Genomic DNA, 57,671 nt, shown 5'->3' with positions numbered 1-57,671 from the left:
CCACTTTATCTCCAATATCAGGTATTGCTATAAGCTCTTCATAGGTTGCACTCATCAATCTTTCAAGGGATTTAAATGTATTAGCCAAATCAGTTGAAGTTTTCTTTCCTACATTAGGTATACCTAATGCAAAGATAAATGAGTCTAATCTGCAATCTTTACTTCTTTCGATAGCCTTTAACAGATTTTCTGCTTTTTTCTTTCCAAATCTCTTTAATTTGATTAGCTCTTCAAATTTTAACTCATAAAGTTTAGGTATATCTTCAAGCCCTAATTCTTCATATAACTGTTCTGCTGTCTTTTCACTGAACCCTTCTATGTTCATTGCATCTCTACTCGCATAATGAACTAATCTGGAAACTAACTGCGGTTTACATGATAGAGAATTCGGGCAGAAAATATGCACTCCTTCTTGAATAAGCTCACTACCACAAGCAGGACATTCTTTTGGCTTTTCTATTTCTTTAGGATTTTCACAACTATCTTCAACTGTTCCCATTATTTCTGGTATTACGTCATTAGACCTTCTTATCCATACTCTACAGCCAATTTTAACTTTCTTTCTCTGAATATCGTCCCAATTATTTAATGTAGCTCTTTTAACTGTTACTCCACCTATTTCAACAGGCTCAAGTATCGCTGTAGGAGTAACTTTTCCTGTCCTTCCTACATTCCATTCTACACCTATCAGTTTCGTCGTCATTTCTTCTGCTTCAAATTTATATGCTATGGCCCAACGTGGAAATTTCTGTGTATAACCTAAAACCTCTCTTGTTCTCATATCATTTATTTTTATCACAAGCCCGTCTGTTAAAACATCAAGAGAATTTCTAGTTTCCTTTATTCTTTCTATTTCTTCTACTACCTCTTCAATACTATTAAAAGTTTTTATATATTCACTAACTGGCAGCCTGTTTTCTTTTAAGAAATCTATCATTTCAAGATGTGTATTAAAACTTTTACCCTCTATATAACCTACATTATAAAAGTAGGCTATTAATTTTCTTTTTGCAGTAACTTTAGGGTCTAAATTTCTCAAAGCCCCAGCAGCCGCATTCCTTGCATTTTTAAGCGGTTCATCTGCTGTCTTATTATACTCTTCTAAAACTGATAAAGGCATTAATCCCTCACCTTGTATTTCAACAGTACCTTTAAACTTTATACTTAGAGGTACCGATTTTATAGTTTTTATCTGCGGCAGTATTGCCTCCCCTATTTCTCCATTACCTCTAGTTGCACCTTGAACTAATTTCCCATCTTTATAAGTAAGATTAATTGTAAGTCCATCAAATTTATACTCGACTACATAGGTAGGGAGAGGTAATCTTTCTTCATTTTCTCTATTGTACTCTCCTATTAATTTTCTTACTCTTGCATCCCAATTTCTTAATTCTTCAATGGTTTTACATTTATCTAAACTCCATAATTTACCTAAATGTTTATGCTTCTCGAATTTTTCAAGCGGCTTTGCTCCAACTCTCTGTGTTGGAGAATCACTTAAAATTATTCCTGTTTCCTCTTCCAATTTTACTAATTCATCATAGAGTTTATCATATTCCTTATCACTAACCTTAGGATTGTCTAAAACATAGTAATGATAATTTAAATCATTTATTATATCTACAAGTTCTCTAATACGCTCTTTTTTATCCATCATCTCACCTTCTTTCAGTTTTTACAGTTGTCAGAAAACAGAAGACTACTCTACCACTTCTATCGGTGCAAAGCTAAGCATAAGTTTCTTAACACCTTTACTTGCAAATGCAACCGATATCTCTTTATCCCCGTCCTTATCTTTAACTTGTACAACTGTTCCTATGCCCCATATTTTATGCTTAACTTTCTTCCCAGGTTTTATATCATTTGAAGAAACGCTTGATTTGCTAATATTTTTTTCTACTACCCCTGTAAAGAATCTATTAGTATCTTTTTTTATCTTATCTGATACTTTTACTGTCTTTTCATTTAAATTCTCCACTAGATATTCTGGTATTTCTTTTATAAATCTTGATGCAGTATTATACATAGTATGTCCATATAAAGTCCTTACATCAGCATAAGTTATATATAAAGTTTTCATTGCCCTGGTAATACCAACGTAGCATAATCTTCTTTCTTCTTCTAATTCTTCATCGCTTTCAAGTGCTCTTGAAAGTGGAAAAATTCCTTCCTCCATTCCAGCTAAAAATACTACTGGAAACTCCAAACCTTTAGCACTATGTAGTGTCATAAGTAAAACAGCATTTCCCTCATCTTCTACATTGTCAATATCTGAAAGCAGAGAAATATTTGCTAAAAATTCCTCTAAAGTATTTTCTTCACTTTTTTGTTCAAAATCTATTGCTACAGAAATAAATTCTTTTATGTTCTCTATCCTGCTTTCAGCTTCAATCGTACTTTCCTTTTTCAGTTCCTCTATATACCCTATTGAATCTATAACATTTTCTATAAGCTCTCTTACTCCTAAAATTTCCTTCATAGCTATAAATTTATTTATTAGAGTAGTAAACTTATTTATATTAGCAATAGCCCTCTGCGATAACCCTGGAATATCCTCTGCATCTAATATAGCACTATATAAACTTTCTCCCGTCTTTTGACAATATGCTTCTATCTTTTCAATAGTCTTACTGCCAATTCCCCTTTTAGGTACATTGATTATCCTCTTTAAACTGACATTGTCAACCGGATTTTGTATAAGTCTTAAATATGCTATAATATCTTTTATTTCTTTTCTATCATAGAATTTAAGCCCCCCAACTATTTTATAAGGGATATTCGATTTTATTAATGCTTCTTCTATAACACGTGATTGGGCATTTGTTCTATAAAGAACAGCAAAATCCGAAAATCTTAAACCTTCATTCTTCATATTTTCATTTATTTTATTTGCTATAAAATTAGCTTCATCATGCTCATTGTAACCACTATAAAGTTTTATTAAAGTCCCTCCATCATTTTCAGTCCATAATTTTTTTGATTTTCTCCCATAATTGTTCTTTATTACATGATTAGCTGCTTCTAGTATAGTTTTAGTAGAACGATAATTCTGCTCAAGTTTTATAACTTTTGTATCTGGAAAATCCTTTTCAAATTCGAGTATGTTCCTAATATCTGCCCCTCTCCATCCATAAATCGACTGGTCATCATCGCCCACTACACAAATATTCATATATTTTCTGGACAATAATCTAATTAATTCATACTGTGCTCTATTTGTATCTTGATACTCGTCCACTAAAATATATTTAAATCTTTCCTGATAATCATTTAAAACATCTGGATTTTTTATAAACAAATCTATGGTCTTAAATATTAAGTCATCAAAATCTAATGCATTATTCTCTTTCAATTTCTTTTGATACAAGCTGTAAATTAAAGCCTTATTTTTTTCTCTAAAGTCCTCATAATTATCCCTCATATATGTATCAGCATCTATAAGCTTATCTTTTTGAGAGCTTATAAAGTTTAAAATAGCTTTTGGCTCATAAAACTCTTCATTTAGATTTAATTCTTTTATACAATCTTTTATAAGTGTCTTTTGATCGGCTGTATCGAATATTACAAAATTTCTACTATATCCTATCCTATCGATATTTCTTCTTAAAATTCTTACACATATCGAATGAAATGTTCCAATCCACATATTTTGAGCTTTGCCACGAATAAGTTTTTCTATTCTTTCCTTCATCTCATTAGCAGCCTTGTTAGTAAAAGTTATTGCTAAAATATTCTCTGGTTTTATCCCTTTTTCTTCTATTAGATATGCTATTCTATGAGTTAAAACTCTCGTTTTCCCCGAACCTGCACCAGCTAGTACCAATAATGGACCCTCTGTTGTTAACACCGCTTCTTTCTGTCTATCATTTAAAGTATCTAAAGAAACCATATATTTTTCTCCTCTCACTTTCATTCTTTCTCTATAGAACAAAATCTTCAATTAAAGAAATTAAGGAAGATTTTGTCCACATATCCATTACAGAAATTATATTTAAAATTATACACAATTCAATTAGGTAATTTAATAATATAATTTCCGTTTATGGATTTCAATAAAATCTTCCTTACAATATTTACTTAAATCGAATATTTCGTTCTAAAAATATGTTTTAACCCCTGCTATTATAAACAGGGGTTAAGCTTGTTGACAAAGAAAAATATTTTATGAAAATAACGCTCATGCGGACGAATTTAGAAAAAACTAAATTCTTTCAAGCATTCGCTTTCATTTTCATAAATATTTAAAAATATAAGTTTATAAGCAGTCTGAACCCCTGCTATTATAAGCAGGGGTTGAAATCTATTTGCACGATTTAGATGTGTAATCATTCTGCAACTGATAAATATTTTGATTCATCGCTATCTATCAAACCGCCTTCAATAGTATATAAACTATAAAAATATCCTTTTTTATCTATTAACTCTTGGAATGTTCCTATTTCCTTAATTCTTCCCTCTTTTATTACGATTATTTTATCATATTTTTCAAGTATATTTCCTATAAGTTTGTGAGTTACTACTAGAATAGTTAATTCTTTAATATCTATTAATGAATTTTCTATTTTAAATGCAGTTTCATTATCTAATGATGAAGTAGCTTCATCTAATATTAAAATAGGTGTGTTTTTAACTAAAGCTCTAGCTATTGCTATTCTCTGTCTTTCTCCACCAGATAAATTGCAACCACTTTCTCCTACATATGTATTCAATCCATTATCCAATGAATTAATTAATGGTTTTAATCCTGACTTTTCAATAATTTCATTTAAATAATTATCAGAGTAATCATTAAATAAAACTATATTCTCTTTTATGCTAGAATCAAACATAAATACTTCTTGCTGTATTACTGAAATTAACTGATATAAAGAATCTGCTTTTATTTTCCTTATATCTATCCCATCTATTGTAATCTCGCCATCAAAGTCGTCAAAATATCCTAACAATAATTTCAATATAGTAGTTTTACCACTTCCACTAGAGCCTACAATAGCACATTTTTCGCCTTTATTTATGGAAAAATTAACATCTTTTAAAACGTCCCTACCTTCTTTGTAAGAAAAACTAACATTTTTAAATTCGATTTTATCATTAAATGTAGCCTTTTCAATTCCTTCTTTATTACTAACAGTAGAAAATAACAATTCCATGAACTTTTCATTTATTTTCTTTACTGATTTTATTTTATTAATATCTCCGGCTAGATTTCCTAATGGACTAACTATATAGTTCATCAATTGAACAGAAGCTATCAAATAGCCCACCGTCATAAGCCCTTTTATAACCATATATGTTCCAACTACAATTACCGCTAAAAACATTAAAAAGCCCGATACTGATGATAAAGCTGTTACAAACGAACTAATAACTTTAAATCTATATTTAGTTTTTTCAACTTCACTATTGAAATTAGCATATTCTTCTTTTATTTTATTCTCTATATTAAAACTCTTTATAACTTCGTAACCACTTAAAAACTCCTTCATTGATGTAGTAAAATTACTTAAAGAATCAGAAAATTCTTTTTTATACTGTGAAACTTTTTTACCAAATAGATTAGGTATTAGAATAGGTAACCCACCTACAATTATTACAGTTACTAACAAATAAGGATTTATGACTACTATAGTTACGGTTGCTGTAATAAGTCTAAAGCTCTGATATATAAAATCTAAAATAGTATTAAAGTAATCTTGTTCTAACATTGTTATATCGTTTGTAAACATCGATATATAATGTGAAATATTCTGTTTCCTAAAAGACATTATATCTTTCTGTATGAGTTTGCTAAACAAAACCTCTTTCAAATCTAAAAAAGTTTTATTTATATATTTAGCCTTCATGACATCTACTATATAATCTAACAGAAAACTTAAGATAACAAATATGATTGCATAAAATAAGATTTCTTTAAATCTATCTATATTTTTATTAACCCCACTGTCTACAATTTCCTTTAATCCTAATGCTAATAAAATATCAGTTAATGTCAGCATAAACATTAATATTATATTAATAATCAGTAGCCCTTTATGTTTATATATATATTTTTTCATATAGTCCTTCCACCCTTTTCAGAATATTAATCCATTACAAAAATCTATAATTTTGATTTTTTATATTTTGCTTGTTCTTATTCAAATCGTAGTAAGATGCTAGATTTAAATATGTTGAAATTGGAATATTTAGTTATAAACTTGTACAAACTTACATACATTATAACAAATCACTCTAAGGACATCAATGCCATTTATGTATTTTATTTCCGACATTTTTCTACATTTTTCTTTTTTAAAACTCCTTTGAATATCTTTTTAATAATTTACTAAATAACTTAAAAACCCCCTGCTTATACAAAGCAGGGGTTTTTAAAAGACTATAATTTTTCTTTAATCATGTCAACAAAATATCTGTGGAATGATTCATCTTCTGTGAGTTCAGGATGGAATGAAGTTGCCAACATATTCTTTTCTCTTGCAGCGATAATCTTGCCTTCATGCTCTGATAAAATCTCAACTCCTTCTCCAACCTTCTCAATGTAAGGTGCTCTAATGAAAACTAATGATATTGGTTTTGATGAAACTTGTGGTATTGTCTTTTCTATCATAAAACTATCTATCTGACTACCATATGCATTTCTTTTTACTTCAATATCCATTACTCCTAAATGTACATAATCCTGCCCTACAATTTTTTTCGCCAATAATATCATTCCTGCACATGTTCCCCATACAGGCATACCTTCTACAATCTTTTCTTTTAACGGCAAAAATATATTAAAGTCTTTCATAATCTTACCTATTGTAGTACTTTCTCCACCAGGAATAATTAATCCATCTATTTCTTTTATCTGATGTTCGTATTTTACTCTGATTGGCTGTACTCCTTCTATTTTTTCGAGCATTTCAATATGTTCGATTACAGACCCTTGAAAATCTAGTACTCCGACTTTAATCATTATTACCATCCTCTTTCAGCAAATTCTGTAGTCAATTTACTAATTTCTAATCCATACATAGGTTCTCCTAAATCTTCAGAAACTTCAGCGAGAATTTCAGGGTCATTATAATATGTAGTTGCTTTAACTATTGCTTTTGCTCTCTTTTCTGGGTTAGAAGATTTAAAAATACCAGAACCTACAAATACTCCATCACATCCTAACTGCATCATAAGAGCTGCATCTGCAGGAGTTGCAATTCCACCAGCTGCAAAGTTTACAACAGGAAGCCTTCCATGTTCAGCTACATATTCAACTAAATGATAAGGTGCTCCCATTTCTTTAGCAGCAGTCATAAGCTCTTCTTTAGGCATAAGTTTCAATTTCCTTATTTCAGAAAGCATCTGTCTCATATGCCTTACAGCTTCTACAACATTACCAGTTCCCGCTTCTCCTTTCGTTCTTATCATAGATGCTCCTTCAGCAATTCTTCGTAATGCCTCCCCTAAGTTTCTAGCACCACATACAAAAGGAACTTTAAACTGTTTTTTATTAATATGATACATCTCATCTGCTGGAGTTAAAACTTCACTCTCGTCAATAAAGTCTATTCCTATAGCTTCTAAAATTTGAGCCTCTACAAAATGTCCAATCCTTACCTTTGCCATAACTGGTATTGATACTGCTTTTTTTATTTCTTTTATCATTTTAGGATCAGACATTCTTGCCACTCCCCCCTGCTTTCTAATATCAGCAGGTACTCTCTCTAATGCCATAACTGCTACGGCCCCAGCTTCTTCAGCTATTTTAGCCTGTTCTGGATTTGTAACATCCATAATAACTCCGCCTTTAAGCATTTGTGCAAGATTTTTGTTTAATTCATATCTCTTATTCATACTATATCCCCCTCATATAATATTTTTAATAATAGATAAAACATTTGGATAATAATTTTTCATAAATTAATACAAACTAACAAGTATTGTATTGGTGTTTGTATCGTTTGTTGTGTAAATTGTATCGTTATTTATTATCTTTTATAGTTACATTACCATTACAATTCTATTATGTCATAATAATTGTATTGCGTCAATATAGTTAAAAAAGTCAGTTTTAAAAATATTTTTATAAATAAAAAGGCTTACACCAACATTAAGGTGTAAGCCTTAATCCTTATATTTCCAATCCTTTTCTTTTCTTTAACCATCCAGGTATTAGTGAGATTATTACAAAGAAAATTGCTCCAATGCCAAGATACATTAAAGTCTTGCCTATATTACCTTCTCCACTTACAATTGAACCTCCCATGAATGTAAAAGCTATAGCTCCTGGTATCATACATATCCATGAAACTAAAACATAAGTTCCGAACTTAATTTTAGTAAGTCCATAAGCATAGTTCTGAAGGTTGAAAGGAAATACAGGAACTAATCTAGTTATCATTAACATTCTCCATCCTTGTTTCTCAACACCTTCGTCTATCTTCTTAAATTGTTCATTTCCTTCAACCCAACTTTCTACCATATCCCTAGCCGCATATCTAGCTACTAAAAATGCCGCTGAAGCACCTAAAGTAGCTCCTATAGAAGCATATACAGCACCCATTACAGGTCCAAAAGCCAATCCAGCTAATATAGCTATAGGCAATCCTGGAAGAAAGAATAAACATGCTATGATATATAAAATTATATAAATTATAGGTCCAATGGCTCCATAGCTATTAATCCAAGCTTTTAAATTCTGCATATTTTCAAGGCTAATATATTCAAAAAGACCAAAATATTTCATAAGAGCAACAACAACCACTATAACTCCAAGAGTAATAGCAAGCTTTACATAACTTTTTTGTTTATCTTGTTTCTTTTCTTTCTTTTTAACCATAACTACACCTCCAGATTTTTTAAACGTATAGGGAGTATTACTCCCTATACGTTTACTTAGCTTCTCCAGTTTCTATTGGTAAATCTTTATTGTAGCTCCACTCTATCCATGAACCATCATAGTTTTTAACATTTTTATATCCAAGTAATTGAGTTAAAACAAAAGTAGTATGAGCTGATCTCACTGCTGATTGGCAATATGCTATTATAGTTTTATCAGGAGTAATACCCTTTGACTCATAGATTTTCTTTAACTCTTCTACAGTTTTAAAAGTCTTATCTTCACCTTCTCCAACATTAATAGCTTCCTTGTATTCAATCCAAACACTTGTAGGTATTCTTCCTTTTCTATAAGCACCTTTCTTTAAAGTTTCACCAGTAAATTCTTCTATTGAACGAGTATCTAGTATTATTACATTTGGGTCATTTATTGCAGCTTTAACATCTTCTAATGTAGCTAACTTACTTTCATCTACTTTACCTTTAAATTTATATTCTTTTGGAGTAATCTCTGGCTTAGCAGTTGTTAATTCAAGTCCAGCAGCTTTCCATCCATCAATACCACCGTCTATTAGTGCCATTTTCTCATGACCGTACATATCAAGTATCCACCATAATCTAGCTGCATCATAGTCTCCTTTTCCATCATATAACAATATAAATGTATCATTATCAATTCCTAAGCTACCTAGTAATTTCTCTACTTTCTCCTTTTCTGCTCTCATTCCACCGAATGGATAATTTTCGCTCTCATAATCTGGTCTCCATATATTAACAGCACCAGGTATATGACCTAATAAGTATTCTGGTGATCTTCTTATGTCAATAACAGCAACATTCCCACCTTTGTCAATTATCTCTTTAGCTTTAAGTGCACTTACTATTACTTTTGGATTTGCATAATCAGCATACTTACTTTCTTGTTTAGATAATTCTTCACTAGTTTTTACTTTTGGTCCTTGGAAACCGAAGTACCAAACTAATACACCAACTACAATTACAATTAACGCTAAACTTATAAATTTTACTTTTCTCATTTTATTACCTCCTTTAATTATTTTCTCTTTTTAATTTCTCTCTTAGATTTATATCTGTTTATCCAGCTTGTAATAGGGCTACTTGGAACACCAGGAAACTTAGATTTTGAAGTCCATGGACCTCCAAATATTAAATCTAGTATGTGAAGTGCATTTTTTCCACCTCTAACCATAGACTCCCTACAAGCTGCACAATAAGTAACCATGTAATCAGATTTAGCCTCGGCTGTTCTTCTTTTCATAACTCTTAATGCTAATTCAGGATTAGCAGGTACTACCATTCCTCCAAAACCACAGCATCTTGTATTTTCTCTTGAATAAGGTAATTCTTCAATTTTATATCCTAATTCGTTTATTATCCACCTAATTCCATCATGTATATCTGATCTATCTCTAGTTGAACATGAATCGTGTATTGCGAATGTTATATCACTATTTTTGCCTATTCCTCTTACATTTTCAGGTAACCCTATCTCTGGTAACACTGTCCATAGTGACCTTACTCTTTGATTTGGGCTGTACTCTGAAATTGTTAAGAAACATGATTGACAAGCTACTATTATTTCTTCAGCTCCTAATTTGTCTATTTCCGCTTGTAAGCTTGCATATCTCTCTTTAAACTTATCGACCTGTCCTAAAGCTTTAGTTGGTTTACCACAACATTTTAATATTGCACCTGTACCCGGTAGTTTTTCTTGTAAATATTCTAAAATCATGCCTACAGCGTAAGGATTATATGATGGCAAACTACATCCTGGTATGAATACACGTTTAGTCTTTTTAGCTTTACTATCTTTTATTGATATATTAAACAATTTTGAGAATCCTAAAGCCTGGTGCATTTCAATTGCATTATGCCCCTTCATTGGAGACTTACCATTGTTAGCCTTAATCATCTGCTTTCTAATATCCATAAATCTATCTTTAATCTTGAAGTCTTTTGGACATACCAAAGTACACTGACTACACATATTACATGAATATGGTATTTTAGGGTCAATTTCTCCTGTTTCTAATATCTCTTTGAATAAATCCTTAGGACAATTACAAAAATCCTTTAACATCTCACACTCTTTTACACATAATCTACATTCACATTTTAAACACCTAGAAGCTTCCTCTTTTGCCTGTTCTTCAGTAAAACCTAAATCTACTTCTTCAAAGCTTAATACCCTCTTGCTTGGTTCAACCTTCCTAGTTTCAACCCTTGGTAAGTTAGGAGTATCATCTTTTATTTCAGTCTCCAACCAAGTTTCATAGCTTCCTTCGAATTCCCTATCAGAATACAAATCCTTACCTTGAAGATATCTATCAATTGAAATTGCGGCCTTTCTTCCCTCTGCCATGGCTTCAATTACAATTGTAGACCTTCCAGATGCATCCCCTGCAACAAACACATTTTCTAATTTTGTCTGTAAAGTTACAGGGTCAACCTTAAATCTCCCACCTCTTTGGGTTTCTAATATTCCATCTGAAACAAAAGAATTATCTACCGCTTGTCCTACAGCAAAAATAACATTATCAACTTCTAGGACTTTCTTATTATTTTCATTGAATTTAGGATTAAATTTCCCTTCTTTATCAAAAATTGATACACATTCTTTTATTTCAAATCCTACTACCTTACCATCTTTTCCTATTATCTTTTCTGGCCCAAAACCATCATGTATGATTACGCCTTCTTCTTCAGCTTCCTCAACTTCCCAAGTATGAGCAGGCATTTTTCCCTTTGGCTCAAGACATACAAGATGTACTTCTCCTGCGCCTACTCTCCTTGCACTTCTAGCAACATCTATTGCAACATTTCCACCACCTATAACAGCTATTTTCTTCCCTATATTAGCCTTCCTAGTTAAACTCACTTCCCTTAAAAATTCAACAGCATTTGAAACTCCATTAAGATCATGACCAGGTACTGGGATTACTACTCCCTTATGAGCTCCTACTGCTATTAAAACTACATCAAAATCTTTCCTTAGTGCTTCAAATGATATATCTTTTCCGATTTCTACTCCTAGTTTAAATTCAACACCAATTTTTTCAAGCAAGCTATACTCAAAATCTATAATATTTCTTGGCAGCCTATATTCTGGAATTCCAACTCTCATCATTCCACCTAAAACAGGAAGTTTCTCAAATACTGTTACCTTATAGCCTTTTCTCCTTAAATCTAATGCTGCCTGAGCACCAGCAGGTCCTGCACCAATAATTGCAACCCTTTTATCCTTCTCAGTTTCAATACTTAAATCCCAATCTTTTTCATCATCGTAGTTATCTGCAACAAATCTCTTCAATGCCGCAATTGACATAGGTTGCTTAAACTCTCCTCTTTTACACTTATCCTCACATGGGTGAGCACAAATTCTCCCTAAAGTAGCGGGCAAGAATAATTTTTCTCTTATTAACTCAATTGCTTCTTTGAACTTCCCTTCTGCTATCAAATTTACATATCCTTTTACATCAGTATGCATAGGACAAGTAGCTTCACAATAAGGTGGAGCATCACCCATACAATTATCTACAATTTCCTTCATTTTTTCCAAAACTTCTTTTGGATAGGTAACCTTATTCATTGTTGACCCCCTTCTCACTCAATAAAAATCTATCAACTCTTTACTAACTTTGTTAAAACGTCTACAATAAGATTATAATATAAAAGTTTATTAACAAATAATAAGTTTTGTTTATGATATATAACAATAATTTATTGCATGTTTATTTTTTGTCAATAAGATTAAAATGTAATGTGCTGTATAATTTAATTTATGATATAATATAATAATACAAACTAGAACTAAGCCTCGATTCTTAAATTTAATCAGGTTGACAAAACCAAAGATTGGTGTTATTATAAAGAAATTCAAAGAATAGGTGGTATTATGAATTTACAGTATCTCAAGGCTTTCTATGTAACCGTGAAAGTTAATAGTATTTCAAAGGCTGCTAAAATACTTCATCTGACTCAACCAGGACTGAGTATGCAAATACAGTCTTTAGAAAAAGAATTACAAGTTAGCTTACTTAACAGAAGTAATAAGGGTGTTGAGTTAACTGAAGCTGGAAAGATAGTTTTTGATTATGCAAACACCATTCTTTCTCTAAAGGAAAACATAGAAAGAGACCTTGAGAATCTAAAAACTCACAAAAAACACTTGCTGATAGGTTCTTGTAAGGCGATAGGAGAATATGCATTACCATGTAGCATATATGTATATAAACAGGATAATAAAGACGTAGAAATAAATTTAGAAATTACAAATACAAAGGAAGTTATAGAAAATCTTATTAGTAGAAATACTAACATAGGAATTATACATGGAAATGTTAAAAATAAAGATTTAAAGATTATTAAAATCACTTCTGATAAATTACTTTTAGTTACATCTCTACCAGTTATTAAAAAGAAGATCACTTTAGACGAACTTGTTAAACTCCCTCTTATTTTCAGAGAAGAAGGTTCTGGTACTAGAGAAACTATAAAAAAAGCTTTAAAATGCCAAGATATTGAGATAGATGATTTAAATATTATATATGAACTCAATTCAATGGAAGCTATTAAAACCTCAGTTTTATCTGGAAAGGGTATATCTTTTATTCCTGAACTATCAATCAAAAGAGAACTGAGAGATGGATTATTGAAAGTTATAGAAATAGAAAATATGGAAATATTATCAGACTTCTACGTAGCTTACAGAAAAGACTATGAATTAAATCCTTATGAATTAAATTTTATAGATTTTATATGTTCTTCAAAACGTGGTTTCTGTTAAAAAGCGGCATTAGCCGCTTTTTTTATAATCCATAGGAAATTATATACCTTATTGAATTGTGGATAATTTTAAATATAATTTCCGTAATGGATATAGGCAAAATCATCCTTATAATTTATTAAAGTTGAAGATTTTGTTAGATATCACTAATGTATTCTTTTAAAAGTGTCCTCATAAAATCAATATCTAAATATGCTTTAATCTTTTTGAATGTATCCATATTTTTAATATCTTTGTCTGGTTTTTGATACTCAAGATATGCAAAAGCACACCACGACAATGCTCTTAGGTAAAGATATGGCATATATAATCTTACCCTGTCTCTAATTTCGTTATCTATACCCCCAAGACCTTTTATATATTCTTTAAAAAATTGTTCTTTCTCTTCAGCACTTAAAATGTAATCGGCCTTCCAAAGTGTAGTAGTTGGAGCTAAAAACTGTGTCAGATCTTGGCAAGGGTCACTTAAAACAGGTTTCTCCCAATCAATAAGATAACTCTTTTTGTTACCAATTATAAAGTTATGCGAATTTACTTCTGTATTGTTTATTACATGCCATTTATAATCTATAAAATATTTTTCCTTCCACTTGTTCTCTTCTGCCCACTCTAGAAATCTATAAAAAAACTTCTTAATATCTTTATTTATACTAGGTTCAACCAGGAAATCTTTGAGTAATTTTTTCCCTTCATTCACTCTATCTGTAAAAATATTTTCCTCAACAATAAAATTACTTGTATCTATCTTATTCAAGTCTAGAGAATGTATCCTAGAAAAAATGTAAGCTGCCTTATTTAAATCTCTATTATACTCTAAAGGTCTTCCATCTAAAAACTCCATAATCAATATTCCATAATTAAAATACGTCTTTGTATCGTCTACAAAAAATACCTTTGGGGTAACCCCACTTATCTCAAGTCTCTTTAAAGCTTCAAACTCATACCTAATCTGGCTTTTAACATCTATTTGACTCCCCGTATTTACCCTAAAAACATATTTTTTTTCGCCGCAATATATAGTAAAGTTTATGTTATACTCACCTTGAGCTAAGAATTTTACTTGAAAGTCATTCCCAAATCCTAAATATTTTAATTCTCTATTATTTTTAATATAATCTATAATTTTATCTTTCAGCATATTTTTTAACATTTTCCCTATCACTCCAACAATTTTGTATGAATTTTATAGTATTATGAGGAATTATCTTATCTTTCCAAATACCTTTTTTCATGTTTTCATAAAAAGCAAATAAATCTTCCTTTGTATCTATATCTCTGTGCTTTTCTATTAATGCGGTCTTTAGCCCCATTCCATTGGCAATATCAATTGTGCCCTCTAAAACTGACTTATTCCCCCATTTTATATCATTTATAAATAATTCCTTAGTCATTTTTTTCAGTCCAATAAAGAAATATCCTCCATCAAATGTAGGACCTATTACAACATCATTGTCTTCAAGCTCTTCAAAAGCTTTTCTTATTTCAAAAGGTTGAATATCTGGTATATCTGATCCCATTAACCCTACCTTTGTATACCCTTTTTCAAAAAGATATACCATTGCATTTGACATTCTCTCACCTAAGCTATCACCAGTTTGAGGAAAACACTGAATATAATCAGGCAATATGTTCTCTATTAAATAAAGAGAATCTTCTGGAGTAAAAGTTAAATATATATCTATTTCATCTTTGATAAAATTAAACGATTTGAAGATATCTAATAGAAAGGCTTTGTGTATTTCAGCACATTCTTCCTTAGTCAATGTACCGATTAGCCTAGTTTTAGTTTTACCTGGTATTGGTATTCGTGTCATCAATATTAGTGCATCCATATCTAGCCTCCCCTATAAATCTTACTTAATTTATCTGGAGATACACCTATTAAATATAACAATTTGATTTTATGCATCAAAAGTAGCGTTCTGAGCTGACCTCCTTTTATAAACCTTCTGGCTGACGTACCTATTGGTACTTTAATCATAGTCATTTTGCCTATTTTTGAAAGTTTCCTTGACAATTCCCAATCTTCCATCAACTCAATCTCAGGATATCCTCCTAATTCATCAAAAATACTTCTTTTAACAAATATTCCTTGGTCTCCAAAAAATAAGCCAAAGTATTTTGCTCTCCAATTAGATGTTACAGCTACAAATTTCATAAAACGTGTATCCAAGTCATAGAAATATAAAGAAAATCCTCCTCCAATATAACCAGATTCAATAGCTTCCTCTATTTTTTCTAAAGAACCTTCATGTATATATGAGTCTGAATGAACAAACCATAGAATATTTCCCTTTGCATTTTTGGCTCCTTTGTTCATTTGCTTAGCTCTGCCCTTTTCACTCATTATAACTTTCGCATATTTTTTCGCTATATCAACTGTATTATCTACACTACCACCATCTACAACAATAACCTCTTTATCTCCTTTTAATTTATTAATCTGTTTAAGTAAAGACTCTATACTTTTTTCCTCATTAAGTACAGGTATTATTATAGATATCATAAAATCACCAACTTATACGTTTTTTAGTCCGTTCATCAAAAAATACTGCCTTTTTATAATCTATATTAAGAAACACCTCGTCCCCTACTTGAAAATTAATTTCTGGTTTGCTTAAGCACTTAAAAAGATGTCCTCTTGCAGTAACATTATAGTATATTCTATCCCCTGCATATCTTCTTGTACTTATTATCCCTGGAATTCCTGTACTAATTTCTTTAGGTAATAGTTTAATTTCTTCTGATCTAATCATTGCTATAACCCTTCTATTGCCACTATAATCTATTTCATAAGTTCCAAAATCACTTACAAATTTCCCATCTTTAATTTCACCTTTTATATAATTTTTTTCTCCAAAAAAATTGGCAACATCAATAGTAGAAGGGCTTTGGTAAAGCTCTTTTGGTGTACCTACTTGTTTAATCTCTCCATCCATCATTACTACTATCTTATCTGAAGTCATAAGAGCTTCTTCTTTATCATGAGTAACTAAAATAGTAGTTATATTAAGTTTTCTTTGTATGTCACAAATAAAATCTCTCATGGCCTCTTTTAATCTAGTATCTAAATTAGAAAATGGTTCATCAAGCAATAAAACCTTCGGTTCTATTGCCAATGCCCTTGCAATTGCTACTCTCTGTCTTTGCCCACCTGAAAGCTCTTTGGGATATTTTTTTTCATGTCCTCTTAATTCAACTAAATCAATCATCTCTTTAACTTTTTTTAGCCTTTTAGATTTTTTCACTTTTGCCATTTTCAAACCAAACCCTATATTTTCTTCTACAGTCATATGAGGAAAAAGAAGATAATCTTGAAAAACTATAACTGCTCCCCTTTTTTCAACTGGAACATTCATAACAGAATTACCATTAAACAATACATCACCTTCATCAGGTTTTATAAGTCCTGAAATTATCTTAAGAGTTGTAGTCTTACCACAACCTGAAGGACCTAATAGTGAAACCATCTCCCCTTCTTTTACCTGTATATTTATATTATTAAGTATCTTTTTACCATCAAAGGTCTTGGAAATATTTTTTAGTAAGATTTCAGACATTATACACTACCCCTTATAGATAAAAATGGTTTTCAGTTTTATAATATATTTTAACAACTTTTTCAACTGACAATAATACAATTAAAACTGTAAGAATAAAAACTACACTAAATGCTGAAGCCATCATCCTATCCCCACTCTGGATATATGGGAATAAAAGCATAGAAAATGTAACTATTTTTCCTCCACCTATTAAAAAAGTTAAGAAATATTGACTAAAAGAAACTATGAAAATAAGACTTCCAGCCGATATTAAACCTGGAGTTATCAAAGGAAGAGTAATTCTAAAAAAAACCTGCATTGGTCTCGCCCCTAAAACTCTTGCTTGCATCTCCATTGACTCACCTATTATCTCAAATACATCAGTTAAAATTCTAATTCCATAAGGTAAACATGGAATTAAATGAACTAAAACAACTCCCCAAAATGTGTTAGCAAGTCCTAGTTTTATAAATGCAACATGAATTCCCATAACTACTGTCAATGGCGGAACTATTATCGGTGCTAATACAAGTATTTTTATAATTTTTTTCCCTTTGAAATTATAAACTCCCAACGCTTTTGCAGCAGGTATACTTATTATCAATGTTATAAAGGTAACTACAGAAGATAGCCATACACTAAAAAGTAGTACCTTAATAGCTTTGTTAGAAAAGCTAAAGATGTATCTATAACCTCTTAAACCAAAACTATTAGGAAATATATGAGGCCAAGGCCAGTTATTAGTTATACTCCATATTAATAAAATAAATAGAGGAAAAATTAAAACAAATATAAGAAAATACATTACTGCTGTATATATAAAGTTACTTTTTTTCATTTTTATCACCCATTATATTTGGACATCAATTTGAAAGTTCTATTGTAAATCCATACAAATAACACAGAAATAAAAGTTATAATCATATTTATTACCATTGTATAAGGACGATTTGTTAAATCTGGATTTGTATATTCAATATAAGCCTTAACAGGTAGTGTTTTCGGTGTTGTAGGTCCCAATAAATACGGTACCTCAAAAGCCCCAAACGAAAAAGCAAATATTATTATAAAGGAAGAAAATATAGATGGCATAATTAAAGGCAACAGAATATGCCAAAATACCTGCCTATTATTAGCTCCAAGATTCAAAGCAACCTCAACGAGTCTATTGTTTATATTACTAAGAACTGTATATACTACCATAGCTATAAAAGGTATCTCTTTCCATAAATAAGCTATTACTATCCCAATTCCAAATCTATCAAAAACTAAAGATGGAAATTGACTCTGGCTATCTATTATTCCAATATTATAAAGTATCCTAGGCACAATTCCACTTTGCGAAAACAAATTATATACAAGTAAAGCTGCGATTGTATGTGGAACTATGATAGGTAACTTATAGATAAATTTTTCTATTCTCTTTTTATACCTACTTCTTAAAATAGAATAAGCCAATATAACTCCTACAACTACTGCAATTACAGATGAAATTAAAGAAATATAAAAACTAAACCTTAAGGACTGTAAAAAATCTTTATCCGTTAATACTTCAAAATAGTATCTCAGTGTAAAATCTTTTAGCCCTATTACAGAAAAGTAACCAAAACTCTGGACTAATCCCATGATTAGTCCAGAGATGAATATCCCTATTAATATCGTCAATGCAGGAATCAGAAGTATATATGGTTTCATTTTTGTATTCAATATTCTACTCACCCTCTACAGGTATGTTTTCTAACCATATCTCTTCAATAATAGGTATCAAATTTGCAGGCATCTCAGGAACTCTATGGTCTAACAAGTATTGTTGTGGTAATGTCCCTTTCCCTATTTTAACATTAGTAAACAAACTCTTTTCACTATCACTCAATTTATTGTTATCTAAAACTGGCAAATCTCCCCAATTTTTAGGGTCGTATTTTGAAGCTTGTGCTTCAGGACTCAAAATAAAATTAATAACAGCTAAAGCTCCTGCTTTATTTGGTGCATTAAAAGGTATCGCTAAAAAGTGAGTATTCCCAATAGTGCCATTATCAAAAATAAAAGTATCTGTCGTATCTGGAAACTCACCTGTCTGAATTTTACTTGCAGCATGGTTTGGATTATAACTCATAGTCATCAATACCTCATTATCTGAAAACATATTGTCAAGCTGAGATATTGTAGCTGGATATGTCTTACCTTCCCTCCATAAATAAGGTTTCAATTCTTTAAGATAGTCAATAGCTGGCTTGATTGCCTTTTTAACTGTCTCTTTATCTGGCTTCATATTCATAAATTGCTCATATCCAACAATATCGTATATTATATTTCTCACAAATGCACTACCTGTGAAATCTGGAGGAGCAGGATATGTCAACTTTCCAGGATTTTTCTTAGCCAATTCTAATAACTCTTTATAGTTTTTAGGTGTTTTGTCTATTTTATTCTTATCATATATCATAACAAGTTGAGCTTTACCATAAGGTGCTTCATAGCCATCAACCTTAAACCCAAAATCATATTTAACCTCATCAGAGTTACTATCAATGTATTTATTAAAATTAGGTAACTTATCTGTAAAAGGTCCGAATAATAGCCCATTTTCTTTAGCTGTATAGAAATTTTCACCATTAATCCAAACTATATCAATAGTTCCTTCTTGGCTATTTAATTGTTTCTCTCCTAATAATTTATTTAAAATATCATCAATATTCATAGGTACCCTATTTAAAGTTATGTCATATTCTTCTTTTAGCCTTTTAGCTAAATATGTGTCAATCCAATTATTCACCTTTTGGCTTCCACCCCAACCATAGAAGTTAACAGTAGTACCTTTAGCTTCAGCCAATATATCTTCCCAACTCTTTTCTAAAACATTTCCTTCTATCTTTTCGTTACCACTACACCCCACTAGACTTGCAACTAAAGCTAAAATAAGCAGTATACTTAAAAACTTTTTCTTCATAATACAACCTCCTCTATAATAAATATTTAAATAATATTTTAGTGCCTATAAAAGCCCCTACAAACATAAAAATTGCAAACACCCATCCATGTAAAGAAAGTGAAGGTATTGCACTAAAATAAGCTCCAATATTACATCCAAAGCTCAGTCTTGTCCCATATCCCATAATTATTCCACCCAATAACCCGAAGAATAATTGTCTTCTATTTTTTATTTTTTTTAATTTAAATTCAGATGCCCAAAGAACGGCCAATAACGCTCCAACGATTACAGCTAAATTTAATATTGTATAATAATTGCAAACGAAAGTTTCTCCTTTTCCCAATTCATTAGAATAAACATTAAAATAATACCAATCTAAACAATCAAATCCTAAAAACTCCAAAAATGACAATCCCCAATATAAAAAACCAGTTGTTATCTTCCATGGTTTCCCAGTTAATGCTAATAAAATAATGTTTAAAACTCCAAGCAAAATACCGCCTACCCAATACGGCCAAGGTTTTTTTATAATTTTTTCGTAAAATTTCATAACTTCAATATATCACCCTTTCATTTCCGCTTTTCTATATATATTTCCCATTCACCTTCTCCTACTTCAATATAATCTACATTATGACCCTGTTTTTTAGCCCATTCAACCACATTTTTAATGGAACAACTATGATCTGTTTCTAAAATTAACACATCTCCTATATTCATTTTTTTTAATTTTTTCATAGCCTTCAATAAAGGTATCGGGCATGCTTCATACATGCAATCTAGTTTTATCTCTGCCAATTATATCCCTCCTATATCAACTAGACATCAAATTGTTTTTCTTATCGTACCAATCTGCAATAAAATATAATACTGTAAGGAAAATTATTTGTAAAATTACTGCTGTTGGTAGCCCGATATACTTAGGTATATAAATTGTTGGCGACTTTTTAATAATAAGCTTATCCCAAAATTCAAAATTATACGCTCCTAATACAGTTCCTATAATAAATCCAATAAGTACAACAATTTGCAACAAAAAACCTTCGCCTATCCTCATAAGAGTTCCACTAGCACACCCACCAGCAATTACCATACCAATTCCAAAGAGTATTGCTCCTATAGCTGTATGAATCCCAACTGGGCTAATTTGACCTGGTAATCTATCTATATCAATAACACTACTATTATCTATTGAATCATATTGAATAATTCCAAACCCTATAGTTGCTATCATAAAAGCTATAATAATTGCTTTTAAAATAGATGTACTACCAACCATAATTGGGTCTCTGAAACTTGCAGCAAAGCAAAATCTTGATCTTTGCATCGTTATACCGATTAAAAGTCCAATAAGCCAGAAAATACTGTAAGTTCTGTTGCTCTGAAATAAAAAGATAAATATAATGATAGAAATAATTGACATTACAAATGCATAAAATTTTTGATTTTTTTTCCTATTAACTCTAATCTCTCTCTGCCTTCTTTTTTTCAATTCTTCAATTCTATTAGAAGACATATAATCAACCCCTAAACCATAAGTATGTTAATTATCAAACAAACTCCCTATAATCTATATTATACATTAATGATTATCCATTTCATATAGAGTATAATTATATAGGATAAAAATGTTTTATAGTTGTATTAATCCAAGTTAGACCTCTATAGTTAATAAAGTGATATAATAAACTTAGATTTGTTGAACTGATGCAAAATACAGAGATACATATTATAAATTAAACAAAGGAGGTAATTTGTATGAAAAAAATCAAGGTAATATTTGATTGTGATAACACTATGGGCTTAGAAGGAAAAGATGTAGATGACGGTCTTGCACTTATATATCTATTAGGTAGAAAAGATATAGATTTACTAGGTATTACGACAACTTATGGAAATAGCACAATTGACTCAGTATTTGAAAATACTAAAAAAATGTTTAAAGAATTAAATATAAATTTACCCCTTTACAAAGGAGCTAGTTCAAAATCTGAAAAAAATAGCCCTGCTGCCAATTTTTTAGTAGATATTGTGAATAAATATCCTAATGAGGTAACGCTACTAGCAACAGGTTCTCTTACAAATCTTAAAAACGCTTATGAAATTGACAAAGACTTTTTCAAAAAATTAAAACAGATTGTCTTAATGGGCGGCATAACAAAACCTTTAATCATTAATGGAAAAAATTTAGACGAACTTAATTTCTCATGTGACCCAGAAGCTACCCATATTGTATTGACATCTGGAGTTAAAATAACAGTTTTAACAGGACATATTTGTCTACAAGCGTTCTTTGGTGAATACGAATACAAAAGATTGATGAATAGTAAATCTAAAATATATAAATACATCAAAGATAAAACCATTAATTGGTTTAACTTTGTAATGGCTGAATTCGGTATAAAAGGATTTTATAACTGGGACATAGTTGCTGCAGTTTATGTGACAAATCCAGAATTATTTGATGAAAACTATCAAAATATAATATCTACCCCAAATGATTTAGAAAAAGGATATCTTATAATAGATAAAAACTCACATAAAGGTTATAAAATTAATATACCTACTAAAATTAAAGATGTAGAAAGATTTAATAATATAATTTTTGAAGCATGGGATAATGTAATTATATAATTACTTACAAAATCTACTTTTCATTTTTCTTTTGCTCTAACCTATCTAATATTAAATTATATCCTTCCGCTCCATAATTAAGTGCCCTATTTATTCTACTAATAGTTGCTGTAGAAGCACCTGTTTCATTTTCAATCTCTATATAAGTTTTATTCTCTCTTAATAATTTTGCAACCTGAAGTCTCTGAGCCAGAGACTTTATTTCTTTTATTGTACAAATATCTTCAAAAAATCTATAACACTCTTCTAAATTTCTAAGTTCTAAAATAGCTTCAAAAAGCTCATCTATATGAGGATCTTTTATTTTAGAGTTATAAGACATTGAACCCCTCCCAAAAAACAAATTTTAAATTTTAAATGTTAAATGCTAAATATATATATATTGTCATCTATATCTTTACTGCTTCTGATAACTATCGGCCGTCGACTATTGACCAATTTTACATTTTACATTTTCAATTTTTCATTTCTTACATCTCTGTTCCCTGTCTACCAAAGGCTTTTTAAAAATCTATAAATCTATAATATTTTTATTTGTTTTACAAATACTATTTTTGAAGTCTATCCTCAACATATTATAAAGGAAGTGATATTTTGAAAAATTACTATAATAAAAACAAACCTAAATCTTCAAATGGACAAGATATTATACTTTCAACATACAATGCAGAAAAATATCCAATAATAGAAAAAGAAACAAATGCATTTGTATTCCCTTGGAATATGCAAAGAGATGTAGACGCCATTGATACTATGAGATTTTATTCAGAAACTACTCCTATTACTGAAAAAAGAGGAATTGAAGGAATTCCTGCTAGTCCAAAAAATATGGAAAATACTGAGCTAAGGTAGAGGCTTGCAATTGCAAGCCTTATATTTATTTGGAAGTAAACTCCTTTATTCCCTCAAGCCCTACAATATCTATCCACTCTGTAATTGTTTTACCTTTAATTACTATGTCCTCGTTTAAATCCCTTAATGGTACTAAAACAAAAGCTCTTTCTTGAATTCTAGGATGGGGTATTGTTAACTTATCGTCATCTATAAAAACATCATCATAAATCAATATATCGACGTCAATAGTTCTAGGACCCCATCTGAAATAACGCTCTCTTTTTAATATTCTCTCAACTTTCTGACATTCTTCTAAAAGTTCAAATGGACTTAAAGCAGTCTCTATCTCTATACATAAATTTAGAAATCTATCCTGTAAAGTATACCCCCAGGGTTCGGTCTCATATATTTTAGAAACTTTTATTACTTCAGTATCTTTAAAGTTTTTAATAAGCTGTATAGCTTCCTTTAAATTATTAAGTCTGTCTCCTAAATTTGTTCCTAGCCCAAGATACACCTTAGCCATTGTTTCTTACTCTCCTTATTTCTACGCCAAAATAGTCAAATATCCCATTAACAGGAGCTTGAGGTTTCTTTACCCTTACAACTATCTCTTTAACATTTTTAAATTCATTTAAAACTTTTATTGCAATATTTTCAGCCAAAGCCTCAATAAGTTTAAATGTATTGTTTTCGCATATATCTTTGACTGTTTCATAGACTTTAGCATAATTTACTGACTGAGTTAAATCATCAGTTTCTCCTGCCCTTTTTAAATCGCAAAAAATTTCCAAATCAATGATAAATTTTTGACCTATAACATTTTCTTCCTTTAATGCCCCATGATAGGCATAAAAGTTTAAGCCTTTTAGTATTATTTTATCCAAAATATCCCTACTTTCTAAAAATAGCATCAGTTACTTTAGCAGCTCGTAAGTTTTCTTTTACATCATGTACTCTTACAATATCTACTCCTTGCATGATTCCCATAACTGTTGTCGCTATAGTACCTTCAACTCTTTCCTTTGGAGGTAAGTCCAAAATCTTACCAATCATAGATTTTCTAGAAGTACCTAATAAAATTGGATATCCTAATTCAGTAAGTTCTTTAAGTCTGCGCATAACTTCCATGTTTTGTTCAGGAGTTTTTCCAAAACCAATCCCTGGGTCTAATATAATATTCTTTTCTTTAACACCTGCTTCTTTTGCTAATCTAATACTTTCTTTCAGAAAATCTTTTATAGATTCCATAATATCTTTTTTATATTCAGTCCCTATTTGGTTATGCATAATAATAACTGGGACATCATATTTAGCAACAACTTTTGCCATGTTTTTATCTCTTTGAAGTCCCCAAACATCATTTATTATATGACAACCAAGCTTTAAAACTTCTTCAGCAACCCTGGATTTATAAGTATCTACTGAAATTGGTATATTAATTTCCTTAACTAATCTTTTAATTACTGGAATTATTCTTTTTAATTCTTCTTCTTCAGATACTTCCTGGGCTCCAGGTCTTGTTGACTCAGCTCCTACATCAATTATATCTGCACCTTCTCTAACCATTTCTTTTGCATGCTCAACTGCTTTATCTATATCAAAATATTCACCACCATCTGAAAAACTGTCAGGAGTTACATTTAATATCCCCATTATATAAGTTCTTTTGCCAAATTCAAACATAATATCCCCCTTTTACTTGTGGTTTATCAAGCTCATAACTTCTGCCCTAGATTCTGGTCTTGTTTCAAATATACCTCTTACTGCTGATGTAACAGTTTTTGAACCTGGTTTTTTTACTCCTCTCATAGTCATACACATATGTTCAGCTTCAACTACAACTACTACACCGTAAGGCTCAAGAACTTCCATTAAAGTATCTGCAATAGTCTTAGTAATTCTCTCTTGTAGTTGGGGCCTCTTTGCAACGGTTTCAACTACCCTTGCAAGTTTAGAAAGCCCTGTAAGTTTTCCACCTTTAGGTATATATGCAACATGTGCTTTACCAAAGAAAGGTACTAAATGATGTTCACACATTGAATAAAAAGGTATATCTTTAACCAAAACTAATTCCTCATATTTTTCATCTTGGAAGTAAATCTCCAGATGTTTTTTTGGATCTTCATTTAGTCCTGAAAATATTTCTTCATACATCCTAGCTATCCTATCAGGTGTCCCTCTAAGTCCTTCTCTATCTGGGTCTTCACCTATTGCTTCTAAAATATCTCTAATGGCTCTTTTAATCTTTTCTTTATTCATATTTACATCTCCTTTTGTATGTTTTCTCCTATAATATAATCAAATACTTCTTTTAATTTTTCAATGTCGTATTCATTATAAAAATCCACAGCAATGCTGAACAAATCGTTATTCAAATCTCTAAGACTTTTTAACAGTTTTTTATCCTTCGGAATCCACATATTATTTAACCTATAATATAATTTTATCATCTCCTTAAGACATAAATTTGAAAGAAAATGGTATTCATACTTCGGTCCATTTTGTAGCTTCTTAAGCTTTTTAAAATAATCATTTATCTTAATTATACAGTTATTTATTTCATAATCTTCTATTTTATCTGGTCCTTTATTATATTCTTTAACAGACTCTCTAATAATATAATCACCAAATCCATCTTTATCATATACTAATTTACCATCTTTAAGACATTCAATAAAGAATTGTTCTCTTTTCTTAATTAATTCTTCTGAAACTTTTTTCGAAAAATAGTTCATATCGAATTCTACACCCGAAATCTTTAGAATCTTCCTTATCTGTCTGCTGCCTTTTTCTGTTATTACAAATATATCTATATCACTTAATTCTACATCAAATTCTAAATTTCTCATAGAACCTACTAAAATAATAGAAGTTACATCTATATTTTTTTTAATTTCCTCTATTTGTTGTTCAACAATTTGTAAAACATCCATAAAGTTTTTCCTCCAAAGCAGTCTTCAATTTATAAAAAACTTCATTATCTTCGTCATACGTTATGTCTTCAATTTCTCTAACCTTTAAAACATCCATTAAACTATTAGTTATAAAAGCAAAATCGAATTTATTTAAATCTCCTATATCTATTATACATTCATGTACCTCTATTCCTATGCTCTTTGCTATTTTTATAACCTCTCTTCTCATTATACCTGGTAATATATTTAAAGAAAGCTCTGGCGTAAAAACTTCATTTCCCCTTATAAAAAAAATATTTGTCATTGTGCCTTCAAGTATTTTATTATCAGTGTTTATTATTAAAGATTCATCAAAACATTTCTTTAAAGCCAACCTCTTTAAATAAATATTTTCAAAATAATTTGCAGTTTTATGTCTATATATAAAACTTTCTCCCCTTCTTATAGGAGCGATATTGAGCTTATAGCCTCTAGTGTAATCTTCATCCTTATAATGTATATCTCTTATCATAAAGTTATAACCTTCATCAAACACAGTAATCCTCAACGCTTTATAATCATAATTTTTTACATATTCATATACTTTTTTCTCTAATTCTTCATAAGAGATATTAATTTCTATATTTAATTCCCTAATCGAATTATACATTCTATCAAGATGTTCTTTTATAAGTATTGGATTTCCTTTATAAATTTTTACTGTCTCAAATATACCAATACCAAACTTAAAAAGTTCGCTATTTTCAGTTGCTTTCCTCTTCATATTTCCTTGATTTGCCCCCTAAGTGCTTTTATTATAGATTTGGCCTTATGGAGGGTTTCTTCGTATTCTTCATTAGGATTTGAATCCCAAGTTATTCCTCCGCCTACTTGAAAATATACACAATCGCCCTTTTTAACTATAGTCCTTATCGCTATATTTAAATCTGCAGAACCATCAAATCCCAAATAACCTATGCAGCCTGTATATACATTCCTTTGATTTGGCTCTAACTCATCTATTATCTCCATAGCTCTTACCTTTGGAGCACCTGTAATAGAACCTCCAGGAAAAACTGCTTTTAATAAATCTACTAAATCTTTATCTTCGTCCAATTCTCCAATTACAGTAGACACCAAATGATATACGTTGGAATATTCTTCTAGCTTAAAAAGTTCAGGCACTTTTACACTTCCTACTTTAGCTACTTTCCCTATATCGTTTCTTTCTAAATCCACTATCATTAAAAGTTCTGCCTTGTCCTTTTCGCTATTTATAAGCTCTTCTCTTAAACGCATATCTTCTTCATACGTCTTACCTCTAGGTCTTGTCCCCTTAATTGGTCTAGTTTCTACAATTCTGTTCTTTACTTTAATAAATCTCTCGGGAGAATTTGAAAGAATTTCAACTTCATCAAATTTGAGATAAGCACCAAATGGCGCAGGACTTACCGTTCTTAAATCTCTATATATTTCATATCCTGTATTTGCTACCTTTCCCTCAAATCTTTGTGTAAGATTGACTTGATATACGTCCCCAGCTCTTATATAGTCTCTTATTCTCTCTATGCTTTGTAAATACTCCTTTTTTGTAAAATTAGACTTTAATATTACTTCTGGATATTCTTTATTCTGATAGCATATCGAATCAATACCGTTTATCTCTGCATTTTTTATTCTTTCTAGAACTTTCTTTACAATAATATTTTCTAATTTTTCGTCTATATCTGGCGTTGCAATATAAGTCCTGTTTTCTAAATGGTCTACTACAATTACCCAGTTATAAAATCCTAAATATAATAGTGGTATGTTTATATCATCTACTGCACTGCCTGGTATTTTTTCTAAAAATCTGCACAAATCGTATGAAAGATATCCTACTGCACCTCCAATAAAAGGTAGATGAGTAGAATTTTTAATTTTGTATTTATTCAACTCCTCTTTAAGTATATCAAAAGGATTTGTAGTATTTTTGTAAATTTTTATTATTTTAAATGGATTGGAACTAATAAAAGAGTATCTACCTAATCTATTTGGATCCATCCCACTATCAAGAATAAAACTTAAACTATCGTCTTTAAATATTGTATATAATTCAAATGAATTGAATTTAGTAGATATTTCTTGTATCATTTTAATTTTCTCCTCTTGCTTGTTTTATGAAATTATTAAGCAATTCATGACCATTTTCTGTCAGAATAGCCTCTGGATGAAACTGCATGCCTTCTATTAAATATTTTTTATGCCTTATTCCCATTATCTCTCCCTCGCTAGTTTCAGCTGTAACTTCCAAATCATCAGGGAGAGTAGTTCTATCGATAACAAGCGAATGATATCTAGTAACTTTCAAAGGATTATTAAGTCCTCTAAATACTCCTTTATTATAATGAATTATTGGTTCTACTTTCCCATGAACTGGTCTTATCGCTTTTATAATTTTCGCTCCGAATACATGCCCTATTGTTTGATGGCCTAAACAAATGCCTAATATCGGCACTTTGCCCTTGAAATGTTTTACTATATCTATTGAAATGCCAGCTTCGGAAGGTGAACAAGGGCCAGGAGATATAACAATAATCTCTGGATTTAATTTTTCTATCTCTTCTAATGAAACCTCATCATTTCTTTTAACTAATATTTCTTCCCCTAATTCTGCTAAATATTGATATAGATTATATGTAAAAGAGTCGTAATTATCAAGCATAAAAATCAAAAAATATTCCTCCCTCTTTAACCCACTATTTTGACAAATAATTTCAATTTTCTGCCTTTAAGTTAATTTTAAACTTATATCTTATCAGTGTCAATTGGGAAAGGAAAGGAAATGGATAGCGACATCAATCATCGAAAATACGACATATTTCCTGGGAAATGTAGAATGCTGTACATTTCTTCTAAATCTATTCCTTCACAAGCAGATACATGCCTCACTATTCTTCCTGATTTTACAAAAATAAATTTTGAACCTATATGCCTTACAAAATCTAAAATGTGGCTTGAAATCACAATTATACACCCTTTATCTTTAGCTTTTTTTATTTCATTTTTTAAAGAAATAATTCCTTTAGTATCTAACCCATTTGTCGGTTCATCTAAAATAATTAAATTAGGGTATCCAAGAAATGCAACTATTATTCCTATCTTTTTCTTCATCCCCATTGATAATTTTTTTATAAATTCATCTCTGTATTCCAATAAATCAAATTCAAAAAGCAGTCTTTTTATCTCTTCTTCGAAATCAGCAATTTCCTTCATTACAGCTACAAATCTCAAAAAATTGTATACCGTTAATCTATCATATACAAATACATTTTCAGGCAAATATCCTATTTTAAATTTTGCATTTACATCAACGGTTGGAATATCATCAATAGTACATATACCACTATCACTTTTCATTACTCCAGCCAGTATTTTTATTATAGTTGTTTTGCCTGCTCCATTAGGTCCTATTAGACAAATAACTTCCCCTTGATTAGCATTTAAAGTAAAATCTTGTATTCCTCTACCACTTTCATATATCTTTGATACCTCTTTAACTTTTAACATGCTATTCCTCCACTTTATACCAATTATTTTTCCCCTTTCTCATTCCAACATAAATAACAAAAAAGATAATAATCGGAAAAATTATAATTAATATAGTAGAAAGTAACATTGGAATATCCGTCTTATGGTGTATATTAGGATAGAAAAATGATAATACGCTACAATAGTACATAGCTATAATAAAAGAAATTATAAAAATGGAAATTATACTAATTATAAAATGCACTATGCTAATTTTGCATGTTAAAGTTTCTAATATTAAAAATATAATTGGTATACAACAAGATAATACTACTAAACTACAAATCTTTGAACTTATAAATGTTCTATATTTTATAGGCAACATTTTATATAAACTTGAGTTTTCTGCTTCAATTTTATATAATTCTTGTGAAAAAAGCATGTTAAAGAAAATATATATACATATCAATATCAGATTTTTTATAAAATCTATCTTATGAACATTTATAATCACTACAGAAAATATCAAAATAAATATAATTTGTATTATTTTATAATCTAGCCTTTGAGTTAACATTGAAATATCTTTCAATAAAAATTCAATAATTTTGTTATTATGCTTATTAAATCTTTTATACATAAACTCATCTGTAAATCTAATTTTATATATTTTAAATCTGTTTCTGCCGGTATAATATTGCTGTATATATTTTCTTCTACACCAAAAAATAACATTAAATGCAACTACTAAAAATAAACCTATCTGCATAATATTGAAATCAAATAAAAATCGTTTTAAAGTTTGCAGTTCTTTTATTTTACCTATTTTATACAATCCTTCAATTATGAATTTTTTGGCATCTGAAATAATTAAATGTGTAAAATCAAAATCAATCCACAAATATTTAGTAAAAAATATAATACATATAAATATTACTACATTTTTTATTTTGATTAACATTTTACTTCTGTTGATATAATAAAGCCATACTAGTCCAAATATTATTAAAAAAAAGAAAAAGCTAGCTATTATATTCTTAAATATACCAATCTCCTTTTCAAAACTTAATATAATATATGAGCTTGATATAATGATAAAAGCTGCTTTTTCCTTCAATAGAGATATTAAAACTAATTGCTCTTCTTTAAAACCAATACTTCTTAAAAATAATAATTCTCTACTATTAATAAACTTCAATATATCATTTCGAATAAATATAAACGATATTGCTATATAAATATATATCATTGAGTTGTATATTAAATAATAGTTAGCCTTATAATTTTGTATTAATGCAAAAAATATTTTCTGGCCTATTAAATTTGCCAGAATAATTAAAATTAAGTATATTAATATATTAATCAAATATCTCAAAGAAAAGCTGAACCCATTATTATTCAATTTTTTGTAACTCAATATTTTTTTTAAATCTTCTAGCATTTTGAACGCCTCTTTAAAGGTATAATAATTCCATTAATATCCTCGTATTCTAACATTCCCTTTACTTGGAGAATTAATATATAATTTTACTCCATCTTCAGATAATTTTATACCATCTAACTTTATATTTCCTTTTTCTAATCCACTAATACTAACTTTAGTATCTTTAGGAATTTCTATTTTCACATCTCCAACTTTAGATCCAAACATATATTCACCATTATAATCAATTATTCTTAAGCGTACATTCACATCCCCTATTTCTGATTTAATATTTGCATTTACTAATTTCTCCATATCTAAATCTATTTCGCCAACTCTCGTGATAACATCAAGCTTCTCACTTCGCCCTTTAACTGTAATATCCCCTGTATCAGACACTAACCTAATTGCTTTTGCCTTTTTAAAATCAGCATCTATGTTACCTATCTTCAACTTAATATTTGAATTCACTACTTCCATCATATCTAAATCTATTTTACCAACTCTCGTTACAATATTAAGTTCTTCACTTTGTCCTTTAACTCTAATATCTCCCGTATCAGATGTTAGTCTAACTTCTTTTGATTTTTCCAAATTAACATTTATATTCCCAACATTTGTTTCTGCATTCACTTTTTCCAACGCTGCATCTATGTCTATATTTCCAATTCTAGTAATAACATCAATTAATAATAATTTCTCTGGTATGTTAACTTTTAGTTTCGCTGTTATGTTATATATTCCTTCTGGCTTAGCATTGCTAATAGAATTAATTTCTATCGTATCTCCATTTCTTTCTATTTTATAATCCATATTCTTTAGCATTTCCTCTACGACTTCTTCATTTTCACCTTTAACTTTATTAAATACTTCCATAACAATTAAATCGCCTTTTGTTCTTTTTACTTCTACGTCTGATATATTTGCATTTATTTTAAGTTTTTTACAATTAGCTGCATCTATTTCTTTTTCATATGACATATCTTTTTCATATTTTTCTGTGTCATCAAATTTAATTATTATTACATTATCATCACAACCAGAAAATAGACTAATTCCGAATATAGGTAATATAGTTAATAAAAATAGTTTAATAATTTTTTTCATTATTAATTTGCCTCCCTTTTAAACTAACTTATATTATTTATGCATTAATACATAATAAGAACAAAATTTTCGATTTAAATAAATTGTATAAGGTAAATTTCGCCTATATCCATTACGTCGCTTATTTCTTTGTGTTATAAAAAGACAGCAGACTGGTTTTTACACAATCTGTCATCCCTTTATATATGATTGTTTTATTCATTCAACCAAATATTATATTTATTCTCTAGCTTTTGAAGCTCCTGACTTATTTCTTCATCTGTATATGATTCATCTGCAAAAATAAATTTTGTCATTTCTTTCATTAACAAAAATTCAATAGCATCTATTGTTCTATCTTTCTCTGCGAAAGGTTTATAATTACCTGTTTCTATCTGCTCCAATATAAACTTTCTTAATTTAACTGCTTTTTCATTTATATTATTTTGCTTTTCTATTTCTTCTATCTTGCTCTCTATAGCCTTACTTACAGGATATGTATCGAATTTACTTTTAAACATCTCTATTTGCATTTCATCACTCAACAATCCATTCAAAAACTCGATTCCCAGTTCTACATTTTTACCATTTCTATTTACTAAAAATGCCCACGTTTTAAGCTTCGGCTCACTATATACCACATTAGGTAGAATAACATCTTTGTCAATATCTACAACTAGACCCATTTTCAAAGTTTTTAAAGCGTTTCCAGGATAAAACTTTCTCAACATTTTATCATAGATCAAATTAGCCATTTCTTTTGCTTTCTTATATTCATCTGAACTCGACTCGAATATCATTTTATAATAATTTTCGCATTTATAGTCATCATATAATATGTATTTACCAGAATTGATTTCTTCCTTTATAGACTTTATATACTTAATAACTTCTGGTTTATTAAGACTAATTTTCTTATTAGATAAATCTAATATATCTAAATCATACACTATATTATCAACAAGTTCCCAATATAACTCTGGAATTAAATATATAGGTTCATGATTTAACCATTTTTCTTTTATCTCAAGATAATCTTTTCTACTCCAATTAAAGTCTGGTTCTTTTAGCCCCAGTTCATTAAGTACTTTACCATTTAATTCAATAGGCTCATAAACCATTCCAATAGGTACAAAATACTCATTTCTCAAGTTATCATATACTTTTTCAAGATTTCCAATTTTTCCATCTACTTTTAATACAATCCCGCTGTTTATATATTTTTCATATGTATCGTAATATGAAATAAATATAAGTGTAGGACCTTCTGTTGCATACAACTTAGTACTCAACTTCTTTGAATAATCCTCATAACTGCCACTAATTACATCAAAGTTAACTTTTACACCTTTTTCTTTTTCAAATTTGTACCTATATGTTTTAAAAATATTATAGTAATAACCTAATCCATCTAAGTCACCTTTCCATATAGCAATAGTTATCTCATTTTGTTCCTTTACCGCTTTATTTTTATTATCATTAGCATCATTTTTTGATGCATTTTGACTTATGTCTGAACATCCAGCAGTCAATAATAATACTAAACTCATCAGTAAACTTATGAGTTTTTTCATTTTCATAAATATCACTCCTCTTGTAAATTACGGTATCGCAAAATAAGATATTAAAAACATTATTAAATCATTATAATATCATGCCAACTAATGTAATCAAATTAGGATAGTAATTTACTGTCCCAATTCCCCAATATTTCTCCTATAATACATATTTTAAAAATTAATCTTTTCAATATTATCATATGCAATCTCTCTAGCTTCTTCTAAAGAATTTCCTATTTACCTGATTAATCTTCAATTATTTATCATTTTTCTTTCTCAATAAGACGCAATAATTCTTTTTCTTCACTCCACTCATCATTACCACCTGTAGGAGGAATATATTTAATCCACATTTTTTTATCCATTCTGTCACCAACCGGTAATTATTTTAAATAAAATATACCTATAAATAAACTACTATCCTTATCTCCCAATAAATGTTTAATTTGTATTTTTATTTTATTTTACCATATAATATCAAGTAAGCAAATAGCAAAAATGAATGACAAATACAAATTGGGACAGTAAGTTTAGCTTACTGTCCCAATTTCCCAATATCTCTTCTATAATACATATTCTCAAAATTAATCTTTTCAAGATTATCATATACAACTTCTCTAGCTTCTTCTAGAGAATTTCCTAAAGCCGTAACTGTAAGTACTCTACCTCCATTTGTATAAATTTTACCATCTACTTTTTTCGTTCCTCCATGAAAAACAATAACTTCTTTATCAACTCTATCTAGTCCTGTAACTAGCTTTCCTTTTTCATAGCTTACTGGATAACCTCTTGATGCTGCTACTACACATACACAATGTTTATCTTCCCATTTCAAATCATCTTCTATCAATTTTCCAGACAAAGTCTTTTCAAAAATTTCAATTATATCGCTCTTTAATCTTGGGAGTATTACTTCGGTTTCTGGATCGCCCATTCTAACATTAAATTCTAAAACTTTAGGACCGTCCTTTGTAAGCATAAGTCCTATAAATAAAATTCCCTGATAAAATATTTTTTCCATATTCAACCCATACATAATACGATCCAATATTTCTTCTCTAATAGTATTTTTTAGTGCTTGAGTAAATAATGGGTGTGGTGAAAAGCATCCCATACCACCTGTATTCGGTCCTTCATCTCCTTCAAATATCTTTTTATAATCTTTTGCACTCTCCATAGGTATTATTTTTTTGCCGTCAATAATACATAAAAGTGATGCCTCTATACCTTCCAAATATTCTTCTATAACTATATTTTCACCAGATAAACCAAACTTTTTCTCCTCCATCATATCAATTATAGTTTTTTCAGCTTCTTGTCTAGTTTTACAGATTACTACACCTTTTCCACCAGCTAAACCGTCTGCCTTTATTACCAAAGGATATTCAAAACTACCGAGAGCTTCAATTGCATTTTTACTATTTTTAAAGGTTTTGTATTTCGCTGTAGGTATGTTATACTTTTCCATAAATTTTTTAGCAAATATTTTACTACCTTCTAGCATTGCACCTTTTTTATCTGGCCCTATTATATTAAGCCCTTTTTCTTTGAATTTATCGACAATGCCTTCTACCAATGGTGCTTCAGGACCTACTATAGTCAAATTAATATTCTCTTTTAAAGCAAATTCTGATAAAAGTTCTATATCTTCAGCCTTTATGTTTACATTTTCAGCAATCTCACTTATTCCTCCATTACCAGGTATGCAATATATTTTACTTACCTTCGGACTTTTAGATATCTTCCAAACTATTGCATGCTCCCTTGCACCACCGCCTACAACTAAAACCTTCATTCCCCATTCATCCTTTCATTTTCGCTATTTAATTCTGTCATTCGCTTTTTGTGTTTCGCTTTCCGCTCTTTATTTAGCAAATAACCAATAATGATCAACGAATTAATTTTACATTTTAAATTTTCAATTTTAAATTTATAATAATGCTAATGCTTAAAATGTCTTATACCTGTAAATACCATAGCTATACCATATTTATTTGCTGCTTCAATAGACTCTTTATCTCTAATCGAACCACCAGGCTGAATAATTGCAGTTATTCCTGCTTTATAAGCTGCTTCTACACAATCAGGGAATGGGAAGAATGCATCAGATGCCATTACACTGTTTTTAACTCGATTCCCGCCCTGTTTTATAGCATTCTCTAAAGCCCATATCCTACTAACCTGCCCTGGCCCAACAGCAACAGTTCCTTTATCCTTAGCTAATACAATTGCATTAGATTTTACATTCTTTACTGCCTTCCAAGCAAATAATAAATCCTCTAATTCTTTTTCAGTAGGTTTTCTCTCTGTTACAAATTTAAGTTCATCTTGTATAAGTTTAGTATTTCTGTCTTGAATTAATATTCCGCCTAGTACTCTTTTAATATCATATCCACTTTCTTCTCTTGCAGTAATTTCAGGTAAAACCAGTATCCTAATATTTTTCTTAGAAGTAAGCACTTCCAAAGCTTCAGCAGTATATGATGGAGCTATCACTACTTCTATAAAGATTTTATTTATCATCTCGGCAGTTTCTCTATCAATTTCCCTATTTGCCGCAATAATTCCACCAAATATTGACACTTTATCTGACTCATATGCTTTTTTAAATGCTTCACTAATAGTATTACCGCTACCTATACCACATGGATTAGTATGTTTTACAGCTACTACAGTCGGTTCTTCAAATTCCTTTAAAATCTCTAATGCACCATTTGTATCGTTTATGTTATTAAAAGATAGTTCTTTTCCATGAAGCTTTTTTGCCTGTCCTAAAGTTCCTTTTGTTGGATATACATCAGTATAAAATGCTGCTTTTTGATGAGGATTTTCTCCATATCTTAAATCTTGCTTTTTCTCAAATGTTAAAGTAATTAAATCTGGCATATCTATATTGGCTCTTTTGTTAAAATACTCTGATATTAATGCATCATAATGACTTGTATATTGAAATACTTTAGCAGCAAGATATTCTTTAGTCTTTAAACTTACGTCTCCTTTTTCCTTTAACTCATTTACTACTTTGTCATAATCATTAGGATCTACTATAACTGTAACGTATTTATAGTTTTTAGCTGCTGCTCTAAGCATAGATGGGCCACCTATATCGATATTTTCTATTATCTCTTCATGAGCTGCATTAGGATTACTTACTGTTTCCTTAAAAGGATATAGATTGTTAACAACCATATCTATACAGTCTATTTCAAGCTCCTTTAAAGTTTTAATATGATCATCATTATCTCTTATTGCTAATAACCCACCATGAATTTTAGGATGCAGTGTCTTTACTCTTCCATCAAGACATTCAGGAAAACCTGTTACATCTGAAATATCTATAGTTTCTATCCCATTTTCAGCAAGCTTTTTTCTCGTTCCTCCAGTTGATATAATTTCCCATCCTAACTCCTTTAACTTTCTTGAAAATTCTACTATGCCTGTCTTATCATATACGCTAATAAGTGCTCTTTTCAAAGTAAATACCTCCTCTTTTCATTTCCATTAGTTCCTAGCTACAAGCTACTAAAGAACAATATGCTACTAGTTACCAGTTGCCATGATACTGTAAATAGAAATGCAAAATGTAAAATTTAAATCTAATCCCTAATTATTACCTTTCTGCCTATGACTTCTAATTTGTTTTCACAAAACAATTTTACTGCCATTGGTAAAAGCTTATGTTCTACTTTCAACACTTTTTCTCTAAGCGTATCTACAGTATCATTATCATCTACAAAAACAGCTTCTTGTAATATAATAGGTCCTGTATCTGCTCCTTCATCGACAAAATGGACAGTAGCACCTGTTATCTTAACCCCATACTCTAATACTGCTCTATGGACTTTTTCTCCATAATATCCTTTCCCGCAAAAGCTCGGAATCAAAGAAGGATGTATATTAATAATTCTATTTTTATAATGATTGACAAACTCTTTGCTCAATACTTTTAAATATCCTGCTAATACTACTAATTCAACTTGCCGTTTTTCTAGTTCATCTAATATTTTTAAATCAAATTCTATATCACTATTAAATTCCTTCCTATTTATATAGAGAGCTTCTATTAAATTTTTTCTTGCTCTTACAAGCCCATAAGCATCTTTTCTATTAGAAATTACAACCTTTATTTTTCCATTTATATAGCCTTTATCTATACTATCAATCAAGGCCTGAAGATTAGTACCGCTTCCTGAAATTAAGACACCAATATTTACTGATGACATATTCTAATGCCACCTTCTCCCTTTTTTATCTCCCCTATTAGATATGCCCTTTCTCCTATGCTATTTAAATAATCTAATACTTTATCTCCATCTTCTTTGTCTACAGCTATAACCATTCCAATTCCCATATTAAAAGTAGAATACATTTCTTTTTTATCGATTCTACCTAATTTTTCGATTAATTTAAAAATAGCTGGTATATCTATATATCTAACATCTATATCTGCAACAAATCCTTCAGGAAGCATTCTTGGTATATTCTCATAAAATCCTCCACCTGTAATATGACTCATTCCCTTTACAACATATTTATCTAAAATCTTTTCAATTACATCTGCATATATACGAGTAGGTTTTAATAACTCTTCCCCCAAAGTCGTTCCCAATTCATCCACATATTGATTGACGCTGAATTTCTCTATTTCAAAAAATAACTTTCTAACTAAAGAAAAACCGTTACTATGAAGTCCACTAGATTTAAGTCCTATCAAAACATCTCCTTCAGAAATACTAGAGCCGTCAATAATTTTATCTTTATCTACTATGCCTACTGCAAATCCAACTAAATCGTATTCACCTTTACTGTAAACACCGGGCATTTCAGCAGTTTCTCCACCTATTAAAGCACATCCAGCTTTTACGCAACCGTTCGCTACTCCTTCAACTATTTTTGAAATAACTGTAGGCTCTATCTTATATGTCCCAATATAATCAAGAAAAAATAAAGGTTTTGCACCCTGGCACAATATATCATTTACACACATTGCAACACAATCTTCTCCAATTGTATCGTGCTTATCCATCATATAAGCGACTTTTAGTTTAGTTCCCACTCCATCCGTTCCCGATACTAAAATAGGTTCCTTGTATTTATCTGTATCTATTTTAAAAAGGCCACTAAAGCCTCCTATACTCGACATAACTCCTTTAGTATAAGTTCTCTTTACATGTTCTTTAATCAGATTAACCGCTTCATATCCAGCTTTAATATCAACACCTGCATCTTTATAAGTAATACCTTTAGTACCCATATAAACCTCCTTATAGGAATGTAAAATGTAAAATTAATGATTAAAAACTATTAACTCCTATTATTAAACACCAAATAATTTTACATTTTCCATTTTCAATTTTTCATTTTTATTTTTAGCCCAATGGTACTTCCATAGGATAATCACCATTAAAACAAGCTAAACAAAACCCTCCATTTTTACCTGTAGTTTTTATAAGGCCTTCGATAGATAAATAACTCAAGCTATCCGCATTTATCAACTTTCTAATCTCTTCAGTAGTATTCTTTGCACCTATAAGTTGTTTTCTCTCAGGAGTGTCTATCCCAAAGAAGCAAGGATACTTAACAGGTGGTGAACTTATTCTTACATGCACTTCTTTAGCTCCAGCCGATTTTAAAATATCTACAATTCTTCTTATAGTAGTCCCTCTAACTATAGAATCATCTACTAAAACGACTCTCTTCCCTTTTATATTTTCCTTTAATACGTTAAGTTTAAGTCTTACTCCCTGCTCCCTTAACTCTTGACTAGGCTTAATAAAAGTTCTTCCAACATATCTATTTTTTATTAATCCTTCACTAAAAGGGATTCCCGACTCTTCTGAAAATCCTATTGCAGCCGCCGTACCTGAATCTGGAACAGATATAACTATATCTGCATCAACTTTAGACTCTCTCGCAAGAATCCTGCCAGCTTCTTTTCTAGCAAGATAAACGCTAATTCCATCCATTATACTATCAGGTCTAGCAAAATAAATTAACTCAAAAATGCATAAACTTTTTTTGCACCATTTATCATATGGTATACTTTTCATACCTTTTTCATCAATGATAATGATTTCTCCAGGTTCTACATCCCTAATAAAATCAGCACCAACAGTATCTAACGCACAACTTTCCGATGCAATAACAAAACCTTTCTTTAATTTCCCTATACATAAAGGCCTTATCCCATATGGATCTCTTACTCCTATTAACATATCTCCCATAGTCAATACTAATGCATAAGAGCCTCTAATAAGTTCCATAACCTTTTTTATTGCACTTTCAATACCCGATTTATGATATCTTGCTATCAAATTAACTATTACTTCAGTATCTATAGTAGTTTGAAGTACAACACCTTCTTCTTCTAATATTTCTCTTATAGTATGAGCATTCACTAAATTGCCATTATGGGCTAATGCAATATCTCCATTTTTATACTTAACTACTAAAGGTTGAGCATTTGAAGCTCTACTTTCTCCTGTTGTAGAATATCTAACATGCCCTATACTTATATTGCCATCAAGATTTTTCAAAACATCGTCATCAAATACCTCAGATACCAATCCCATGCCTTTACAGTATTTGATTTTACCTTTATTATTAACAGCAATGCCGCAGCTTTCCTGTCCTCTATGCTGCAGCGAATATAATCCAAAGTAAGTAAGTTTAGAAATGTCTTTTATATCATTCGAATATATTCCAACTATACCACATTCTTCATTTAACTTATCACTACATGCTAGCCCATTATACATGGCAATACACTCCTTAATTTATCTGTAATATCCTCTACTTTAACATCAATTACTGAACTGCCATTAATTTCTATTGATAATTTATCTTTTATGGTTCTTCCTAATACTGTAAATGGGATTTCGTATTTATTACATAATTCTTTTAATTTGTCTACATTATTCGAATCTAAAGATACCAATATTCTTGATTGACTTTCTGAAAATAAGTATATATCTTCTCTTAAATCTGTATCTACTGAAATTTCAGCTCCTAAATTACCTTTAGAGCAGCACTCACATAATGCTAATGCTAATCCTCCCTCACTCAAATCGTGAGCTGACTTTATAAGTTTTTTATCTATAAGCTCAAGACATAAATCTTGTAATCTTTTTTCTAAATCTAAATCTATTTCTGGTACTTCACCTAATTCTAAACCATGAATTACCTTTAAATATTCACTTGCACCAATTTCTTCCTTAGTTGAACCTAAAAGTACAATAATATCGCCTTCATCTTTAAATTCCATAGTCATAACTTTATCTAGATCCTCTATAAGTCCTACCATTCCTATTATTGGAGTCGGATATATTGCATTTTCTGGAGTTTCGTTGTAAAAACTTACATTACCACTTACAACTGGAGTATTGAACTTCCTGCAAGCTTCACTTATACCTAAAATACTCTCTCTAAACTGCCAGAATCTATCTGGCTTCTCTGGATTTCCAAAATTAAGTCCATCAGTAATAGCTAAAGGTTTCCCACCAGTTACAACAATATTTCTAGCCGCTTCAGCAACTGCAATCTGAGCCCCTCTTCTAGGATTTAAATAACAATATCTACTATTACAATCTGTCGTAGCAGCTATGGCTTTATTCGTTCCATCAATTCTAATTACAGCTGCATCTGAACCAGGGGTTATTATCGTATTAGTTCTTACCTGATAATCGTACTGATTATAAACCCATTCTCTACTGCATAAATTTGTAGAGCTAAGCATTTTAAATAATGCTTCATTTAAATCATTAACTTCCTTTAATTTATCTATCGAAAGAGCTCTCTTTTTATCTATATACTCTGGCTTTTTGTATTCTCTGTAATATTTTGGTGCCTCATCAGCTAAAGATTTTGCAGGTACCCTGCCAACTATTTTGCCATTTTCCATAATAGTCAACATTCCATCATCCGTAACTTTTCCTATAACGGCCGAATGAAGTCCCCATTTATCAAATATCTTTTTAACCTTTTCTTCTGCACCCTTTTTTATAACAAGAAGCATTCTTTCTTGTGATTCCGATATCATTACTTCTACAGGTAGCATTCCTTCTTCTCTTCTAGGAACTAATGACACGTCTATTACCATACCTGAATTACCTCTAGAAGCCATTTCACTACATGCTGATGTTAATCCAGCAGCTCCTAAATCCTGTATGCCGACAACATAATCTGTATCTAGAAGTTCAAGACAAGCTTCTAATAACAACTTTTCCATAAATGGGTCTCCAACTTGGACTGCTGACCTCTGTTCTGCTGTTTCTTCAGTCAATTCTACAGAAGCAAAACTCGCTCCTCCTATCCCATCTCTTCCAGTAGATGCCCCTACATACATAACTAAATTCCCAACACCTGCTGCAGTTCCTCTGTGAATTTTATCGTGTTCAATAACCCCAATACACATAGCATTTACTAAAGGATTGCCTTGGTAACATTTGTTGAAATATACTTCTCCACCTACCGTTGGAATACCGATGCAGTTTCCATATCCTCCAATTCCTGAAACTACTCCACTAAATAAATATCTCATATGAGCGTCATCTTCTATTTCTCCAAATCTTAGAGAATTTAGAAGTGCTATTGGTCTTGCTCCCATTGCAAAAATATCTCTGATAATTCCTCCAACACCAGTTGCAGCTCCTTGATAAGGCTCTACTGCGGAAGGGTGATTGTGGCTTTCTATTTTCATTGCTATAGCTTTGTTATCTCCTATATCAATAATTCCAGCATTTTCACCAGGCCCTTGAAGTACTCTTTCATTTGATGTTGGAAAATGCTTAAAAAGTGCTCTTGAGTTCTTGTAACTGCAATGTTCAGACCACATAACACCGTACATATTTAACTCTAAATTATTAGGTTCTCTGCCTAAGATTTCTAATATTTTATCGTATTCTTCCTTAGTAAGTCCTACACTTTTCCAAGGCTTATTATTCATCACTTGAAATGTCCCCTCTCTAAATAATCTATTATAGATTTGAATAGCGCTAGTCCATCTTCATTTTCTAACAATAATTCTGAAGCCCTTTCAGGATGCGGCATCATTCCCAATACATTACCCGATTTATTACATATTCCTGCAATATTTTTTACAGAACCATTCGGATTTGATTTTTCATCTATTAGACCATCTTTACTGCAATATCTAAAGACAATTTGATTATTCTTTTCGAGCTGGGCTAATCCTTCTTCATCAATGAAATAATTACCTTCACCATGAGCTATAGGTATATTAATAACCTGTCCTTTTTCATAATTTAAAGTAAAAGGTGTAGTATTATTTTCGACTCTAATAGGAACAGTTTTACATATGAACTTAAGATTATTGTTCCTTATAAGTGCCCCAGGAAGTAATCCCACTTCAGTTAATATCTGAAATCCATTGCAAATCCCTATTACCAATTTCCCTTTATTAGCATGTTTAACCACGCTGTCCATGATTTTAGAAAATCTTGCTATTGCTCCGCATCTTAAATAATCACCGTATGAAAAACCACCTGGCAAAATTATTACGTCATATTTTTCTATATTTTCTGTATCATGCCAAACATAATCTACATCCCTATTAAGAACATTTGATAATACTTTGTAGCAGTCTATATCACAATTAGAACCTGGAAAAACAACGACTCCGAATTTCATTTTTAACCCTCCAGTATCTCAAAACTGTACTTTTCCATAACTGTATTAGCCAATAATTTCTCACACATCTCTTTTATCTTGATTTCAGCTTCTTCCCTATTTACATCTTCAAGTTCAAGCTCAATTATCTTCCCTATTCTTACTTTATTAACTTCTCTATACCCTAAAGAATTTAATGCTTCTTTAACTGCATTGCCTTGAGGGTCCGAAATGCCTTTTTTTAAAGTTACATAAACTACTGCCTTCATTATAGAACCTCCTCTACTCTCCTTAATACTTCTCTATAAGCCTCCTCTACTTTACCTAAATCTCTTCTAAACCTATCTTTATCCATTTTTTGATTTGTTTCTTTATCCCATAATCTGCATGTATCTGGTGATATTTCATCAGCTAAAATAATTCTACCATCATATCTTCCAAACTCCAATTTGAAATCTATAAGTTTTAAGCCAACTTTTTCGAAAAAGTCCACTAATATTTCATTTATTTTTAATGCCTTTTCCTTTATAATTTCTAATTCTTCCTTATCTACAAGTTTTAATGCTTGTATATGATAATCATTAATTAATGGATCACCTAATTCATCATTTTTATAGCAAAATTCAAGAACTGTAGTCTCTAACTGTGTTCCTTCTTTAAACCCAAGTCGTTTTGCTAAAGAACCTGCTGCAACATTTCTGACAATAACTTCTATTGGTATGATTTCTACAGCTTTAACTAGCATCCTTCTTTCGTCAATCAATTTGATAAAATGTGTTTCTATTCCAGCATTTTCTAATAATTTAAAAAGCATTGCTGATATTTTATTGTTTATGATTCCCTTGTTTTCTATAGTTCCTTTCTTTTCTCCATTAAATGCAGTTGCATCATCCTTATATTCAATTAAATATACCTTCTCATCATCAGTTTTATAAACTCTTTTCGCCTTTCCTTCATAAATAAACTCTTTTTTCATTCTAACCCCTCCTAATTTTTTTCTTTTATTTGTCTATCTTTTTCTTCAACAATTCTTTTCATTTCCTCTCTGTACTCTCTTAACTTATCCTTTAATTCTGTATATTTTAGCGACAATATTTCAACTGCTAATAACCCCGCATTTTCTGCTCCATTAATAGCTACAGTTGCAACTGGTATACCTTTTGGCATCTGAACTATTGACAATAAAGAATCCATCCCATCTAATGTTGAAGATTTAATTGGCAGGCCAATAACAGGCAGAATAGTTACTGCTGCTAAAACACCTGGAAGATGAGCTGCTTTTCCTGCCGCTGCAATTATCAAATCAAATCCATTACTCTCTGCATTTTTTGCAAACTCTAACGCTTTATATGGTGTTCTGTGAGCCGATAATACTCTTACTTCTCTCTCAATTCCAAACTTATCTAATATTTCTAATGTCTTTGAAACTATTGGAAAGTCTGAATCACTTCCCATCACCACAGCTACTTTCATTTTAAAACCCCTCCTTTTAATTATTTAGACATTCGCAATTCATTTTTCGATATTCGATATCTACAGCATATCATACCTACCACCTGTAGCGAAGAATTGATTCTTCGCTACTAGCTTTTAATAATCAAATATCGAATAATTAAAAAATTTTAAATTTTTTATATTTTAAATTTTCAATTTTAATCAATACCTCAGCCATAAACATAAAAGTCCGAAATGACAATACTTTATTCCGGACTTTTACTAATCGGTCAACCCTTCACACTCATTAATGTGGCATTATAAACTTTAATACAAATAGTATTCCTAAAATATACATTATAGGTGAAACTTGTTTTCCTTTACCTGTTAACAATTTTAATAAAATGTAAGAGATTATGCCAAATACTATACCATCAGCAATGCTATAAGTTAATGGCATCATTATTATTGTTAAAAATGCTGGAATTGCTTCTGTAAAATCTTCTAAATTTATCTTTTTAATTGGAGACATCATAAATAAACCAACTAATATTAAAGCTGGTGCAGTAGCAGCACTTGGAACCATTGTAAATAGTGGTGAGAATAATAGGGCTATTGCAAACATACCAGCAGTTGTTAATGATGTTAAACCTGTTCTACCACCTTCGGCTACTCCTGATGCGCTTTCTACATAAGTTGTAACAGTACTTGTTCCCAAAATGGCACCAACAGTAGTACCTATAGCATCAGCAAATAGAGCCTGTTTTGCTTTAGGTAGTTTACCTTCTTTATCAAGCATATCAGCTTTAGATGCAACTCCTACTAATGTACCGACAGTATCAAACATGTCAACAAATAGGAATGTAAATAAAACTACTAACATGTCTAAAGTAAGTATGCTTGAAAAATCAAATTTAAACATTATAGGTGATAATGAAGGAGGTAAACTTATAATCTTCATTCCTTCAGGTAATTGTGTTACACCCATAGGAATACCTATTATAGTAGTAATAATAATCCCTATTAATAATGCACCTTTTACATTTCTAGCTAACAAAATACCTGTAACTACTAAACCTATCAAGGCCAATAAAGGTGATTTACTTGTTATATCACCTAATTTTACTATTATCCCATCTAATTTACCATCACCAACATATGACATTCCTGTTTCTACAATTCCTGAATTAACTAGTCCTATAAAAGCTATAAATAAACCAATCCCTACTGAAACAGCATGCTTTATATTTAATGGAATACAATTTATGATTGCCTCACGAACATTTAAGAATGTTAATATTATAAATATAATTCCTTCTAAAAATACTGCTGTCAATGCAACTTGCCATGAATATCCCATTTTTAATACAACTGTATAAGCAAAGTATGCATTTAATCCCATACCTGGTGCTAATGCGAATGGATAATTTGCATAAAGTGCCATTACTAATGTTGCTATAATAGCTGATAGAGCCGTTGCAGTAAATAATGCCTTGGAGTCCATACCAGTTGCAGATAAAGTCGATGGATTAACTATTAGTATATACGCCATTGTCATAAAAGTTGTTATACCTGCTGTAATCTCTGTTTTGATGTTTGTATTGTTTTCTGATAGCTTAAAAAATTTCTCCACTACTATACCTCCTTATTTTTTATTTAATGCTGACTATTAACTTGTCAGCCTAATTTATTATAATTAAAAGCCCGGTCAGGGTAGGTTTTTATGCTATAAGTGAAACCTACCCGACCGGGCTTTTATCCCCTCGGTGTGATATTACACATGGTAATACCTGTACCGCTCGGACCAGACGAAAACATTACATAAAAGTAAAGTTTTCCGGAACCCTAGGTACACTTTCACTCATAGTCAAGCAATTTACGGTTGCTTGGTAGAGACTCCCCAGCCATATTCCAGGGATTATATGAGTGCCGAATATTCTGTTTTCTTAAGACTAATGATAACAGATTAAAATACATAAGTCAATACTTTTTACGAATATTAAATATAATTAATAAAAATAATGTTTGTTATAGTACGAACATTATTTACTCCCATTCAATGGTTCCAGGTGGTTTAGACGTTATATCGTATACTACTCTGTTTACATTTTCTACATTGTTAACTATTTTATTTGATATTTCCTCTAATATATCAAATGGTATTTTAGCCCAATCTGCTGTCATTCCATCCGTACTAGTTACCGCTCTTAACACTACTAAATGACTGTATGTTCTTTCATCTCCCATAACCCCTACACTTTTCACGTCTGGTAGAACAGCAAAATACTGCCAAATCTTTTTATCAAGTCCATTTCTCTTAATTTCTTGTCTAAATATCCAATCAGCTTCACGAACTATTTCTAATTTTTCTTCAGTTATCTCGCCTAAAACCCTTATAGCCAATCCAGGCCCAGGGAACGGCTGTCTGTCTACTATTTCATCTGGTATATTAAGTTTTCTTCCAACTTCTCTCACTTCATCTTTAAATAATAATCTCAGAGGTTCTATAATTTCAAAATCAACATCTTCAGGAAGTCCACCTACATTATGATGGCTCTTTATAACAGAAGCTTTATCAGTTCCACTCTCTATAACATCTGGATATATTGTGCCTTGAACAAGATAGTCAACTTTCCCAAGTTTGCTTTTCTCTTCTTCAAAAACTCTAATAAATTCTTCTCCTATTATCTTTCTCTTCTTTTCCGGATCAGTTACCCCTTTTAGCTTACTTAAAAATCTATCCTTTGCATTGACTCTTATTAAATTCATATTGAATTTGTCTCTAAATATTTTCTCTACTTGGTCTCCTTCATCTTTTCTAAGCAAACCATGGTCAACAAAAATACAAGTAAGATTATGCCCTATCGCTTTATGAACTAATACTGCAGCAACAGAAGAATCTACTCCTCCTGACAATGCACATATAGCTTTTTTGTTTCCTATTTTCTCCTTTAATTCTCTAATAGATTGATCAATAAAATCCTCCATAGTCCAATTAGGTTCACATTTGCAAATATTATATATGAAATTTTTAATTATATCTCTACCTCTTTGAGTGTGTTCTACTTCTGGATGAAACTGAACTGCAAAAATATTTTTTTCTTCATTTTTCATCGCTGCAACGGGACAAGAATCTGTGCTTGCTATAACTTTAAAACCTTCAGGAAGTTTTTCAATAAAATCAGTATGACTCATCCAACATATTATACTTTCTTCTAAACCTTTAAATAAATCACTATTATCGATAATTTCTAATTTAGTCTTTCCGTACTCTCTAGAATCGGCTTTACTCACTTCTCCACCAAAAACTTGTGCAATCAATTGGCCACCATAACAAATTCCTAAGATTGGTACGTCTAAATCAAAAACTCCTTGATTGCATTTTGGAGAATCTTCTGCATAAACACTAGCAGGCCCTCCCGAGAAAATAATTCCTTTTGGAGATTTAGCCTTTATCTTTTCAACATCATAATCATAAGGTACTATTTCACAATATACATTTGCTTCTCTTACTCTTCTAGCTATTAATTGACTATATTGTCCTCCAAAATCAAGTATTAGAATTAAATCGTTCTTCATTATACTACCTCCGCTTTTACGAAATGTAAAATGAAAAATAGAGCTTGTTGACAAAGTAAAATATTTTATGAAAATGACGCTCATGCAGACGAATTTAGAAAAAACTTAAGGCTTTCAAGCATTCGCTTTCATTTTCATAAATATTAAAAAATATAAGAAAATATAAGTTTGTCAACAGTCTGAATTTTAAATTTAGTATTTCTATCTTCCACTATAATTAGGTGCTTCTTTTGTAATTTGTATATCATGAGGATGACTTTCAATCAAACCAGCCTGAGTTATCCTTATAAATTGTCCTCTTTCTTGTAAATCTTTGATTGTTGGTGTACCACAATAGCCCATTCCTGCCTTAAGTCCACCAACTAATTGGAATATAGTATCTTTAAGCGGTCCTTTATATGGAACTCTTCCTTCCACACCTTCTGGTACTAGTTTTTTACTATCTTCTTGGAAATATCTATCTTTACTTCCAGAAGTCATAGCTCCAATTGAACCCATACCTCTGTATACTTTAAATCTTCTACCTTGGTATAACACAGTTTCTCCTGGACTTTCTTCAGTTCCTGCAAATAAAGAACCCATCATAACTACATCTGCTCCTGCAGCTATAGCCTTAACTATATCTCCAGAATATTTGATGCCCCCATCTCCTATAATAGGAACATTGTATTTCTTTGCCGCTTGTGCACAATCATAAATAGCTGTAATCTGAGGTACTCCTACACCTGCTACAACTCTTGTTGTGCATATTGAACCAGGACCTATACCAACTTTTACGGCATCTGCACCAGCCTTTATTAAATCTTCAGTAGCCTCTGCAGTTGCAACATTTCCAGCTATCAATTGAAGTTCAGGGAACTTTTCTTTTATCTTACTTACAGCTTCAAGAACCCCTTTAGAATGTCCATGTGCTGTATCTATAACAACAACATCTACTTGTGCATCTACTAGCGCTTTAACCCTATCAAGCATATCTTTTGTAACTCCAACTGCCGCTCCAACTAATAATCTACCCTTACTATCCTTGGCTGAATTTGGATATTCTATAGATTTTTCAATATCTTTGATTGTAATTAACCCTACCAACTTTCCATCATCATCTATTAATGGAAGTTTTTCTATTTTATGTTTCTTCATTATCTCTTGAGCTTCTTCCATAGAAATTCCTCTTTTAGCTGTAACAAGATTGTCTTTAGTCATAACTTCTTTAATTTTCTTGCTTGTATCAGTTTCAAATCTTATATCTCTGTTTGTTATAATACCTACTAATTTTTTGTTTGCATCAGTTATTGGTACGCCAGATATGCGATACCTTTCCATAAGTTCTAAAGCATCCGATACACTATGTTCTGGTGAAAGATAGAAAGGATTTGTGATAACGCCATGTTCTGACCTCTTAACTTTATCTACTTCCATAGCCTGTCTTTCTATAGACATGTTTTTATGAATAATACCAATTCCGCCCTCTCTTGCAATAGCTATAGCCAACCTAGCTTCCGTAACTGTATCCATACCCGCACTCATTATAGGAATATTAAGTTTAATTTTTCTTGTAAGATAAGTTTCAACATTTACTTCTTTAGGTAGTACCTCGGATTTAGCTGGTATTAAAAGAACGTCATCAAAAGTTAATCCTTCTTTTAAAAACTTTTCCATTAAAATTCCTCCCCGATTTATTATTAAATAGCTAAACAAAAAAACACAAACCCCTGAGTGGAATTTGTGTTTTGAGTACAAAAACTACACCTTAGCTATAAATATAGCTAGGCTTAATACAAAATTCCACTCATAGTCAGGCAATTTACGGTTGCCTGGTAGAAACTTTCTGGCCATATTCCAGAAATTATATGAGTGTAGCCGTTATTTAGTTTTCTTTTTAAGTTAACAAAAATTTTGGGGATTGTCAAGATTAATTTATATAGAAAATTGCGTATCTTATTTGAATTTTAAAAAAAAGAGGCATCTAATATAGATACCTCATTTACTTATCCTTTTTCACTGCAACATATATATTAAAAATTAAACCAATAATCAATATATACATAACAAAATCATTAATATAATATTGAGAATACCCAATTATTTTTGTCCCAAAGAGATTCACTGCCATATCTTTTAGCTTTTCACTCTCTAAAACTAATCCAATACTATAATTCAACCTGCTTACATAAAATATTTTTAATAGGATAACAGCAATAAATAAAACCGCATTAACTATTGAAACTCTCTTTAACACTATCTTTCCCACTCCTAAATATCCAAAACTTTTTCAACTCGTCCAAATTTACATCCATTATATAACAAACTTTTGAGGGTATCAATACCATTTATGTTATCATTTTTCGAATCCTTCTTCAAATTTCATTATATTATGCCATATTAATGTAATATATGTTTCAAAAAAGTAGCATGTTATTATATAATTAATTAAAAAATAGTTTTCACATAGTCTATCATGCCTTCGTTTTATAATTTAATTACTTTTTAACAAATCAAACAACATAAAATTTAAAGGTGATTGCATGCTATGTTAGGTATAAAATTTATAGATAGAAACTTAATACTAACTATAATAGCCTTAATTCCAGTATTTGATATGATATATGGTATAATAAATGCAAAAAAAATAATGCTAACTCTTAGAGAAGAAGTCAAAAATGAGCATAGAGAGGAATATGAAGAATATATTAGAAATTTTATACATCTAATATCTACTATTTCTTTTATTATAATAGATAATACAGTTTTAAGACTATTAATTGCTATTGTTTACTTATTGATAGGATTTATATATGCTGTTGTATACTTTAAAATTAGTGAAAAGAAAAATGAAAAAATCCTTTTTGTGATTTTAGCAACTATCTATTTAGGAATATTTTTAGTCGCAATAGTATAAACATTCAGCAGGAAATAAGGAGACAATTCTCCTGTTTCCTTTTAGATACACTAGAACCATCCCCCTGTATCCTTCTGTTCCCTTGTTTCCTTTGAAATTCATTAAATTTATATAATATAAAATATATTTAAAATCATATCTTTTTATGATATGATAGGTTATGTAAAATAGAATATAGGAGAAAAAATAGGTTTTTATATTAAAAGGGAAATCGGTGCAAATCCGATACAGCCACCGCTACTGTGAGTGGTTACGAAATCAATATATAAGCCACTGGGTTGACTGGGAAAGCATTGAGAGTAGGATAATCCACGAGTCAGGAGACCTGCCTATTTTTTTTTACGAGAAGTAAACCTTCGGTGGGAAGGGGTACTTTTATTTGTTATGTTTAAAATAGCAAAATAAAGCCCATACCTTAAAGAAGGTTATGGGCTTTTTTCATATTAACTTCATAAAAATCAAGGTGATACTATGGCAGAAAACAAAATCGTAAACAAAAATGTAATATTAATCTTATTTTATTATTTTAACTATAATAAGTTTTTTTATAAGCGTAGGCAATGGAGCAGTAAAAATTTCACCTATATTTATTAAGAAGAAAAGAAGGTGTTAGATGATTGGAATTAGAGCTGAAGGACTTTGTGTTAACTATGGAAAGAAAGAAATATTAAAAGAAGTCAATTTAAAAGTTAATGACGGGGAACTAGTTTCAATAATAAGACCTAATAGTTCGGGAAAATCAACTCTTCTTAAAGCATTATCAAGATGTTTAAAACCATCTAAAGGTAATATATATTTGGACAATGAAGATATTTATTCTATTAATACTAAAAAAATAGCCCAAAAGCTAGCAATTTTACCTCAAATTAAAAATATTTCAGCAGATGTAACAGTAGAAAATCTCGTATCATATGGCAGATATCCGCATCTTGGCTTTAGAAAAAGACTTCTCAAAGAGGACAAAGAGATAGTAGACTGGGCTATAGAAAAAACTGGGCTTCAAAAATTAAGAAAAAGATTTGTACCAAGATAAAAGAGATGTAATTTGAAAACTTAATATGTATCTTAATGGAAAAAATAATTCAAGAAGATCCTGATTTTATTTTTGTTCAAACTATGGGCAGTGATAAAGAAAAGATATTTAAAAAATTAAAAAGCGATGTAGAATCTAATCCAGCTTGGGCATCATTAACAGCCGTAAAAAATAATAGATACATAATCCTTCCAAAAGATTTATATCTATACAAACCTAATGATAGATATGCAGAAGCATATGAAAAATTAGCGAAAATTCTTTACCCTGAAGTATTTAACAAAGAACAAAATCTTCATTTTAAATAAATTAAGGCAAATTTTGTTGAAATCCATTACGGAAATTATATTCAAAATTATCTATAATTTAATAAGGAATACAATTTCCTATGGATTATAAAAAATTTCAGCTGCACAAAGCTAAATTTCAATTTTAAAAATTGAAACTTAGCTTTATTTTATTCATATTTGCAAACATTTTGGATACAACAGAACCATCACTTTGTTTCTTTCCCTTTGTTTTCAACTTCCCTTTTTTTCAATTTAAACTATTTTATTGTTTGCTATCTCTTTTTTTCATGCTATATATTTTTTATTAAGTAAAATACTAATAATGAATGGATTTTAAATGATAGTCGATAGTTAATAGATTAATAACTACCAACCAAAAATCAGATGTTTTGGTAAAATTAAGTATTTAATAGCGAATTACGAAAAGCCAATAAATCTAAATCGGAGGTATTGCCATGGCAAATTTTAATTCTAAGCTAGATTATAGAACTCTCTCATTAATCGAAGAACAATTAAGACAAGAAAAACTACTATATAAAAAATACTTAAATTATGCAGAAATGTGTTATGATAGCGAGCTTAAAAACTTATGCTACAACGCTAGTAAGAGACATAAGAAAAATTATAAGAAAGTACTTAGCTATTTAGTTGATAGCCGATAAAAAAATTTAAAATATAAAATTAGTCGATGGTCAACAGTCAGTAGATTAGCTGGATATCGTATAAAATTAGGTACTAGTTACTTGATACTAGAATTAGAAAACAAAGCAAGAAAAAATTAGGTACTAGGTACTAAGCACATAATATTTAAAATTTAGAATTTAAAATTTAAAATTTAAAATTCATATGGTCAGGAGGCATACCTCATGTATATTATTAACAATTTATCAGAAAAAGAAATATTAAATGACTTAGTATTGTCGGAAAAGGAATTAGCAATTTCTTATAATAATACAATTGTTGAATCAACTTGCCCATTTTTAAGGAAAATACTATCTGAATGTCTAAACGATATTCAAGATATTCAATATACAATATATAATATAATGGATGAAAGAGGATGGAATAGAAGCCGTCTAGTAAATAAATCAGATTTACTTAATACAGTAGAAAAATTTCAATCTATACAATAAATAAAAACCTCCGGTTTTTTACCGGAGGTTTTTTATTACATCATTGGCATTCCGCCACCCATTCCCATGTTGTCTTTTTCTTCTTCCTTATCTGCTACTACAGTAGGTGTTAATTGTTTCTAAAAAAAGGACCTTCTACTTCTATATGATCATTATAAATTATTATTTTATCAATGAAACCTTCTAATATAATCCTTTTTTCTTCAAAAGTAGCTTCTTGCCATATTTCATCAAAATTTTGTATGATATTATAAAGCTCTTCAAAATCAAAATTATTATCTTGAGTTGCAGCAACTTCATTAATAGAGTTTTCTAATGCCTTCTTTTCATTATAGAGCTTTTCAATTCTTTCAGATATTATGCTAACAGGTATCTTATCATCTTGATATAAATCCATCAGTTTTGCAATTTGTTTATCTATTTGTTTGATTTTATTTTCTTTTATTTTATGAGTATCTATATTAATCGTTTTTTTTGTATTACTTTTATTATAAATTTCCATAAGTTCATTTTTATCAATGTTAATCTTTTTGATTTTTTCCAACACTAGAGGTTCTAATTCTTCTTTTCTCCATGTTTTATTCTTACAATTTGGATCTTTTATCATTCGCTTTTGAATTTTTCTTACTGAATAACAAGAATAATAATTGTATTTATAACCTGTACTACCGCTAAAATGACCTACATATCTAGCACCGCAATTGCCACACCATATGAAACCATTAAGTAAGTGCTTATGTTTTTTGTTATTTCTCATCTTTTCTCTTCTTCTTGCAAGTAATAAATTGGCTTTATGCCAAATATCTTCATCTATTATAGCTTCATGTTGTCCATCAAATACTTCGTCCTTATGTCTTATTTTGCCTATATATACTGGATTTTCAATTACTCTAATCATAGATACTTCTGGATGTGCATCCCAATCACCATACTTATGTTTATATCCTTTTTCCTTAAAAATCTTTGCTATTTGTCTTACGCCTTTACCTTGCACATAAAGTTCAAACAATTCTTTTACTTGCATTGCTTCATATTCATTTATTTTTAATCGATTTTCATGCGGGATATAATCATACCCTATAGGTCCAGGACCACCACCAGACCATAAGCCTTCCTTTGCCCTTTCAAGTTTCCCTAATCTTGACCTTTCTGTAATAGTTTCTCTTTCAAGTTGTGCAAAAACTGATAAAATACCTATCATTGCCCTACCAAAAGGTGTTGTTGTGTCAAAAGATTCCTGCAAAGATACAAAATCAACATTATTTGGTAAAAACTGTTCTTCGATTAGATATAAAGTATCTTTTTGGCTTCTAGATAGCCTGTCCAATTTATAAACAAGAACAATATCAATATTTTTTAATTGATTAAGCATTTTTTGTAATGCAGGTCTATCTAAATTACTGCCTGAAAAACCACCATCTATATATATGTCATATATATTCCAGCTTTTTGCTTTGCAATAGTTAATTAGTCTATCTTTTTGAGCTTGAATACTGTATCCTTCATTTGCCTGTTCTTGAGTACTAACACGAATATATATAGCAACCTTTTTCATATAATCACCTTTCTATTTTGTCAAATTTTATAATTTTTTAACCAGTTTTGTCGATTAGCTTGTCTAAATATATCAAAAGTAGTATAATCAAAACAGAACATATGTTCTAATTAGATGCTCTTAAGCTAAATAATCTGTCATCAAAAGGGGGCTTCACATGAATATTAAAATAGTAACTATTAATGTAGAAGGATTGATTGATATAAAAATTAAAGATACACTTTACATAAATAAAAATAAAGAAAAAAAATAGCAACCATTCAGGTTGTTATTTTTTATTATCTTGTTTTTTTATATCTTCTACAAATTTTACTATTTTTCTTATATCTTCTGGAGACAAACCTTTTTCTTTAAGCTCTTTTGTTACAGTTATATATTCTACACCTAATTCTCTAATTTCTAAAGGTAATTCATCTTTTTTTAGCTTGTAAATATTTCTTTCATCTGTAAGCCCAAGCAAATAATCTGTTGTAACACCATAAAATTCTGCAAATTTTTTTATCATTTCATAATCTGGTTTTCTTTCGTCATTCTCGTAATTAGATACTGTTGTTTTTCCAATGTTAAATATTTTTGCTACTTCTCTAATAGATAATTGTTTTTCTTTTCTTAATTCTTTTAATCTGCTTCCTAAAGACATAAGACTCACCTCCCATTTATATTATACACAATATGCGAAATTTTTTAAGTGCATTACGCAAAACGAGAAAAAAATTAAAAAATTATTTAAAAAAGCATTGACAATTCTCAATATGAGGACTATACTAAAATTAAGGACGCAATATGAGGACAAAAGTAGGAGGTGATAACATGATGCTTTCAGATAAAGCACAACTGAAATTGAAATCTTTACGAGTTAACTACAATATAACACAAGATGACATGGCTCAGTTATTAAACATATCAGTTCAAACTTATAACAAAAAAGAAAATGGGAAAAGTGAATTTACACAATCGGAGATAAATAAGATTTTAAGTTTGTTTGATGTAAAGTATGAAGAAATTTTTTTTAATGAAAATGTACGCAATACGAGGACAAAAGAAACTGCTTGAGTGCTAAAGGGGGAATTTTTATGGAATTGGCTTATGAAACAATACTGAAAATAGCGATTAGGATTAAAGAAAGACAAAACAAAGAAAAAGGAGGCATAAAATAAAGATGAAAGATTTACAAGTTTTCAGCAACAATGAATTTGGTAGGGTTAGAGTGATTATTAGAAATAACGAACCATGGTTTATAGGAAAAGATATAGCAGAGATTTTAGGATATTCAAATCCTTCAAAAGCAGTAATTATGCATGTTGACGAGGAAGATAGAATAAAAGAAATGATAGCACATTCCCAAAATGGGAATATGGTTAAAACTCAAACTACTTTAATCAATGAAAGTGGATTATACAGTTTAATATTAAGCAGTAAACTTCCAACAGCAAAGAAATTTAAAAGATGGGTAACATCTGAAGTGCTTCCTAGCATTCGCAAGCATGGAGCTTATATGACAGATGAAGTATTAGAAAAAGCATTAACTAGTCCAGATTTTCTTATACAGCTTGCTACAAAGCTAAAAGAAGAAAGACAGAAAAGACTAGAAGCTGAAAGATTTAATAAGCAAATAGCAGCTAGTGAAAACTCAATCCTAGTAAGACAAGTAGCTAAAATTGCATCTAAAAAAGGTATTAACATAGGAGAGAAAAGACTCTGGAATAAATTAAGGGAATGGGGATTGATTTTCAAAAATTCTACGGAACCGAAACAAAAGTACATTGATAAAGGCTATTTTGAAGTAATTGAAGGTGTAAGAGAAAGTTCAAATGGCACATTTACTTATAGGACTACACGAGTAACAGGCAAAGGTCAAGTTTATATTATTAAAAGACTTATAGAAGAAAGCATGCAAGAAGAGGTAGCAGTTACTAGATAAAGATTTTAAATGATGAAAGGAGAGTAATTAATATGACTAAACCACATTTACAAGAAGCATTTCCTAATTTGAAATTAATGACAGTTAAAGAGTGTTTAGATACTTTAGGTTGGGAATATGAGCAGATAGGTGAACATTCATTTAGAAATATAAAATGTTGTG

General features: G+C 30.2%; 57 protein-coding genes and 3 riboswitches (1 of these 60 running past the window's edge). Of the genes, 10 read left to right on the top strand and 47 right to left on the bottom strand.

Annotated elements, in window-relative coordinates:
- The 8 genes from ligA to AB4Y15_RS10175 all read right to left on the bottom strand — a co-directional run.
- Window positions 1–1,654, bottom strand: partial view of an NAD-dependent DNA ligase LigA gene (gene ligA / locus AB4Y15_RS10210; protein ID WP_427340256.1) — the 5' portion only. Its footprint begins 338 nt before the window's first position; only the first 1,654 of its 1,992 coding nucleotides appear in the window; its start codon is at window positions 1,652–1,654; its stop codon lies beyond the left edge, outside the window.
- Between the two features lie 45 nt (window positions 1,655–1,699).
- Complete coding sequence (gene pcrA / locus AB4Y15_RS10205) at window positions 1,700–3,940, bottom strand: DNA helicase PcrA (RefSeq protein WP_427340255.1); 2,241 nt, start codon at window positions 3,938–3,940, stop codon at window positions 1,700–1,702.
- A gap of 385 nt (window positions 3,941–4,325) precedes the next feature.
- A complete protein-coding gene (locus tag AB4Y15_RS10200; RefSeq protein ID WP_427340254.1) occupies window positions 4,326–6,056 on the bottom strand; it encodes an ABC transporter ATP-binding protein in 1,731 nt (576 codons plus the stop codon).
- Window positions 6,057–6,376: 320 nt separating this feature from the next.
- Window positions 6,377–6,958, bottom strand: a complete 582-nt coding sequence (gene pdxT, locus AB4Y15_RS10195) for a pyridoxal 5'-phosphate synthase glutaminase subunit PdxT (protein ID WP_427340253.1) — start codon at window positions 6,956–6,958, stop codon at window positions 6,377–6,379.
- 2 nt (window positions 6,959–6,960) lie between these two features.
- Complete coding sequence (gene pdxS / locus AB4Y15_RS10190; RefSeq protein WP_035165208.1) at window positions 6,961–7,833, bottom strand: pyridoxal 5'-phosphate synthase lyase subunit PdxS; 873 nt, start codon at window positions 7,831–7,833, stop codon at window positions 6,961–6,963.
- A 277-nt stretch (window positions 7,834–8,110) separates the two neighbouring features.
- The gene (locus tag AB4Y15_RS10185; RefSeq protein ID WP_427340252.1) at window positions 8,111–8,818 is read right to left on the bottom strand and encodes a TVP38/TMEM64 family protein; all 708 of its coding nucleotides are present in this window, start codon (window positions 8,816–8,818) and stop codon (window positions 8,111–8,113) included.
- Window positions 8,819–8,870: 52 nt separating this feature from the next.
- Window positions 8,871–9,854, bottom strand: a complete 984-nt coding sequence (locus tag AB4Y15_RS10180; RefSeq protein WP_427340251.1) for a sulfurtransferase — start codon at window positions 9,852–9,854, stop codon at window positions 8,871–8,873.
- A 17-nt stretch (window positions 9,855–9,871) separates the two neighbouring features.
- Window positions 9,872–12,427: an FAD-dependent oxidoreductase gene (locus tag AB4Y15_RS10175; RefSeq protein WP_427340250.1), complete on the bottom strand. Its 2,556-nt coding sequence runs from the start codon at window positions 12,425–12,427 to the stop codon at window positions 9,872–9,874.
- A 306-nt stretch (window positions 12,428–12,733) separates the two neighbouring features.
- Here AB4Y15_RS10175 and AB4Y15_RS10170 point away from each other — a divergent pair, with 306 nt between their 5' ends.
- Complete coding sequence (locus tag AB4Y15_RS10170; RefSeq protein WP_427340249.1) at window positions 12,734–13,624, top strand: LysR substrate-binding domain-containing protein; 891 nt, start codon at window positions 12,734–12,736, stop codon at window positions 13,622–13,624.
- A 136-nt stretch (window positions 13,625–13,760) separates the two neighbouring features.
- Here the strand turns inward: AB4Y15_RS10170 and AB4Y15_RS10165 are convergent, their stop codons facing one another.
- The 10 genes from AB4Y15_RS10165 to AB4Y15_RS10120 are packed head-to-tail and all read right to left on the bottom strand — an operon-like array spanning window position 13,761 to window position 21,614.
- Window positions 13,761–14,762 carry a phosphotransferase gene (locus AB4Y15_RS10165; protein ID WP_427340248.1) on the bottom strand — a complete coding sequence of 334 codons (1,002 nt, stop codon included), beginning with the start codon at window positions 14,760–14,762 and terminating at the stop codon, window positions 13,761–13,763.
- Window positions 14,749–15,456 (bottom strand): TIGR04282 family arsenosugar biosynthesis glycosyltransferase, encoded by a 708-nt coding sequence (locus AB4Y15_RS10160; protein ID WP_427340247.1) that lies wholly within the window; start codon window positions 15,454–15,456, stop codon window positions 14,749–14,751. Before AB4Y15_RS10160 ends, AB4Y15_RS10165 begins: the two co-directional genes overlap by 14 nt.
- A 2-nt stretch (window positions 15,457–15,458) precedes the next feature.
- Window positions 15,459–16,130, bottom strand: coding sequence for a TIGR04283 family arsenosugar biosynthesis glycosyltransferase (locus AB4Y15_RS10155; protein WP_427340246.1), 672 nt, complete (start codon window positions 16,128–16,130; stop codon window positions 15,459–15,461).
- A 4-nt stretch (window positions 16,131–16,134) separates the two neighbouring features.
- The gene (locus tag AB4Y15_RS10150; RefSeq protein ID WP_427340245.1) at window positions 16,135–17,184 is read right to left on the bottom strand and encodes an ABC transporter ATP-binding protein; all 1,050 of its coding nucleotides are present in this window, start codon (window positions 17,182–17,184) and stop codon (window positions 16,135–16,137) included.
- Between the two features lie 13 nt (window positions 17,185–17,197).
- Window positions 17,198–18,004, bottom strand: a complete 807-nt coding sequence (locus AB4Y15_RS10145) for an ABC transporter permease (protein WP_427340244.1) — start codon at window positions 18,002–18,004, stop codon at window positions 17,198–17,200.
- Between the two features lie 5 nt (window positions 18,005–18,009).
- Window positions 18,010–18,873, bottom strand: a complete 864-nt coding sequence (locus AB4Y15_RS10140) for an ABC transporter permease (protein WP_427340243.1) — start codon at window positions 18,871–18,873, stop codon at window positions 18,010–18,012.
- 4 nt (window positions 18,874–18,877) lie between these two features.
- Window positions 18,878–20,116: an ABC transporter substrate-binding protein gene (locus tag AB4Y15_RS10135; protein ID WP_427340242.1), complete on the bottom strand. Its 1,239-nt coding sequence runs from the start codon at window positions 20,114–20,116 to the stop codon at window positions 18,878–18,880.
- A gap of 13 nt (window positions 20,117–20,129) precedes the next feature.
- Window positions 20,130–20,648: a YeeE/YedE thiosulfate transporter family protein gene (locus AB4Y15_RS10130; protein ID WP_427340240.1), complete on the bottom strand. Its 519-nt coding sequence runs from the start codon at window positions 20,646–20,648 to the stop codon at window positions 20,130–20,132.
- A 20-nt stretch (window positions 20,649–20,668) separates the two neighbouring features.
- Window positions 20,669–20,896: a sulfurtransferase TusA family protein gene (locus tag AB4Y15_RS10125; protein WP_427340238.1), complete on the bottom strand. Its 228-nt coding sequence runs from the start codon at window positions 20,894–20,896 to the stop codon at window positions 20,669–20,671.
- Window positions 20,897–20,912: 16 nt separating this feature from the next.
- Window positions 20,913–21,614 carry a YeeE/YedE thiosulfate transporter family protein gene (locus tag AB4Y15_RS10120; protein ID WP_427340236.1) on the bottom strand — a complete coding sequence of 234 codons (702 nt, stop codon included), beginning with the start codon at window positions 21,612–21,614 and terminating at the stop codon, window positions 20,913–20,915.
- A gap of 242 nt (window positions 21,615–21,856) precedes the next feature.
- Between AB4Y15_RS10120 and AB4Y15_RS10115 the strand changes: the two genes are divergently transcribed.
- Window positions 21,857–22,732, top strand: a complete 876-nt coding sequence (locus AB4Y15_RS10115; protein ID WP_427340235.1) for a nucleoside hydrolase — start codon at window positions 21,857–21,859, stop codon at window positions 22,730–22,732.
- Window positions 22,733–22,745: 13 nt separating this feature from the next.
- On the opposite strand, the gene AB4Y15_RS10110 is transcribed toward AB4Y15_RS10115, so the two are convergent.
- The gene (locus AB4Y15_RS10110) at window positions 22,746–23,054 is read right to left on the bottom strand and encodes a YerC/YecD family TrpR-related protein (protein ID WP_427340233.1); all 309 of its coding nucleotides are present in this window, start codon (window positions 23,052–23,054) and stop codon (window positions 22,746–22,748) included.
- A gap of 272 nt (window positions 23,055–23,326) precedes the next feature.
- On the opposite strand from AB4Y15_RS10110, the gene AB4Y15_RS10105 reads away from it, so the two are divergent.
- Window positions 23,327–23,584, top strand: coding sequence for a hypothetical protein (locus AB4Y15_RS10105; RefSeq protein ID WP_427340231.1), 258 nt, complete (start codon window positions 23,327–23,329; stop codon window positions 23,582–23,584).
- 25 nt (window positions 23,585–23,609) lie between these two features.
- Here the strand turns inward: AB4Y15_RS10105 and folK are convergent, their stop codons facing one another.
- The 26 genes from folK to AB4Y15_RS09975 all read right to left on the bottom strand — a co-directional run bounded on the left by folK (window position 23,610) and on the right by AB4Y15_RS09975 (window position 50,929).
- Window positions 23,610–24,092 (bottom strand): 2-amino-4-hydroxy-6-hydroxymethyldihydropteridine diphosphokinase, encoded by a 483-nt coding sequence (gene folK / locus AB4Y15_RS10100; RefSeq protein WP_427340230.1) that lies wholly within the window; start codon window positions 24,090–24,092, stop codon window positions 23,610–23,612.
- On the bottom strand, window positions 24,085–24,453 hold the full coding sequence (folB, locus tag AB4Y15_RS10095; RefSeq protein WP_427340229.1) for a dihydroneopterin aldolase: 369 nt from the start codon (window positions 24,451–24,453) through the stop codon (window positions 24,085–24,087). Before folB ends, folK begins: the two co-directional genes overlap by 8 nt.
- A 7-nt stretch (window positions 24,454–24,460) precedes the next feature.
- A complete protein-coding gene (gene folP, locus AB4Y15_RS10090; protein ID WP_427340228.1) occupies window positions 24,461–25,252 on the bottom strand; it encodes a dihydropteroate synthase in 792 nt (263 codons plus the stop codon).
- 12 nt (window positions 25,253–25,264) lie between these two features.
- Window positions 25,265–25,828 (bottom strand): GTP cyclohydrolase I FolE, encoded by a 564-nt coding sequence (folE, locus tag AB4Y15_RS10085; RefSeq protein ID WP_427340227.1) that lies wholly within the window; start codon window positions 25,826–25,828, stop codon window positions 25,265–25,267.
- Window positions 25,829–25,830: 2 nt separating this feature from the next.
- Complete coding sequence (locus AB4Y15_RS10080) at window positions 25,831–26,502, bottom strand: nucleotidyltransferase domain-containing protein (RefSeq protein ID WP_427340225.1); 672 nt, start codon at window positions 26,500–26,502, stop codon at window positions 25,831–25,833.
- On the bottom strand, window positions 26,480–27,247 hold the full coding sequence (locus AB4Y15_RS10075) for an aminotransferase class IV (RefSeq protein ID WP_427340223.1): 768 nt from the start codon (window positions 27,245–27,247) through the stop codon (window positions 26,480–26,482). The genes AB4Y15_RS10080 and AB4Y15_RS10075 overlap by 23 nt, the downstream gene beginning before the upstream one ends.
- On the bottom strand, window positions 27,244–28,596 hold the full coding sequence (gene pabB, locus AB4Y15_RS10070) for an aminodeoxychorismate synthase component I (protein ID WP_427340221.1): 1,353 nt from the start codon (window positions 28,594–28,596) through the stop codon (window positions 27,244–27,246). The genes AB4Y15_RS10075 and pabB overlap by 4 nt, the downstream gene beginning before the upstream one ends.
- Before the next feature lies 1 nt (window position 28,597).
- Window positions 28,598–29,167 (bottom strand): anthranilate synthase component II, encoded by a 570-nt coding sequence (locus AB4Y15_RS10065; protein WP_427340275.1) that lies wholly within the window; start codon window positions 29,165–29,167, stop codon window positions 28,598–28,600.
- 137 nt (window positions 29,168–29,304) lie between these two features.
- Window positions 29,305–30,012 carry an ABC transporter ATP-binding protein gene (locus AB4Y15_RS10060; protein ID WP_427340219.1) on the bottom strand — a complete coding sequence of 236 codons (708 nt, stop codon included), beginning with the start codon at window positions 30,010–30,012 and terminating at the stop codon, window positions 29,305–29,307.
- Window position 30,013: 1 nt separating this feature from the next.
- Complete coding sequence (locus tag AB4Y15_RS10055) at window positions 30,014–31,414, bottom strand: hypothetical protein (RefSeq protein WP_427340217.1); 1,401 nt, start codon at window positions 31,412–31,414, stop codon at window positions 30,014–30,016.
- A gap of 33 nt (window positions 31,415–31,447) precedes the next feature.
- A complete protein-coding gene (locus AB4Y15_RS10050) occupies window positions 31,448–32,503 on the bottom strand; it encodes a DUF4097 family beta strand repeat-containing protein (protein ID WP_427340215.1) in 1,056 nt (351 codons plus the stop codon).
- 194 nt (window positions 32,504–32,697) lie between these two features.
- Window positions 32,698–34,062, bottom strand: a complete 1,365-nt coding sequence (locus AB4Y15_RS10045) for an extracellular solute-binding protein (protein WP_427340213.1) — start codon at window positions 34,060–34,062, stop codon at window positions 32,698–32,700.
- Window positions 34,063–34,576: 514 nt separating this feature from the next.
- Window positions 34,577–35,836 carry a phosphoribosylamine--glycine ligase gene (gene purD, locus AB4Y15_RS10040; RefSeq protein WP_427340212.1) on the bottom strand — a complete coding sequence of 420 codons (1,260 nt, stop codon included), beginning with the start codon at window positions 35,834–35,836 and terminating at the stop codon, window positions 34,577–34,579.
- 146 nt (window positions 35,837–35,982) lie between these two features.
- Window positions 35,983–37,515: a bifunctional phosphoribosylaminoimidazolecarboxamide formyltransferase/IMP cyclohydrolase gene (gene purH / locus AB4Y15_RS10035; protein WP_427340211.1), complete on the bottom strand. Its 1,533-nt coding sequence runs from the start codon at window positions 37,513–37,515 to the stop codon at window positions 35,983–35,985.
- Between the two features lie 122 nt (window positions 37,516–37,637).
- Window positions 37,638–38,264, bottom strand: coding sequence for a phosphoribosylglycinamide formyltransferase (gene purN / locus AB4Y15_RS10030; protein ID WP_427340209.1), 627 nt, complete (start codon window positions 38,262–38,264; stop codon window positions 37,638–37,640).
- Window positions 38,252–39,295 carry a phosphoribosylformylglycinamidine cyclo-ligase gene (gene purM, locus AB4Y15_RS10025; RefSeq protein ID WP_427340207.1) on the bottom strand — a complete coding sequence of 348 codons (1,044 nt, stop codon included), beginning with the start codon at window positions 39,293–39,295 and terminating at the stop codon, window positions 38,252–38,254. The genes purN and purM overlap by 13 nt, the downstream gene beginning before the upstream one ends.
- A 115-nt stretch (window positions 39,296–39,410) precedes the next feature.
- Window positions 39,411–40,799 carry an amidophosphoribosyltransferase gene (gene purF, locus AB4Y15_RS10020; RefSeq protein WP_427340205.1) on the bottom strand — a complete coding sequence of 463 codons (1,389 nt, stop codon included), beginning with the start codon at window positions 40,797–40,799 and terminating at the stop codon, window positions 39,411–39,413.
- The gene (purL, locus tag AB4Y15_RS10015) at window positions 40,784–42,985 is read right to left on the bottom strand and encodes a phosphoribosylformylglycinamidine synthase subunit PurL (RefSeq protein ID WP_427340274.1); all 2,202 of its coding nucleotides are present in this window, start codon (window positions 42,983–42,985) and stop codon (window positions 40,784–40,786) included. The genes purF and purL overlap by 16 nt, the downstream gene beginning before the upstream one ends.
- Window positions 42,985–43,689, bottom strand: a complete 705-nt coding sequence (gene purQ, locus AB4Y15_RS10010; RefSeq protein ID WP_427340204.1) for a phosphoribosylformylglycinamidine synthase subunit PurQ — start codon at window positions 43,687–43,689, stop codon at window positions 42,985–42,987. Before purQ ends, purL begins: the two co-directional genes overlap by 1 nt.
- Window positions 43,690–43,691: 2 nt before the next feature.
- Window positions 43,692–43,937 carry a phosphoribosylformylglycinamidine synthase subunit PurS gene (gene purS / locus AB4Y15_RS10005; RefSeq protein WP_427340202.1) on the bottom strand — a complete coding sequence of 82 codons (246 nt, stop codon included), beginning with the start codon at window positions 43,935–43,937 and terminating at the stop codon, window positions 43,692–43,694.
- Window positions 43,937–44,644, bottom strand: coding sequence for a phosphoribosylaminoimidazolesuccinocarboxamide synthase (purC, locus tag AB4Y15_RS10000; protein WP_427340200.1), 708 nt, complete (start codon window positions 44,642–44,644; stop codon window positions 43,937–43,939). The genes purS and purC overlap by 1 nt, the downstream gene beginning before the upstream one ends.
- Window positions 44,645–44,655: 11 nt before the next feature.
- Entirely contained in the window at window positions 44,656–45,141 is a 486-nt protein-coding gene (gene purE, locus AB4Y15_RS09995) for a 5-(carboxyamino)imidazole ribonucleotide mutase (protein ID WP_427340198.1), read from the bottom strand.
- A gap of 268 nt (window positions 45,142–45,409) precedes the next feature.
- Window positions 45,410–46,735, bottom strand: coding sequence for an NCS2 family permease (locus tag AB4Y15_RS09990; RefSeq protein WP_427340197.1), 1,326 nt, complete (start codon window positions 46,733–46,735; stop codon window positions 45,410–45,412).
- Window positions 46,736–46,946: 211 nt separating this feature from the next.
- A riboswitch (purine riboswitch) is annotated at window positions 46,947–47,048 on the bottom strand.
- A 100-nt stretch (window positions 47,049–47,148) separates the two neighbouring features.
- Complete coding sequence (gene guaA, locus AB4Y15_RS09985) at window positions 47,149–48,681, bottom strand: glutamine-hydrolyzing GMP synthase (protein WP_427340195.1); 1,533 nt, start codon at window positions 48,679–48,681, stop codon at window positions 47,149–47,151.
- Window positions 48,682–48,882: 201 nt separating this feature from the next.
- Window positions 48,883–50,337, bottom strand: coding sequence for an IMP dehydrogenase (guaB, locus tag AB4Y15_RS09980; protein ID WP_427340194.1), 1,455 nt, complete (start codon window positions 50,335–50,337; stop codon window positions 48,883–48,885).
- A gap of 113 nt (window positions 50,338–50,450) precedes the next feature.
- A riboswitch (purine riboswitch) is annotated at window positions 50,451–50,552 on the bottom strand.
- A 110-nt stretch (window positions 50,553–50,662) separates the two neighbouring features.
- Window positions 50,663–50,929 (bottom strand): hypothetical protein, encoded by a 267-nt coding sequence (locus AB4Y15_RS09975; RefSeq protein ID WP_427340193.1) that lies wholly within the window; start codon window positions 50,927–50,929, stop codon window positions 50,663–50,665.
- A gap of 279 nt (window positions 50,930–51,208) precedes the next feature.
- Between AB4Y15_RS09975 and AB4Y15_RS09970 the strand changes: the two genes are divergently transcribed.
- The 5 genes from AB4Y15_RS09970 (at window position 51,209) to AB4Y15_RS09950 (ending at window position 54,033) form a co-directional block, all read left to right on the top strand.
- Window positions 51,209–51,577 carry a hypothetical protein gene (locus AB4Y15_RS09970; protein WP_427340192.1) on the top strand — a complete coding sequence of 123 codons (369 nt, stop codon included), beginning with the start codon at window positions 51,209–51,211 and terminating at the stop codon, window positions 51,575–51,577.
- Window positions 51,578–51,748: 171 nt separating this feature from the next.
- Window positions 51,749–51,924: riboswitch (cobalamin riboswitch) on the top strand.
- Window positions 51,925–52,190: 266 nt separating this feature from the next.
- Complete coding sequence (locus AB4Y15_RS09965; protein WP_427340190.1) at window positions 52,191–52,610, top strand: ABC transporter ATP-binding protein; 420 nt, start codon at window positions 52,191–52,193, stop codon at window positions 52,608–52,610.
- Between the two features lie 35 nt (window positions 52,611–52,645).
- Window positions 52,646–52,918: an ABC transporter substrate-binding protein gene (locus tag AB4Y15_RS09960; RefSeq protein ID WP_427340188.1), complete on the top strand. Its 273-nt coding sequence runs from the start codon at window positions 52,646–52,648 to the stop codon at window positions 52,916–52,918.
- Between the two features lie 437 nt (window positions 52,919–53,355).
- Window positions 53,356–53,562, top strand: a complete 207-nt coding sequence (locus AB4Y15_RS09955; RefSeq protein WP_427340186.1) for a hypothetical protein — start codon at window positions 53,356–53,358, stop codon at window positions 53,560–53,562.
- A gap of 204 nt (window positions 53,563–53,766) precedes the next feature.
- Window positions 53,767–54,033, top strand: a complete 267-nt coding sequence (locus tag AB4Y15_RS09950; protein WP_427340185.1) for a spore coat protein — start codon at window positions 53,767–53,769, stop codon at window positions 54,031–54,033.
- Window positions 54,034–54,142: 109 nt separating this feature from the next.
- Here the strand turns inward: AB4Y15_RS09950 and AB4Y15_RS09945 are convergent, their stop codons facing one another.
- Window positions 54,143–55,588, bottom strand: a complete 1,446-nt coding sequence (locus tag AB4Y15_RS09945; protein WP_427340183.1) for a recombinase family protein — start codon at window positions 55,586–55,588, stop codon at window positions 54,143–54,145.
- 268 nt (window positions 55,589–55,856) lie between these two features.
- Window positions 55,857–56,228, bottom strand: a complete 372-nt coding sequence (locus tag AB4Y15_RS09940) for a helix-turn-helix domain-containing protein (RefSeq protein ID WP_427340181.1) — start codon at window positions 56,226–56,228, stop codon at window positions 55,857–55,859.
- 170 nt (window positions 56,229–56,398) lie between these two features.
- On the opposite strand from AB4Y15_RS09940, the gene AB4Y15_RS09935 reads away from it, so the two are divergent.
- Window positions 56,399–56,641, top strand: a complete 243-nt coding sequence (locus AB4Y15_RS09935) for a helix-turn-helix transcriptional regulator (protein ID WP_427340179.1) — start codon at window positions 56,399–56,401, stop codon at window positions 56,639–56,641.
- A gap of 106 nt (window positions 56,642–56,747) precedes the next feature.
- The gene (locus AB4Y15_RS09930; protein WP_427340178.1) at window positions 56,748–57,509 is read left to right on the top strand and encodes a BRO family protein; all 762 of its coding nucleotides are present in this window, start codon (window positions 56,748–56,750) and stop codon (window positions 57,507–57,509) included.
- Window positions 57,510–57,671: the final 162 nt, after the last annotated feature.

Origin of the sequence: Caloranaerobacter longqiensis, assembly GCF_050286925.1 — a bacterium.
Lineage (GTDB): Bacteria > Bacillota > Clostridia > Tissierellales > Thermohalobacteraceae > Caloranaerobacter.
This window is presented reverse-complemented; position numbering and strand designations above follow the sequence as displayed.

Bases quoted from the DNA above. Each gene is read 5' to 3' on its own strand.
- AB4Y15_RS10170 (WP_427340249.1), top strand. From the start codon at position 12,734: ATGAATTTACAGTATCTCAAGGCTTTCTATGTAACCGTGAAAGTTAAT.
- folE (WP_427340227.1), bottom strand. From the start codon at position 25,828: ATGAATAAAGAAAAGATTAAAAGAGCCATTAGAGATATTTTAGAAGCA.
- AB4Y15_RS09960 (WP_427340188.1), top strand. From the start codon at position 52,646: ATGGAAAAAATAATTCAAGAAGATCCTGATTTTATTTTTGTTCAAACT.
- guaB (WP_427340194.1), bottom strand. From the start codon at position 50,337: ATGGAAAAGTTTTTAAAAGAAGGATTAACTTTTGATGACGTTCTTTTA.
- pdxT (WP_427340253.1), bottom strand. From the start codon at position 6,958: ATGATTAAAGTCGGAGTACTAGATTTTCAAGGGTCTGTAATCGAACAT.
- folP (WP_427340228.1), bottom strand. From the start codon at position 25,252: ATGTTTGAATTTGGCAAAAGAACTTATATAATGGGGATATTAAATGTA.
- purM (WP_427340207.1), bottom strand. From the start codon at position 39,295: ATGGGTACTAAAGGTATTACTTATAAAGATGCAGGTGTTGATATTAAA.
- pabB (WP_427340221.1), bottom strand. From the start codon at position 28,596: ATGATACAAGAAATATCTACTAAATTCAATTCATTTGAATTATATACA.
- AB4Y15_RS09965 (WP_427340190.1), top strand. From the start codon at position 52,191: ATGATTGGAATTAGAGCTGAAGGACTTTGTGTTAACTATGGAAAGAAA.
- purN (WP_427340209.1), bottom strand. From the start codon at position 38,264: ATGTCATCAGTAAATATTGGTGTCTTAATTTCAGGAAGCGGTACTAAT.
- guaA (WP_427340195.1), bottom strand. From the start codon at position 48,681: ATGAAGAACGATTTAATTCTAATACTTGATTTTGGAGGACAATATAGT.
- AB4Y15_RS09955 (WP_427340186.1), top strand. From the start codon at position 53,356: ATGGCAAATTTTAATTCTAAGCTAGATTATAGAACTCTCTCATTAATC.
- purD (WP_427340212.1), bottom strand. From the start codon at position 35,836: ATGAAGGTTTTAGTTGTAGGCGGTGGTGCAAGGGAGCATGCAATAGTT.
- AB4Y15_RS10150 (WP_427340245.1), bottom strand. From the start codon at position 17,184: ATGTCTGAAATCTTACTAAAAAATATTTCCAAGACCTTTGATGGTAAA.
- AB4Y15_RS10130 (WP_427340240.1), bottom strand. From the start codon at position 20,648: ATGAAATTTTACGAAAAAATTATAAAAAAACCTTGGCCGTATTGGGTA.
- AB4Y15_RS10060 (WP_427340219.1), bottom strand. From the start codon at position 30,012: ATGTTAAAAGTTAAAGAGGTATCAAAGATATATGAAAGTGGTAGAGGA.
- AB4Y15_RS10165 (WP_427340248.1), bottom strand. From the start codon at position 14,762: ATGCTGAAAGATAAAATTATAGATTATATTAAAAATAATAGAGAATTA.
- purQ (WP_427340204.1), bottom strand. From the start codon at position 43,689: ATGAAATTCGGAGTCGTTGTTTTTCCAGGTTCTAATTGTGATATAGAC.
- AB4Y15_RS10175 (WP_427340250.1), bottom strand. From the start codon at position 12,427: ATGAATAAGGTTACCTATCCAAAAGAAGTTTTGGAAAAAATGAAGGAA.
- folK (WP_427340230.1), bottom strand. From the start codon at position 24,092: ATGGCTAAGGTGTATCTTGGGCTAGGAACAAATTTAGGAGACAGACTT.
- purL (WP_427340274.1), bottom strand. From the start codon at position 42,985: ATGAATAATAAGCCTTGGAAAAGTGTAGGACTTACTAAGGAAGAATAC.
- AB4Y15_RS09930 (WP_427340178.1), top strand. From the start codon at position 56,748: ATGAAAGATTTACAAGTTTTCAGCAACAATGAATTTGGTAGGGTTAGA.
- AB4Y15_RS10110 (WP_427340233.1), bottom strand. From the start codon at position 23,054: ATGTCTTATAACTCTAAAATAAAAGATCCTCATATAGATGAGCTTTTT.
- AB4Y15_RS10160 (WP_427340247.1), bottom strand. From the start codon at position 15,456: ATGGATGCACTAATATTGATGACACGAATACCAATACCAGGTAAAACT.
- AB4Y15_RS10185 (WP_427340252.1), bottom strand. From the start codon at position 8,818: ATGGTTAAAAAGAAAGAAAAGAAACAAGATAAACAAAAAAGTTATGTA.
- AB4Y15_RS09940 (WP_427340181.1), bottom strand. From the start codon at position 56,228: ATGTCTTTAGGAAGCAGATTAAAAGAATTAAGAAAAGAAAAACAATTA.
- AB4Y15_RS09945 (WP_427340183.1), bottom strand. From the start codon at position 55,588: ATGAAAAAGGTTGCTATATATATTCGTGTTAGTACTCAAGAACAGGCA.
- AB4Y15_RS10055 (WP_427340217.1), bottom strand. From the start codon at position 31,414: ATGCTAGAAGATTTAAAAAAAATATTGAGTTACAAAAAATTGAATAAT.
- AB4Y15_RS10065 (WP_427340275.1), bottom strand. From the start codon at position 29,167: ATGCTTGATAATTACGACTCTTTTACATATAATCTATATCAATATTTA.
- AB4Y15_RS10075 (WP_427340223.1), bottom strand. From the start codon at position 27,247: ATGAAGAGGAAAGCAACTGAAAATAGCGAACTTTTTAAGTTTGGTATT.
- AB4Y15_RS10180 (WP_427340251.1), bottom strand. From the start codon at position 9,854: ATGAGAAAAGTAAAATTTATAAGTTTAGCGTTAATTGTAATTGTAGTT.
- AB4Y15_RS10080 (WP_427340225.1), bottom strand. From the start codon at position 26,502: ATGGATGTTTTACAAATTGTTGAACAACAAATAGAGGAAATTAAAAAA.
- AB4Y15_RS09950 (WP_427340185.1), top strand. From the start codon at position 53,767: ATGTATATTATTAACAATTTATCAGAAAAAGAAATATTAAATGACTTA.
- AB4Y15_RS09970 (WP_427340192.1), top strand. From the start codon at position 51,209: ATGTTAGGTATAAAATTTATAGATAGAAACTTAATACTAACTATAATA.
- purS (WP_427340202.1), bottom strand. From the start codon at position 43,937: ATGAAGGCAGTAGTTTATGTAACTTTAAAAAAAGGCATTTCGGACCCT.
- AB4Y15_RS10115 (WP_427340235.1), top strand. From the start codon at position 21,857: ATGAAAAAAATCAAGGTAATATTTGATTGTGATAACACTATGGGCTTA.
- AB4Y15_RS10045 (WP_427340213.1), bottom strand. From the start codon at position 34,062: ATGAAAATGAAAAAACTCATAAGTTTACTGATGAGTTTAGTATTATTA.
- AB4Y15_RS10135 (WP_427340242.1), bottom strand. From the start codon at position 20,116: ATGAAGAAAAAGTTTTTAAGTATACTGCTTATTTTAGCTTTAGTTGCA.
- pdxS (WP_035165208.1), bottom strand. From the start codon at position 7,833: ATGAATAAGAGATATGAATTAAACAAAAATCTTGCACAAATGCTTAAA.
- AB4Y15_RS10145 (WP_427340244.1), bottom strand. From the start codon at position 18,004: ATGAAAAAAAGTAACTTTATATATACAGCAGTAATGTATTTTCTTATA.
- AB4Y15_RS10155 (WP_427340246.1), bottom strand. From the start codon at position 16,130: ATGATATCTATAATAATACCTGTACTTAATGAGGAAAAAAGTATAGAG.
- purE (WP_427340198.1), bottom strand. From the start codon at position 45,141: ATGAAAGTAGCTGTGGTGATGGGAAGTGATTCAGACTTTCCAATAGTT.
- AB4Y15_RS09935 (WP_427340179.1), top strand. From the start codon at position 56,399: ATGATGCTTTCAGATAAAGCACAACTGAAATTGAAATCTTTACGAGTT.
- AB4Y15_RS10050 (WP_427340215.1), bottom strand. From the start codon at position 32,503: ATGAAAAAAATTATTAAACTATTTTTATTAACTATATTACCTATATTC.
- purF (WP_427340205.1), bottom strand. From the start codon at position 40,799: ATGTATAATGGGCTAGCATGTAGTGATAAGTTAAATGAAGAATGTGGT.
- AB4Y15_RS10200 (WP_427340254.1), bottom strand. From the start codon at position 6,056: ATGAAAAAATATATATATAAACATAAAGGGCTACTGATTATTAATATA.
- purC (WP_427340200.1), bottom strand. From the start codon at position 44,644: ATGAAAAAAGAGTTTATTTATGAAGGAAAGGCGAAAAGAGTTTATAAA.
- AB4Y15_RS10120 (WP_427340236.1), bottom strand. From the start codon at position 21,614: ATGTCTTCTAATAGAATTGAAGAATTGAAAAAAAGAAGGCAGAGAGAG.